The sequence below is a fragment of the Calorimonas adulescens genome, from assembly GCF_008274215.1.
Classification (GTDB): domain Bacteria; phylum Bacillota; class Thermoanaerobacteria; order Thermoanaerobacterales; family UBA4877; genus Calorimonas; species Calorimonas adulescens.
In genome coordinates this window covers 1-57,671 of record NZ_VTPS01000016.1, presented here as the reverse complement: position 1 = coordinate 57,671, position 57,671 = coordinate 1, and the positions used below count along the sequence as shown (strand labels likewise).

The 57,671-nt window shown below is 40.0% G+C and carries 52 protein-coding genes and 1 other RNA gene (1 of these 53 running past the window's edge); 37 read left to right on the top strand and 16 right to left on the bottom strand.

Translation table 11 applies throughout. The annotated features are described in order from the left end of the window. The 5 genes in view from FWJ32_RS10265 to FWJ32_RS10245 are tightly spaced (at most 3 nt apart) and all read left to right on the top strand, a layout consistent with a single transcriptional unit that may run on beyond the window. Positions 1 to 671, top strand: partial view of a V-type ATP synthase subunit C gene (locus tag FWJ32_RS10265; RefSeq protein WP_149545861.1) — the 3' portion only. The gene continues 325 nt to the left of window position 1, outside the view; only the last 671 of its 996 coding nucleotides appear in the window; its start codon lies beyond the left edge, outside the window; its stop codon occupies positions 669 to 671. Continuing rightward, positions 664 to 996, top strand: a complete 333-nt coding sequence (locus tag FWJ32_RS10260) for a V-type ATP synthase subunit F (RefSeq protein ID WP_149545860.1) — start codon at positions 664 to 666, stop codon at positions 994 to 996. Before FWJ32_RS10265 ends, FWJ32_RS10260 begins: the two co-directional genes overlap by 8 nt. After that, a complete protein-coding gene (locus FWJ32_RS10255; RefSeq protein ID WP_149545859.1) occupies positions 993 to 2,759 on the top strand; it encodes a V-type ATP synthase subunit A in 1,767 nt (588 codons plus the stop codon). The genes FWJ32_RS10260 and FWJ32_RS10255 overlap by 4 nt, the downstream gene beginning before the upstream one ends. Further along, the gene (locus FWJ32_RS10250) at positions 2,759 to 4,141 is read left to right on the top strand and encodes a V-type ATP synthase subunit B (RefSeq protein WP_149545858.1); all 1,383 of its coding nucleotides are present in this window, start codon (positions 2,759 to 2,761) and stop codon (positions 4,139 to 4,141) included. The genes FWJ32_RS10255 and FWJ32_RS10250 overlap by 1 nt, the downstream gene beginning before the upstream one ends. 3 nt (positions 4,142 to 4,144) lie before the next feature. Then, positions 4,145 to 4,774: a V-type ATP synthase subunit D gene (locus FWJ32_RS10245; RefSeq protein ID WP_149545857.1), complete on the top strand. Its 630-nt coding sequence runs from the start codon at positions 4,145 to 4,147 to the stop codon at positions 4,772 to 4,774. A gap of 34 nt (positions 4,775 to 4,808) precedes the next feature. Here FWJ32_RS10245 and FWJ32_RS10240 read toward each other — a convergent pair whose 3' ends face one another. After that, positions 4,809 to 6,152 carry an alanine/glycine:cation symporter family protein gene (locus FWJ32_RS10240; protein WP_149545856.1) on the bottom strand — a complete coding sequence of 448 codons (1,344 nt, stop codon included), beginning with the start codon at positions 6,150 to 6,152 and terminating at the stop codon, positions 4,809 to 4,811. 549 nt (positions 6,153 to 6,701) lie between these two features. On the opposite strand from FWJ32_RS10240, the gene FWJ32_RS10235 reads away from it, so the two are divergent. The 22 genes from FWJ32_RS10235 to FWJ32_RS10130 all read left to right on the top strand — a co-directional run bounded on the left by FWJ32_RS10235 (position 6,702) and on the right by FWJ32_RS10130 (position 32,056). Beyond that, entirely contained in the window at positions 6,702 to 7,865 is a 1,164-nt protein-coding gene (locus tag FWJ32_RS10235; protein WP_238988856.1) for a BMP family ABC transporter substrate-binding protein, read from the top strand. 171 nt (positions 7,866 to 8,036) lie between these two features. Next, positions 8,037 to 9,563: an ABC transporter ATP-binding protein gene (locus FWJ32_RS10230; protein ID WP_203227717.1), complete on the top strand. Its 1,527-nt coding sequence runs from the start codon at positions 8,037 to 8,039 to the stop codon at positions 9,561 to 9,563. Beyond that, on the top strand, positions 9,560 to 10,702 hold the full coding sequence (locus FWJ32_RS10225) for an ABC transporter permease (protein ID WP_149545855.1): 1,143 nt from the start codon (positions 9,560 to 9,562) through the stop codon (positions 10,700 to 10,702). Before FWJ32_RS10230 ends, FWJ32_RS10225 begins: the two co-directional genes overlap by 4 nt. 2 nt (positions 10,703 to 10,704) lie before the next feature. Next, the gene (locus FWJ32_RS10220) at positions 10,705 to 11,658 is read left to right on the top strand and encodes an ABC transporter permease (RefSeq protein ID WP_149545854.1); all 954 of its coding nucleotides are present in this window, start codon (positions 10,705 to 10,707) and stop codon (positions 11,656 to 11,658) included. Between the two features lie 114 nt (positions 11,659 to 11,772). Then, positions 11,773 to 12,510 (top strand): GntR family transcriptional regulator, encoded by a 738-nt coding sequence (locus tag FWJ32_RS10215; RefSeq protein WP_338028703.1) that lies wholly within the window; start codon positions 11,773 to 11,775, stop codon positions 12,508 to 12,510. Between the two features lie 34 nt (positions 12,511 to 12,544). Next, positions 12,545 to 13,723 carry a phosphopentomutase gene (locus FWJ32_RS10210; RefSeq protein ID WP_149545852.1) on the top strand — a complete coding sequence of 393 codons (1,179 nt, stop codon included), beginning with the start codon at positions 12,545 to 12,547 and terminating at the stop codon, positions 13,721 to 13,723. Position 13,724: 1 nt separating this feature from the next. Further along, positions 13,725 to 15,050, top strand: coding sequence for a pyrimidine-nucleoside phosphorylase (locus FWJ32_RS10205; RefSeq protein ID WP_149545851.1), 1,326 nt, complete (start codon positions 13,725 to 13,727; stop codon positions 15,048 to 15,050). A 46-nt stretch (positions 15,051 to 15,096) separates the two neighbouring features. Beyond that, complete coding sequence (gene deoC / locus FWJ32_RS10200) at positions 15,097 to 15,738, top strand: deoxyribose-phosphate aldolase (protein ID WP_149545871.1); 642 nt, start codon at positions 15,097 to 15,099, stop codon at positions 15,736 to 15,738. A 180-nt stretch (positions 15,739 to 15,918) separates the two neighbouring features. Further along, a complete protein-coding gene (gene rpoN, locus FWJ32_RS10195) occupies positions 15,919 to 17,265 on the top strand; it encodes an RNA polymerase factor sigma-54 (protein WP_149545850.1) in 1,347 nt (448 codons plus the stop codon). Positions 17,266 to 17,366: 101 nt separating this feature from the next. After that, positions 17,367 to 18,398, top strand: coding sequence for a sugar-binding transcriptional regulator (locus FWJ32_RS10190; protein WP_149545849.1), 1,032 nt, complete (start codon positions 17,367 to 17,369; stop codon positions 18,396 to 18,398). Positions 18,399 to 18,446: 48 nt separating this feature from the next. After that, a complete protein-coding gene (gene gap / locus FWJ32_RS10185) occupies positions 18,447 to 19,460 on the top strand; it encodes a type I glyceraldehyde-3-phosphate dehydrogenase (RefSeq protein WP_149545848.1) in 1,014 nt (337 codons plus the stop codon). A gap of 47 nt (positions 19,461 to 19,507) precedes the next feature. Continuing rightward, positions 19,508 to 20,692: a phosphoglycerate kinase gene (locus tag FWJ32_RS10180; protein ID WP_149545847.1), complete on the top strand. Its 1,185-nt coding sequence runs from the start codon at positions 19,508 to 19,510 to the stop codon at positions 20,690 to 20,692. Between the two features lie 12 nt (positions 20,693 to 20,704). Next, the gene (tpiA, locus tag FWJ32_RS10175; RefSeq protein ID WP_149545846.1) at positions 20,705 to 21,454 is read left to right on the top strand and encodes a triose-phosphate isomerase; all 750 of its coding nucleotides are present in this window, start codon (positions 20,705 to 20,707) and stop codon (positions 21,452 to 21,454) included. Then, a complete protein-coding gene (gene gpmI / locus FWJ32_RS10170; protein ID WP_149545845.1) occupies positions 21,447 to 22,991 on the top strand; it encodes a 2,3-bisphosphoglycerate-independent phosphoglycerate mutase in 1,545 nt (514 codons plus the stop codon). The genes tpiA and gpmI overlap by 8 nt, the downstream gene beginning before the upstream one ends. Before the next feature lie 3 nt (positions 22,992 to 22,994). Continuing rightward, entirely contained in the window at positions 22,995 to 24,281 is a 1,287-nt protein-coding gene (gene eno, locus FWJ32_RS10165) for a phosphopyruvate hydratase (protein WP_149545844.1), read from the top strand. 180 nt (positions 24,282 to 24,461) lie between these two features. Next, a complete protein-coding gene (gene secG / locus FWJ32_RS10160) occupies positions 24,462 to 24,695 on the top strand; it encodes a preprotein translocase subunit SecG (RefSeq protein ID WP_149545843.1) in 234 nt (77 codons plus the stop codon). Positions 24,696 to 24,716: 21 nt separating this feature from the next. Next, positions 24,717 to 26,675: a sodium-translocating pyrophosphatase gene (locus FWJ32_RS10155; RefSeq protein WP_149545842.1), complete on the top strand. Its 1,959-nt coding sequence runs from the start codon at positions 24,717 to 24,719 to the stop codon at positions 26,673 to 26,675. A gap of 387 nt (positions 26,676 to 27,062) precedes the next feature. Continuing rightward, positions 27,063 to 27,614, top strand: a complete 552-nt coding sequence (locus FWJ32_RS10150; RefSeq protein ID WP_149545841.1) for an HDIG domain-containing metalloprotein — start codon at positions 27,063 to 27,065, stop codon at positions 27,612 to 27,614. A gap of 7 nt (positions 27,615 to 27,621) precedes the next feature. Further along, entirely contained in the window at positions 27,622 to 29,742 is a 2,121-nt protein-coding gene (gene rnr / locus FWJ32_RS10145; protein WP_149545840.1) for a ribonuclease R, read from the top strand. A 45-nt stretch (positions 29,743 to 29,787) separates the two neighbouring features. After that, on the top strand, positions 29,788 to 30,273 hold the full coding sequence (gene smpB / locus FWJ32_RS10140) for an SsrA-binding protein SmpB (protein WP_203227713.1): 486 nt from the start codon (positions 29,788 to 29,790) through the stop codon (positions 30,271 to 30,273). Positions 30,274 to 30,282: 9 nt separating this feature from the next. Then, positions 30,283 to 30,634, top strand: a transfer-messenger RNA (tmRNA) gene (gene ssrA, locus FWJ32_RS10135). Positions 30,635 to 30,988: 354 nt separating this feature from the next. Further along, positions 30,989 to 32,056 (top strand): tetraprenyl-beta-curcumene synthase family protein, encoded by a 1,068-nt coding sequence (locus tag FWJ32_RS10130; RefSeq protein WP_238988854.1) that lies wholly within the window; start codon positions 30,989 to 30,991, stop codon positions 32,054 to 32,056. On the opposite strand, the gene FWJ32_RS10125 is transcribed toward FWJ32_RS10130, so the two are convergent. The 10 genes from FWJ32_RS10125 to FWJ32_RS10080 all read right to left on the bottom strand — a co-directional run bounded on the left by FWJ32_RS10125 (position 32,057) and on the right by FWJ32_RS10080 (position 41,472). Beyond that, positions 32,057 to 33,058 carry a polyprenyl synthetase family protein gene (locus FWJ32_RS10125; RefSeq protein WP_149545839.1) on the bottom strand — a complete coding sequence of 334 codons (1,002 nt, stop codon included), beginning with the start codon at positions 33,056 to 33,058 and terminating at the stop codon, positions 32,057 to 32,059. A 105-nt stretch (positions 33,059 to 33,163) separates the two neighbouring features. After that, positions 33,164 to 34,948: an NADH-dependent [FeFe] hydrogenase, group A6 gene (locus tag FWJ32_RS10120; RefSeq protein WP_149545838.1), complete on the bottom strand. Its 1,785-nt coding sequence runs from the start codon at positions 34,946 to 34,948 to the stop codon at positions 33,164 to 33,166. Positions 34,949 to 34,963: 15 nt separating this feature from the next. Beyond that, the gene (gene nuoF, locus FWJ32_RS10115; RefSeq protein ID WP_149545837.1) at positions 34,964 to 36,766 is read right to left on the bottom strand and encodes an NADH-quinone oxidoreductase subunit NuoF; all 1,803 of its coding nucleotides are present in this window, start codon (positions 36,764 to 36,766) and stop codon (positions 34,964 to 34,966) included. Positions 36,767 to 36,778: 12 nt separating this feature from the next. After that, the gene (locus FWJ32_RS14020; RefSeq protein WP_162523594.1) at positions 36,779 to 37,681 is read right to left on the bottom strand and encodes an ATP-binding protein; all 903 of its coding nucleotides are present in this window, start codon (positions 37,679 to 37,681) and stop codon (positions 36,779 to 36,781) included. Between the two features lie 16 nt (positions 37,682 to 37,697). Next, complete coding sequence (gene nuoE, locus FWJ32_RS10105; protein ID WP_149545835.1) at positions 37,698 to 38,183, bottom strand: NADH-quinone oxidoreductase subunit NuoE; 486 nt, start codon at positions 38,181 to 38,183, stop codon at positions 37,698 to 37,700. Positions 38,184 to 38,369: 186 nt separating this feature from the next. Further along, the gene (locus FWJ32_RS10100; RefSeq protein WP_149545834.1) at positions 38,370 to 39,071 is read right to left on the bottom strand and encodes a PHP domain-containing protein; all 702 of its coding nucleotides are present in this window, start codon (positions 39,069 to 39,071) and stop codon (positions 38,370 to 38,372) included. Then, positions 39,068 to 39,400 (bottom strand): DRTGG domain-containing protein, encoded by a 333-nt coding sequence (locus FWJ32_RS10095; RefSeq protein WP_238988853.1) that lies wholly within the window; start codon positions 39,398 to 39,400, stop codon positions 39,068 to 39,070. The genes FWJ32_RS10100 and FWJ32_RS10095 overlap by 4 nt, the downstream gene beginning before the upstream one ends. After that, entirely contained in the window at positions 39,387 to 40,703 is a 1,317-nt protein-coding gene (locus tag FWJ32_RS10090; protein ID WP_203227719.1) for a [Fe-Fe] hydrogenase large subunit C-terminal domain-containing protein, read from the bottom strand. The genes FWJ32_RS10095 and FWJ32_RS10090 overlap by 14 nt, the downstream gene beginning before the upstream one ends. Then, positions 40,703 to 41,128 carry an ATP-binding protein gene (locus tag FWJ32_RS10085; protein ID WP_149545832.1) on the bottom strand — a complete coding sequence of 142 codons (426 nt, stop codon included), beginning with the start codon at positions 41,126 to 41,128 and terminating at the stop codon, positions 40,703 to 40,705. The genes FWJ32_RS10090 and FWJ32_RS10085 overlap by 1 nt, the downstream gene beginning before the upstream one ends. Further along, a complete protein-coding gene (locus FWJ32_RS10080) occupies positions 41,125 to 41,472 on the bottom strand; it encodes a hypothetical protein (protein WP_149545831.1) in 348 nt (115 codons plus the stop codon). The genes FWJ32_RS10085 and FWJ32_RS10080 overlap by 4 nt, the downstream gene beginning before the upstream one ends. Positions 41,473 to 41,583: 111 nt before the next feature. On the opposite strand from FWJ32_RS10080, the gene FWJ32_RS10075 reads away from it, so the two are divergent. From FWJ32_RS10075 to FWJ32_RS10055, 5 genes are all read left to right on the top strand, one after another. After that, on the top strand, positions 41,584 to 42,285 hold the full coding sequence (locus FWJ32_RS10075) for an endonuclease III domain-containing protein (protein ID WP_149545830.1): 702 nt from the start codon (positions 41,584 to 41,586) through the stop codon (positions 42,283 to 42,285). A 66-nt stretch (positions 42,286 to 42,351) separates the two neighbouring features. Then, positions 42,352 to 44,055 (top strand): DNA polymerase/3'-5' exonuclease PolX, encoded by a 1,704-nt coding sequence (polX, locus tag FWJ32_RS10070; RefSeq protein WP_149545829.1) that lies wholly within the window; start codon positions 42,352 to 42,354, stop codon positions 44,053 to 44,055. An 18-nt stretch (positions 44,056 to 44,073) separates the two neighbouring features. Continuing rightward, entirely contained in the window at positions 44,074 to 45,243 is a 1,170-nt protein-coding gene (locus tag FWJ32_RS10065) for an iron-containing alcohol dehydrogenase (protein WP_162523593.1), read from the top strand. 77 nt (positions 45,244 to 45,320) lie between these two features. Then, on the top strand, positions 45,321 to 46,403 hold the full coding sequence (locus FWJ32_RS10060; RefSeq protein WP_149545827.1) for an Mrp/NBP35 family ATP-binding protein: 1,083 nt from the start codon (positions 45,321 to 45,323) through the stop codon (positions 46,401 to 46,403). A 147-nt stretch (positions 46,404 to 46,550) separates the two neighbouring features. After that, a complete protein-coding gene (locus FWJ32_RS10055; protein ID WP_149545826.1) occupies positions 46,551 to 48,269 on the top strand; it encodes a thioredoxin domain-containing protein in 1,719 nt (572 codons plus the stop codon). Here FWJ32_RS10055 and FWJ32_RS10050 read toward each other — a convergent pair. Genes FWJ32_RS10050 through FWJ32_RS10040 form a run of 3 tightly spaced genes read right to left on the bottom strand, consistent with a single transcriptional unit; the run spans position 48,262 to position 50,897 of the window. Continuing rightward, the gene (locus tag FWJ32_RS10050) at positions 48,262 to 49,065 is read right to left on the bottom strand and encodes an ABC transporter ATP-binding protein (protein WP_203227702.1); all 804 of its coding nucleotides are present in this window, start codon (positions 49,063 to 49,065) and stop codon (positions 48,262 to 48,264) included. The two genes, FWJ32_RS10055 and FWJ32_RS10050, sit on opposite strands and share 8 nt — an antisense overlap. A 13-nt stretch (positions 49,066 to 49,078) precedes the next feature. Continuing rightward, positions 49,079 to 49,852: an ABC transporter permease gene (locus tag FWJ32_RS10045; protein ID WP_149545825.1), complete on the bottom strand. Its 774-nt coding sequence runs from the start codon at positions 49,850 to 49,852 to the stop codon at positions 49,079 to 49,081. A gap of 19 nt (positions 49,853 to 49,871) precedes the next feature. Continuing rightward, positions 49,872 to 50,897, bottom strand: coding sequence for an ABC transporter substrate-binding protein (locus FWJ32_RS10040; protein WP_149545824.1), 1,026 nt, complete (start codon positions 50,895 to 50,897; stop codon positions 49,872 to 49,874). A gap of 125 nt (positions 50,898 to 51,022) precedes the next feature. Between FWJ32_RS10040 and FWJ32_RS10035 the strand changes: the two genes are divergently transcribed. Continuing rightward, complete coding sequence (locus FWJ32_RS10035) at positions 51,023 to 52,222, top strand: MFS transporter (protein ID WP_149545823.1); 1,200 nt, start codon at positions 51,023 to 51,025, stop codon at positions 52,220 to 52,222. Here FWJ32_RS10035 and FWJ32_RS10030 read toward each other — a convergent pair. Together FWJ32_RS10030 and spoVB are read right to left on the bottom strand one after the other, a co-directional pair. Continuing rightward, a complete protein-coding gene (locus FWJ32_RS10030) occupies positions 52,219 to 52,680 on the bottom strand; it encodes a DUF441 domain-containing protein (protein ID WP_149545822.1) in 462 nt (153 codons plus the stop codon). The two genes, FWJ32_RS10035 and FWJ32_RS10030, sit on opposite strands and share 4 nt — an antisense overlap. A 2-nt stretch (positions 52,681 to 52,682) precedes the next feature. After that, positions 52,683 to 54,227 carry a stage V sporulation protein B gene (gene spoVB / locus FWJ32_RS10025; RefSeq protein ID WP_162523592.1) on the bottom strand — a complete coding sequence of 515 codons (1,545 nt, stop codon included), beginning with the start codon at positions 54,225 to 54,227 and terminating at the stop codon, positions 52,683 to 52,685. Between the two features lie 228 nt (positions 54,228 to 54,455). On the opposite strand from spoVB, the gene FWJ32_RS10020 reads away from it, so the two are divergent. From FWJ32_RS10020 to FWJ32_RS10005, 4 genes are all read left to right on the top strand, one after another. Beyond that, positions 54,456 to 55,391: an ABC transporter substrate-binding protein gene (locus FWJ32_RS10020; protein ID WP_238988852.1), complete on the top strand. Its 936-nt coding sequence runs from the start codon at positions 54,456 to 54,458 to the stop codon at positions 55,389 to 55,391. 12 nt (positions 55,392 to 55,403) lie between these two features. Beyond that, positions 55,404 to 56,126: an ABC transporter permease gene (locus FWJ32_RS10015; RefSeq protein ID WP_149545820.1), complete on the top strand. Its 723-nt coding sequence runs from the start codon at positions 55,404 to 55,406 to the stop codon at positions 56,124 to 56,126. Next, positions 56,123 to 57,202, top strand: a complete 1,080-nt coding sequence (locus FWJ32_RS10010) for an ABC transporter ATP-binding protein (protein ID WP_149545819.1) — start codon at positions 56,123 to 56,125, stop codon at positions 57,200 to 57,202. Before FWJ32_RS10015 ends, FWJ32_RS10010 begins: the two co-directional genes overlap by 4 nt. A 118-nt stretch (positions 57,203 to 57,320) precedes the next feature. Further along, entirely contained in the window at positions 57,321 to 57,542 is a 222-nt protein-coding gene (locus FWJ32_RS10005) for a NifU family protein (RefSeq protein WP_149545818.1), read from the top strand. Positions 57,543 to 57,671 lie beyond the last annotated feature (129 nt).

Genomic DNA, 57,671 nt, shown 5'->3' with positions numbered 1-57,671 from the left:
GTGAGAATTACCATCTATCGTCTATGGGCACCATTTCGCCAGAAATATTAAATAATTGTTTTAAGAATGAGGATTTTTCAGAACTACCTGAGTATTTGAGGATTGCCATAGAGAAATCAAAGGAGTTGTTCATTCAAACAGAGATACCTGGTTATATTGATTTTGCTATGGATAGATTTATGTATGAGCATCTGTATGAAATGGCAAGGGAAGACAGCTTTTTAAGGGGCTATATTGAGAGAGAGATCGATCTTATAAATATACGGTCGTTTATTAGGATAAAACTGATGGATGAGTCCATAGATTTTTTAAAGGCTGTTCTCTTAGATCATGGCAGGTTAGATAAAGATTTTTTCTATAACATCTTTAATGAACAGCTTGCAGGGTTGGCTGACAGGTTTAAATTTACCGACTATGCGTCGGTTGCAGAGCAGGGGATAAAGTCCTGGCTTGAAAGCGGTAGTTCCATGGAGATGGAGAGACTGTGCGATAATTATCTTCTTGAATATGCAAGGCAGGGTAAGTTTTCAGCCTTTGGCACAAAACCCATATGGGGTTTTATATTAGGGAAGTTAAACGAGGCAAGGCTTTTGCGGATAGTCATGGTAGGAAAACTCAATGATATAGCTAAAGATTTGATTTCAGAAAGGTTAAGGGATGCCTATGTATAAGATTGGTGTTATGGGTGACACAGATACAGTACTTGCGTTTAAGGCCTTAGGTATTGATACTTTCCCTGTAAAAGAAGATGATGACCCGGACAGGATTTTATTGGACATTGTGAAGAAGGACTATGCTGTTATCTTTGTGACAGAAAATATAGCTGAGCGTATAGGTGATACCATAAAAGAGTTTAGTGCAAAACCGCTTCCTTCAATTATCCTTATACCCAATAATCAGGGCAGTAGGGGTATCGGCATAACCTCACTTAAGTATTCCGTAGAAAAAGCTATAGGTACGGATATAATATTTAGGAAGGAAGGAGAGACAAGTTGAAAGAGGGTAGAATAGTCATGGTTTCGGGCCCACTGGTCGTTGCCGAGGGCCTGGATGATGCAAAGATGTTTGACGTGGTGAAGGTAGGAAAAGAAAGCCTTATTGGAGAAATAATTGAAATGAGAGGCGGCAGGGCCTCTATCCAGGTCTATGAAGAGACTTCAGGCCTTGGGCCTGGTGAGCCCGTTATATCCACAGGGGAACCGTTGAGTGTAGAACTAGGGCCTGGCCTTATTGAGTCCATATTTGACGGCATACAGAGACCACTGACAATAATTCAAGATAAGGTCGGCAGCTTTATAACAAGAGGGGTGTCAGCTGATCCGATTGATCATGGTAAAAAATGGGTTTTTGAAGCGACAGTGAGACCTGGTGACCATGTGGTCAGTGGTGATATTTTGGGCACAGTCAGAGAGACAAGCCTGGTTGTCCATAAGATAATGGTGCCATATGGCATAGAGGGTATTGTAAAAGAAATAAGCAGCGGTGAATTCACTGTGGTTGACACCATAGCAAGGGTTGAGACGGCAGACGGCGTAAGGGACATCACTATGTTGCAGAAATGGCCTGTAAGACACAAAAGGCCTATAAAGGAAAAACTCGACCCCACGGAGCCATTGGTGACCGGACAGAGGGTAATTGATATGCTCTTTCCTGTGGCAAAGGGTGGAACAGCCTGTATTCCTGGCCCCTTTGGCAGTGGTAAGACTGTGGTACAGCATCAGCTGGCAAAATGGGCAGATGCTGAGATAGTTGTCTATGTTGGCTGCGGTGAGAGAGGAAATGAGATGACGGATGTTCTGATGGAGTTTCCAGAGCTCAAGGACCCAAAGTCCGGGGAACCACTTATGAAGAGGACGGTGCTTATTGCCAATACTTCTAATATGCCGGTTGCAGCCAGAGAAGCATCTATCTACACCGGTATTACCATAGCTGAGTACTTCAGGGACATGGGTTACAGTGTTGCAATCATGGCTGACTCAACATCAAGGTGGGCAGAGGCCTTGAGGGAGATGTCAGGCAGGCTGGAAGAGATGCCTGGTGAAGAAGGATATCCGGCTTATTTAGGCTCGAGGATAGCTGAATATTATGAAAGGGCTGGCAAGGTTGTATGTTTGGGTAACGATGGCAGAATTGGTTCTATTACTGCTGTAGGGGCAGTATCGCCACCGGGCGGAGATCTGTCCGAGCCTGTGACTCAAAACACATTGAGGGTTGTTAAAGTATTCTGGGCACTGGATGCGCAACTTGCATACAGCCGTCACTTTCCAGCAATAAACTGGCTTACCAGTTATTCTTTGTATATAGATAACATAAAGGACTGGCTTGAGAAAAACATTGGTAAAGAGATTATTGATATGCGACAGGAGGCCATGCGTCTTTTACAGGAAGAATCTGAGCTGCAAGAGATTGTAAGGCTGGTTGGTATAGATGCACTTTCCTATAGAGATCGGCTTGTCATGGAGGTTTCAAGGTCAATAAGGGAGGATTTTCTACATCAGAATGCCTTTGATGATGTTGATACATACACCTCTCTTATAAAGCAAAAGAAGATGTTGGGTCTTATATTGGAGTTTTATCATGAGGCATCAAAGGCAATAGACGAGGGAGTGCAGTTTAATAAGATAACGTCACTTCCGGTAATGGAAAGGATAGCAAGGGCGAGGTTTATCTCTGAGGATAATTTGGATGAGTTTGATGATATTGAGAGAGAGATAAGGCAGGAGATTGAGGAACTCTATGAAGCTGGGGGTGAAGAATAATGCCAAAGGAGTATAAGACAATAAAAGAGGTAGCAGGCCCCCTGATGCTTGTTGAAGGCGTGGAAGGTGCTAAATACAACGAGTTGGTAGAGATAGAGCTGGCGGATGGCTCAGTGCGCAGGGGTCAGGTTCTTGAGGTAAATGAAGATAAGGCACTGATCGAGCTATTTGAAGGTTCTACAGGTATTAATTTAAATACGACAAAGGTAAGGTTTTTAGGCAGGGGCATAGAACTTGGGGTGTCAATGGATATTCTTGGCAGGGTTTTTGACGGCTTTGGCAGACCGAGAGACAATGGTCCAAAGATAATGCCGGAAAAGAGACTGGATATAAATGGTAGTCCTATAAACCCTGTATCAAGGGATTATCCATCAGAGTTTATACAGACAGGTATATCAGCTATAGATGGGCTGAATACGCTGGTAAGAGGTCAAAAGCTTCCTATATTCTCAGCTTCAGGGTTGCCTCATTCAAGACTTGCAGCACAGATAGCAAGGCAGGCAAGGGTTTTAGGCGCTGAGGAAAAGTTTGCTGTTGTATTCGGGGCTATGGGTATAACCTTTGAGGAAGCCAACTTCTTTATAAATGACTTTCAAAGGACGGGAGCTATAGACAGGGCAGTACTTTTTATGAATTTAGCTGATGACCCGGCCATTGAAAGAATAGCCACACCACGAATGGCCCTTACAGCTGCAGAATATCTCGCATATGAGAAAGACATGCATGTGCTGGTCATCTTGACTGACATGACAAACTACTGTGAGGCATTGAGGGAAATCTCTGCAGCAAGAAAAGAGGTGCCAGGAAGGCGAGGGTATCCGGGTTATATGTATACGGACCTGGCGTCTATATATGAAAGAGCAGGGAGAATCAAGGGAAGGATAGGGTCTATTACACAGATCCCTGTCTTAAGTATGCCTGAGGATGATATTACCCATCCTATACCGGACCTTACTGGATACATTACCGAGGGGCAGATAATATTGTCCCGTGACCTTCACAGGAAAGGGATTTATCCACCCATTAATGTGCTTCCTTCCCTTTCGCGTCTTAAGGACAAGGGTATTGGAAAAGGTAAGACGAGGGAGGACCATGCTGATACGATGAACCAGCTTTTTGCATCTTATGCAGCAGGTAAGGATGCAAAGGAACTTTCGGTAATACTGGGAGAGTCTGCATTGAGCGATGTGGACAGGTTGTATCTGCGTTTTTCCGATGAGTTTGAGGATAAATATGTAAGGCAGGGTGAGTATGAAAACAGGACAATAGAGGAAACCTTGAACATAGGGTGGGAGCTTTTGAGTATATTGCCTAAGTCAGAGCTCAGGAGAATCCACGATGAATATATCGAGAAGTACCTTCCCGAGAAGAAAGAGGTGTAGTATATGCCTCAACAGGGTAGCTTAAGGGCGACAAGGATGGAGCTTATGCAGTTTAAGACCCGTCTTAAAACGGCTACAAGAGGGCATAAGCTGCTGAAGGACAAACAGGATGGGCTTATACGGTCTTTTCTGGACCTTGTGAAGAAGAATAGAGAGTTACGAGAAGAAGTGGAGGTTGAACTTGTAAAGGCACTGAAGAACTTTTTGATGGCCAGGGCGGTCATGAGCCCTGACATTATAGAGGAGAGCCTCATTTATCCTGCCAGAAGCATTGACATAAAAGTTACGACACGCAATATAATGAGTGTAAATGTCCCCAAAATAACATTAAAGGAAAAAGAAAAATCAAAGGGGTTATCCTATGGCCTGGCCACAACTTCGGCAGAACTGGATGATGCGATAAAGGTCATGGGGGATGTACTCCCAAAGCTTTTAGAGTTGGCCGAGATAGAAAAGACCTGTCAGCTTCTGGCTGATGAAATAGAAAAGACCAGGAGACGGGTGAATGCCTTAGAGTATGTAATGATACCTCAGCTGGAGGAAAATATCAGGTTCATTAACATGAAGTTAGAGGAAAATGAAAGGGCAAACACTGCAAGGCTTATGAAGGTGAAGGAGATAATAGCAAAATAAAGGAGAGAGGGCAATGCAAGCCCTCTTTTTTATTTTAATGAGTAGAAAAGTATTCTTTAGTCAGCTTACGGACAACCCCACTTAAGAGCAGGACGCCTATAAGGTTAGGGATGGCCATCAAGCCGTTTAATGTATCGGCGAGATTCCAGAGCTCTGTAAGGCCGCCAACAGCACCTATTCCTATGAATGGAAGCCATATAATCCTGTATGGGAGTCTGGCCTTAGGGCCAAATAAAAACTCTACACACTTTTCACCATAGTACGACCACCCTATAATTGTGGAGTATGCAAACAGGGCCAGGCCAATTACAACTATAAACTTACCCCACGTGCCTGGCAGTCCCGTTTCAAATGCATACATGGATAGCTCAGAACTGGTCTTTCCACTGTTCCATACGCCTGTTGTCAGTATAACCAGTGCAGTCATAGTACAGATAACTATAGTGTCCATAAAGACCTCAAATACACCATATATACCCTGTTTTACAGGGTGGTCCACAGTAGCAGCCGCATGAGCTATAGGAGCGCTGCCAAGACCGGCCTCATTGGAGAATACACCTCTGGCAACGCCATAACGTACACCCATCATGATGGTTGCACCGGCAAAACCACCTGATGCTGCGGTAGGGGTAAAGGCATTTTCAAATATCATGGCAAATGCCTCCGGAATTTTGTCTATATGTAGCAGTATGATGACAAGTGAACCAATAACATATATTATAGCCATAAAAGGTACCAGATATTCGGTTACCTGACCTATGCGCTTAACTCCACCTATTATTACGAGTCCAGTTAGCACTGCCAGCGCAATGCCTGTATATAATTCTCGAATTCCAAAGCCTGCTTTTAGTGAAAGTGCAGTGGAATTTGCCTGTACCATATTGCCAATACCAAAAGCTGCTAATGCGCCAAATACAGCAAAAATATATGCCAACCACTTTGCATTAAGCCCATTTGATATATAGTACATGGGTCCGCCGGAAAATGACCCATCAGGATTTTTGACACGATAATTGACAGAGAGACATACCTCGGAGTACTTTGTAACCATGCCAAAGAATGCTGAAAGCCACATCCAGAATATAGCCCCGGGACCACCCAGGAAAATAGCTGTTGCAACCCCAGCTATATTACCTGTACCCACTGTAGCTGCCAGAGCTGTTGCCACTGCCTGAAAAGGGGTTATATCGCCCTCACCAGTGGTCTTTTTAGAAAAGGCCCTAAGCAGGGTATTTTTCATGATGTAGCCAAACTTTGTTACCTGTGGGAACCCAAGATATAATGTCAGGAAGATACCGGTGCCAACTATGAGGATTAACATTGGTGGTCCCCATACTATGCCGTTTACAATCTTGTTGATGTTTAAAAGCCACTCCATAGGTTTTCCTCCTTCACTTATTGGTTATAAGGTTTTATACAAATTAAACAAATTTTCCACCACCTCCAACTTTATATATATAAACGTTTACACTATAATACATTCTACAATTTTTTTATATTTCCTCTATAATTCTAAGCAATAAAGACAAATCATTTTTTTAACAAAAATCAAATTAAAAGTATACCAGAACCTATGGAGTACATGATGGAATATTCTAAAAAACGGCAAAGCTATAAGCCGTAGGAATGGAACTAAATGTATAGTAATGTAAATAAAAAATATTTAAATTCAAGAAGGATTTTAAAAAAATACGTCGAATAATATTAACTGTAGGCTATAAGACGTCAGACAACTTGACACTCATAAAAAAATGATAAAAGGAGGAATAGGTGGGGTAGGAAAGCATTTTATAGCATTAGTTTTAGTACGTGTTAAAGGTTTATAGGTCTACATGAATTTTAATGCGGTATTTTGTAGGTTGAGGGGTGACATCTGGCATTTGTCTGGAGATTTACGTAATATTTAAAATGATTTGGAGGGATTGAGTTGAAGAAAATCTTGATTCTGGTATTGACGGTAATTATGTTGCTCTCGCTTGCTGCCTGTGGTTCACCGGCTGGAACAACACAGAACAATTCTGCACAATCGGACAATACAACAAAATCCGATAGCACTGTAACCTCAGATAATGGCAAATTTGAGATAGCGATGATTACTGATATCGGTACTATTGATGACAAGTCTTTCAATCAGGGTACGTGGGAAGGCGTAAAGAAGTATGCTGAGGAAAAGGGTATCACCCACAAATACTATAAACCAACTGAGAAGAGCAATGATGCTTATCTAACCGCAATTGACCTGGCAGTTAAAGGTGGAGCAAAGATTGTTGTCACACCGGGCTTTTTGTTTGAAGAGCCAATATACATTGCACAGGATCAGTACCCGGATGTAAACTTTATTTTAATTGATGGCAATCCGCATGATGCAAACTACAATTATCGCACCGAAAAGAATACGGTAGGTGTTCTGTTTGCTGAGGAACAAGCTGGTTACCTTGCAGGCTATGCGGCCGTTAAGGATGGTTATACCAAACTGGGCTTTATGGGTGGTATGGCTGTTCCTGCAGTTGTACGTTATGGTTATGGATTTATTCAGGGAGCAGAGGCTGCTGCTGAAGAAATGGGCCTTGCACCTGGATCAATCACTTTAAACTACCATTATACCGGTGGTTTTGATGCAACACCTGAAGTGCAGACACTGGCAGCTTCCTGGTATCAGTCGGGTATAGAGGTTATCTTTGCCTGCGGTGGTGCTGTTGGTAATTCAGTAATGGCTGCAGCAGAACAGTCAAATGGCAAGGTAATAGGTGTTGACGTTGATCAGTCATATGAGAGTGACACAGTCATTACCTCGGCAATGAAGGGTTTGGGCGAGGCCGTTTATGCATTGCTTGATCAATACTATAAGGGTACTTTCCCCGGCGGACAGAGCCTTATCTTCTCTGCTAAAAACAATGGTGTTGGTCTTCCGATGGAAACCTCTAAGTTTAGGAAATTCACAAAGGCTGATTATGATGCAATCTATTCAAAACTTGCCAACGACACAGACGGCATTGCATCTAAACTTGTGAAGGACACTGATGCAAGCGGCAAGCCTGTCAACGTAACCGATCTCAAAACATCGGCGGTAACAGTCAAGGTTATAGAATAGAATATACCGTGTTTAAAAACAGGAGGGGCACTGAGCCCTTCCTGATTTAATAGATTTGATACAGGATTTGGTCCAAAATCAGAAGGGACTTTTACAAAAGGTCCGTTCAATAATTTAACAGTCAAGATAATATCATATTTTAAATTCGTAAAAAATAAGGGGTAATAAGAAGTGGATTACATTATTGAAATGTGTAACATCACCAAAAGATTCCCTGGTGTCATCGCTAACGATAACGTGACTCTTCAATTGAAAAAGGGAGAAATCCATGCCCTTCTTGGCGAGAACGGAGCAGGGAAATCGACACTTATGAGCATTCTTTTTGGCATGTACCAACCAGACGAGGGCGTTATCAAGAAAAATGGTCAGGTAGTAAAGATTAACAATCCCAATGATGCAAATCGCCTTGGTATTGGGATGGTACACCAGCATTTCAAATTGGTACAGAATTTTACAGTACTTGAAAACATCATTTTAGGTGTTGAAACTACACGGCACGGAATTCTCAAAATGGATAAGGCACGTGCGCAGGTTATTGAATTATCTGAGCGATATGGTCTCAAGGTAGATCCCGATGCACTTATTGAAGATATTACAGTTGGTATGCAGCAGAGGGTTGAAATCCTCAAAATGCTCTACCGTAATAATGAGATATTAATTTTTGACGAGCCGACGGCGGTATTAACTCCACAAGAAATTGATGAATTGATGATGATAATGAAGGGATTGGTAAAGGAAGGCAAATCAATTTTGTTTATCACTCATAAGCTAAATGAAATTAAGGCTGTTGCTGACCGCTGTACTGTATTGCGTAAAGGCAAATGTATTGGCACTGTGGATGTTGAAAGCACCACAAAAGAAGAACTCTCTGAAATGATGGTCGGGCGCAAGGTTGACCTTATAGTGGAAAAAGAGGAAAAGAGTGCAGGAGACGTTATTCTGGAAGTAGAGAATTTAACGGTTAAAAGCAGGGTGACCGGTAAAAATGTGGTAAACAATGTGTCATTTAATGTACGTGCCGGAGAAATTGTATGCATTGCAGGGATTGACGGGAATGGGCAGTCAGAACTTGTTTATGCTTTGACTGGACTGATTCGTTCCTCAAGTGGGAAAATTAAGCTTAATGGAAAGGATATAACCGATGATTCAATTCGTCAGCGCAACATTGGCGGCATAGGACATATTCCTGAAGATAGGCAGCGTTATGGATTGGTGCTTGATTACAATCTTGCATACAATCTTGTTCTACAAAGTTATTTTACACCACGCTTTCAAAGCCATGGTTTTTTGAAGTATGATGAAATATATAGATATGCTGATGAACTAATAGAAAAGTTCGATATCCGTTGCGGACAGGGTGCGAAGACAATTGCTCGCAGCATGTCTGGAGGCAATCAACAAAAAGCGATTATAGCACGCGAGATAGACCGTGACCCTGAATTATTGATTGCAGTACAGCCTACCCGTGGATTGGATGTAGGTGCAGTTGAGTATATATACAAAAAACTTATCGCTGAACGCGATGCAGGCAAAGGTATTCTTCTTATATCATTGGAATTAGATGAGGTCATGAATGTTAGCGACCGTATTCTCGTGATTTATGAAGGTGAGATTGTAGCAGAACTTGATCCAAAGACTACAACAATGCAGGAGCTTGGCCTATTTATGTCGGGCTCGAAAAGGGGTATAGTTGCATGAGCACAGCAATAAAGCGGTTTTTAAGCAAAGAAAGTGTAGCAAATGTTGCTTCTTCATTAATAGCAATTATTGTGGGACTTATAGTTGGCTTTATTATTATATTGGTAAGCAATCCACAACAGGCCCTGAATGGTTTTAATGCAATCTTGTTTGGTGGCGTCACAGACATGAAAAATCTAGGACAGGTATTATACCTGGCCACACCGATTATTTTAACTGGACTTTCGGTTGGTTTTGCAAACAAGACCGGACAATTTAATATTGGTGCATCAGGTCAGTTTATTGTAGGAGCCTTTGCTGCCGTTTATGTTGGTGTAAAGTGGACGTTCCTTCCTGGAGCATTACACTGGTGTGTAGCACTAATTATGGCTATGTTGGCAGGAGCATTATGGGGATTACTTCCAGGAATTTTAAAGGCATTTTACAATGTCAATGTGGTTATCTCGTGTATTATGATGAATTATATAGGTATGTACATGGTCAATATTCTTGTAGTCAATACAGTCTTTGATTCTTTAAAAAATCAGTCCCAGCGTGTTGCCGAAACTGCCATTATACCAAAGATGGGGCTGGACAAGATTTTCCGAGCTGGTAACAGTTCGTCAAGCGTCAATGCCGGCATTTTTATTGCTATTATTGCAGGGATTATAATTTATATTATTTTGGAGAAGACACAGTTTGGATTTGAATTGAAAGCCTGTGGTTTAAATCCTGATGCGGCTAAATATGCAGGCATCAATGAACGTCGTTGTATTATCTTTTCAATGATGATTGCGGGTGCACTCTCCGGATTGGGTGGTGCATTGCTTTATCTTGCCGGTTCTGGCAAGGGCATTGAGGTTCTTGACACACTTGCGCAGGAGGGCTTCAACGGCATTCCTGTTGCTCTGCTTGGACAGGGCAACCCGATTGGTATAATCTTTGCTGGTATATTTGTGGCATACCTCACGGTTGGGGGGTTTAATATGCAGTTGTATGACTTTGTGCCTCAGGTTACTGAAATCATAACAGCGGTGATAATCTATTTCAGTGCCTTTGCGTTGTTATTTAAGAATTTTATTCAATCACGTTATGGGGATGGCGTTGAACACAAAAGTGAAGCTATGCCGGTTCAGGCAGGACAGCAGGGAGGGGATTAATAGTGGATACTATATATTTTCTTGTGCAGCAGATGATGTACTTCTCAATTCCACTGTTGATTGTTGCACTTGGTGGAATGTTTTCTGAGCACAGTGGTGTTATAAATATTGCACTTGAGGGCATTATGATCATGGGTGCCTTTACCGGTGTTTTATTTATTAATATGTTTCAAACAATCATTTCGGGGCAGCCAATACTTATAATTGCCATTATTATCTCAGCAGTAACAGGGATTATTTTGTCCCTTGCACATGCATATGCTGCAATCAATATGAAGGCAGATCAAATCATCAGTGGCACCGCAATCAATATGTTTGCGCCTGCATTTGCAATTTATGTGGCACGTATGATCCGCACAGTTCAGCAGATTCCATTTATAAATCAGTTCCGGATAGAAAAAGTACCTGTGCTTGGAGATATCCCAGTGTTGGGCGGCCTGTTTTTTAAGAACGCTTATATCACCACCTATCTTGGTTTTGCTATTCTTATAATTTCGTGGGTGGTTTTATATAAGACGAGGTTTGGCTTGCGCCTTCGTGCATGCGGTGAACATCCACAGGCTGCAGATTCAGTAGGTATTAACGTATACAGGATGCGCTACATGGGCGTTATGATATCAGGAGCACTTGCAGGTATTGGTGGGCTTGTATTTGTCATTCCAACGTCCACAAACTTTAATGCATCAGTTGCAGGTTATGGGTTTCTTGCTCTTGCTGTGTTGATTTTCGGACAATGGGATCCATTTAAGATTCTACTGGCATCGTTCTTTTTTGGGCTGATGAAGACTATTGCATCAGCATACTCAGGCATACCGGTCCTTGCTTCACTGAATTTACCAAGTGAGGTATATAAGATGGTTCCATATATTGCTACGTTAGTAGTTTTAGCCTTTACTTCTAAAAACTCAAAAGCGCCAAAGGCTGAAGGTATTCCTTATGATAAGGGTTCACGATAAATAGACATTGGTGAATATTTCTTGAGGAACACTACCTACTTACAATGGATATAAATGCTGATAGTACTGATTCTGTAGCAGATGGTCCACTATATGATCCTGAAAATAAATGGGGTGATAGATTTGGGTTTAATACAGAGCGATAGAAGGCCCCTATATGAAGTAGCTTTAAAAAAAATGGAGGAAATGATTAGAAGCGGGGACTGGCCTCCAGGGTATAGATTGCCATCAGAAGCAAAGCTTTCCGAAGAGTTTGGAATAAGCCGCATGACATTAAGGGAAGCTATGAGGGTGCTTGAAGAGGAAAACCTCATTGTAAAACAGCAGGGAGTGGGTACTTTTGTAAAGAGCAGGCCAGTTATAAAGAGTGGGATAGAGGAACTCTATAGTGTTACTAAAGCCATAGAAAGAGAAGGGATGACGGCAGGGACCACTGATTTTTCTATAAACGTACTTCCTGCAAATGAGGAAGAAGCAAAAAGGTTAAATATAGAAAAGGACAGTGAGATATACAGGGTGGATAGGGTAAGGACAGCTAACGGGGAACCTGTTGTATACTGCATAGATAGAATTCCTGTAAGTATACTTAGTGATGGATTGGATAGTTTTCCCGAGTCATTGTTTGGTTATTTGGAAAAAAATTTTAATATTAGGATTGCCTATGCCATTTCTGATATAATACCAATCAGCTATCATCCCGTGGCTTCAAAAAAATTAGGACTCGGCAAAAATCATGCATTATTGCTTCTGGAGCAGGTACACTATGATCAGAATAACCGAGCAATTCTTTATTCGTCTAACTTCTTTAAACCAGACAAGTTCCGATTTTATGTTGTTAGAAAAAGGGTTTGATATGAAAAGCATTATTGTTGACTGAGGTGAGCACATGGAGTATTTTAAGAAAATTATACTGATAGTACTGGACAGTGTAGGAATTGGAGAACTGCCAGACGCTGCACTTTTTGGTGATGCAGGTTCGGACACTTTAGGTCATGTATCAGAGATAACTGGTGTAAAGTTGCCAAATATGCAAAGGATTGGCTTGGGAAATATAAAGTCCTTAAAGAGTGTACCTCCAATTGAAAATCCTATCGGTTTTTATGGCAAAATGGCTGAGAAATCTGCGGGGAAGGATACCACAACGGGGCACTGGGAGATAGCTGGCGTCCGGCTGGATAGGCCGTTTCCGACATACCCGGATGGCTTCCCTGAAGAAATCATAAGGGAATTTGAAAAGAGGATAGGTACAAAGACACTGGGTAACAAAGCAGCTTCAGGTACTGAGATTATAAAGGAACTAGGTGAGGAACATCTTAAGACTGGATATCCAATAGTCTATACATCCGCTGACAGTGTGTTTCAGATAGCAGCCCATGAGGAAATAATACCACCCCAAAAACTCTATGAAATGTGCCAAACAGCAAGGAAAATATTAACTGGAGAACATGCGGTAGGCAGGGTTATAGCAAGACCTTTTACAGGTACTCCTGGGAACTTTGTGAGGACCGAAAGACGTAAAGACTTCTCTTTGGAGCCCATTAGAGAGACCGTACTGGATAGGGCTATATCAAAAGGAATTGATGTCTATGCTGTGGGCAAGATAGAGGACATATTTGCACATCGAGGCATAACAAGGAGCAACCATACGGGCAATAACAAGGACGGGATTAGGGCAACTATAAGTTTTATGAAAGAAATACAGAGGGGTATCATTTTTACTAATTTAGTGGATTTTGATACTCAGTACGGGCATAGAAACAATGCGCAGGGATATGCAGATGCTCTAAGAGAATTTGATGATGCAATACCGGAAATTATTTCTGAAATGCATAAAGAAGACCTTTTGGTTATAACTGCTGACCATGGATGCGACCCAACCACAACAAGTACCGACCATTCTAGGGAGTATGTACCGTTACTTGTCTATACGCCATCCAATGAGCATGGTGAGTCTTTAGGCATCAGAGATACTTTTTCCGATATAGCACAGACCATAGCTGAAAACTTTGGACTTGAAAGATTTGAGCATGGTAAGAGCTTTTTGGAGCAGATAAGGGGGTTTTGACATGAGGATGGTAGATCTTATCAAAAAGAAAAGGGATGGTATGAAGCTAAGCAGAAAAGAGATTGAGTACATTATACAAGGATATGTATCCGGTGATATACCCGACTATCAAATGTCTGCACTTACGATGGCTATATATTTTAGAGGAATGGATGACGCTGAGACTGCAAACCTCACGATGGCTATGGCTAATTCCGGGGAGATTGCTGACCTTTCCCCCATAAAGGGGATAAAAGTGGATAAGCACAGTACCGGTGGTGTAGCTGACACCACAACCCTTGTACTGGCACCCCTTGTGGCTGCCTGCGGGGCACCTGTGGCAAAGATGTCTGGTAGAGGTCTGGGGCACACTGGAGGGACACTGGACAAGCTGGAGTCAATTCCGGGTATGAAGGTATCCCTTACTATGGAAGAGTTTATTGAGAACGTGAACAGGATTGGCCTGGCAGTGATAGGACAAACCGAAGACCTGGCCCCGGCGGATAAGAAACTCTACGCCCTGAGAGATGTCACAGCCACAGTGGATATTATACCACTTATTGCTAGTTCCATAATGAGCAAAAAGCTGGCCGGTGGTTCAGATGCCATAGTACTGGATGTAAAGCTTGGTGACGGCGCATTTATGAAAGATTATGAAAGTGCTTTAAAGCTTGCTCAAGTTATGGTGAGTATAGGGGAAAATGCTGGCAAAAGGACAGTGGCAGTGATTACTGACATGAACCAGCCATTGGGCCTGGCCATCGGAAATTCCCTTGAAGTGATCGAGGCATGCGAGGCTCTTCAAGGACGTGGATGCAGGGACCTGATGGATGTATGCATGTTCCTCGGCAGTCACATGTTGATGCTTGCCGGTGTAGCCAAAACGATGGAAGAAGCTGCGTCAAGGTTAGAATATGCCCTGGAAAAAGGTATGGGATTTGAAAAATTTAAGGAGATGGTAAGGGCACAGGGGGGCAATCCTGATGCTCTTGAAGACTATTCGCTTTTACCTACCGCAAGGATACGGTATGATATAAGGGCAGAGAATGACCTTTACATTTCGAAACTTTATGCTGAGAAACTTGGCTTGTGCGCTATGAGGCTTGGTGCAGGAAGGGAAAGAAAAGAAGACGTGATTGACCTTTCCGTAGGAATTATGCTCAATAAGAAGGTTGGAGATTTTGTGAAAAAAGGTGAGGTTATTGCCACTGTCCATGCAAATGATGAAGAAAGGTTGAACAATGTTTTGCCAGATATATTGAACTCTATAGAGACATCAGATGAACGAGTTGAAAAGCCAAAGCTCATATATGCTGTTGTGACAAAAGATGGTATAACATCTTTATAATGAGAGGTGATAGAAGTTGGAGATTACTAAAGAGAAGCTTGCTTCTATGATAGACCATACGCTATTGAAACCAGAGGCGAGTGAAGCTGATATTAAAAAACTTTGCGATGAAGCCATAGGGTACCGGTTTCATTCTGTCTGTGTAAATCCTTCATATGTCGGCCTGGCCAGGCAATGTTTAGAGAACTCAGGTGTGAAGGTATGTACAGTAATTGGTTTTCCACTTGGAGCTACTACCACACGGGCAAAGGTATCTGAAGCTATTGACGCTGTGGAGAATGGGGCAACTGAACTGGACATGGTCTTAAACATAGGCATGTTAAAAAGCAAGAACTATGACCGTGTGCTAAATGACATAAAAAGTGTAGTGGGAGAGTCCAAAAAACTCAAAGAGGGCATACTGGTGAAGGTAATACTTGAGACATGCCTTTTAGCCAAGGATGAGAAAGTAAAGGCCTGTGAGCTTGCTCTCGAGGCCGGGGCTGACTTTGTGAAGACAAGCACAGGTTTTTCGACCGGAGGGGCTACAGTAGAGGATATTAAACTTATGAGGAATACAGTAGGACCGAATGTAGGAGTGAAAGCATCAGGGGGAATAAGGGATTTAAAAACTGCAATAGAGATGATTGAGGCCGGGGCTACAAGAATTGGGGCAAGTTCTAGCGTAAAGATAATAAATGAGTTATAATAGAGATAGGGATTTTGATCCCTATCTTTTTTAAAAGAAGGATTTATAAGATTTTTATAGAATATATATAAATATAAAACTGATTCAGCCATTATACTTACCAGTATAACGAATGGCATCATCCACAATCTTAAGTAATTGAATGGGACTAAACTTTAACCATAGAGGGTTGGGATATTTATGGCGGTGGATATGAACCTGATATTAAACCAAACTCAAAAATTAATAATGACCCCCGAACTTAAACAGGCACTCAATATCCTGCAGCTTAACGTTCTGGAGTTAAGCCAGTATATAGAAGAACAACTGGAAATCAATCCAATCCTGGAGGCCTCTGAGGATGACAGTATGGATATAATTGAATGGAGCGATTATATAAGCCAGAATAATCCAGGAGAGAGCAGATATGATGATGACGAAGAGGACATATCCTTTGAAAGTTATGTGCCTTCCGTACCCTCTTTAAGAGAACACCTTATGTTTCAACTTCATTTAACACCGGTTACAATGAGGACTAAAAGGGTATGCCAGTATATCATTGATAGTCTTGATGAAAACGGTTACCTTTCTTCAGTGAGCTTAAGCGACATTGCCATGTACCTGCATGAGAATATGTTTATTGTGGAAAAGGCATTAGGAATTGTACAGGAGTTTGATCCACCTGGAGTAGGAGCGAGAGACCTGAAGGAGTGTCTGCTTTTACAGCTTAAAGCAAAGGGTGTATTAAATGATGACATCGTGTACCTCATAGAGCACCATCTAAAAGATGTTGCGGAAAATAAACTGACTGCCATTGCAAGGAAGATGAACATAGATGTATCACAGGTACAACACATGATAGATATTTTAAAGACCCTCAACCCGAGGCCGGGTTGCAACTTTACAGGATATAACGATATGAGGTATATTGTACCCGATGCGATAATTAAAGAGGTGAGGGGTAATTTTGAGATTATTATAAATGATAGTGTTATACCAAGGCTCAGGATCAATAAATTTTACAGAGAGCTTCTTTTAAATAACAGCAGGAACTCAGAGGAATTTAAATATCTAAATGAGAAACTTCAATCAGCTTTTTGGCTCATTAAAAATATAGAGCAACGGAAGACAACCCTTTATAATGTAATCAAAGCAATTGTTGAATATCAGAGGGATTTCTTTAGCTCGGGCGTTAGTGGATTAAGACCCTTGACTTTAAAACAGATAGCAAGGACATGTGGCATACATGAATCCACAGTAAGCAGAGCAACAAATGGCAAATATGTTGACACACCCAAAGGTGTTTTTGAACTTAAATTTTTCTTTAAAAATGGTGTAAGCCATGAGGACGGAGAGGTGTCATCGGAGGTGATAAAGAACCTTATATCAGAGATAATTGCAACAGAGAGCCCTCGATCTCCACTGAGTGATCTCACCATTACTGAACTTCTTAGAGAGAGGGGAATAGATATATCGAGGAGGACTGTGGCAAAATATAGAGATGAAATGGGAATTCCATCATCAAATAGAAGGAAAAGGTTTGATTAAAAATTTGAGGTATTGTTATAGCCTTTATTTTGGTATAAAATATAGATGAGGGCTTATTTTTTGAGTGGGTAGGGACATTTTAAGACCATGGGGGACCATAAATGAATCATATTATAGAAATGCAGAAGAGGATCCTGCCAGAGCTGGTAAATGTTGCAGAGAAGAGGTACCTTATTTTATATACAATATATTATAATCAACCTATAGGAAGGCGGCTCTTGAGCAGTGTTACAGGTATGACAGAAAGGGTTATAAGAGATGAGGTGGATATTTTAAAGGGACAGGGTTTAATATCTATCTCAGGTGAAGGGATGAGGGTAACAAAGGATGGGGTGGATGTATTGGAGTCCCTGAGGGATTTTATCCATGACCTTAAAGGGCTGCCAGAGTTAGAAAAGCAGATTCGTGACAGGTTATGTATAAAAAATATCACTATAGTACCGGGTGATGTAGGGAAAAATCACTTTCTTTTAAATGAAATGGGAAAAAAGGCAGCTAACATTTTAACTGGAATGCTTCATGACGATATGATAATAGCTGTGGCTGGCGGTTCATCTGTTGCTGCCTTGGCTGAGGTGCTATCCGTAGATAAGACATATAGGAATCTGATGGTAGTGCCTGCAAGAGGCGGCCTTGGCCGTGAAGTGGAGTTTCAGGCAAATACAATTACTGCCACACTTAGCAAAAAACTAAATGCTAATTATAGATTTTTGCATATACCAGATGATATCAGCTCGGATGCGCTTAAGATTCTTATAAATGAGCAGGGCATTCGAGAAACCATAGATTATGTGAAAAGAGCGGATGTTTTAATATATGGAATTGGACGAGCCGACGTTATGGCTAAAAGAAGGCATCTGAGTGACTCTATTAAAAAGTTGCTTAATGATGCCGGAGCAGTTGCTGAGACAATGGGTTATTATTTCAACATCAATGGCCAGATTGTATATACCGCAGGTACTATAAGTTTAGATATTGATGAGCTTTTGAGGTTGCCTCATAAACTGGCGATATCCGGTGGTGCTTCAAAGGCAGAGGCAATACTGGCATCATGCAGGGTAATCCCACCGGAAAGCCTTATTATAGATGAGGGTGCCGCACGAAGGATAATTGAGTTAATTAATTCACCATAATTGGTGATAATTAATATAAAATCAATAATATTTTAAGGAGGTTTTATGATGACTGTAAAGGTTGGTATCAATGGATTTGGAAGAATAGGAAGAAATGTTTTTAGGGCTGCTTATGCTAAAGGACTGAAGGACATTGAAATAGTAGCAATAAATGATGTTACAGACCCGGCAACACTGGCCTACCTTTTAAGGTATGACTCAACCTTTGGAAGGTTCAGCGGTGAGGTGTCTCATACTGAAGATTCTTTAGTTGTTGATGGCAAGGAGATTAAGGTTTACAAAGAGACAGATCCCGCTAAATTGCCATGGAAAGACCTGGGTGTGGACATAGTTATAGAATCTACAGGCAGATTTACATCCAGGGATGGTGCCTCAAAACATTTAGAGGCAGGTGCAAAAAAGGTCATTATTTCTGCTCCAGCCAAAAATGAGGACATCACGATAGTTATGGGTGTCAATGAGGATAAATATGATCCTAAAAATCACAATATAATATCCAATGCTTCCTGCACCACGAACTGCCTTGCACCAGTGGCTAAGGTACTGGATGAAAAATTTGGTATAAAGAGAGGACTTATGACAACAGTCCATTCATATACAAACGACCAGAGGATACTTGACCTGCCTCATTCTGACCTGCGCAGGGCTAGAGCTGCTGCTGTCAACATCATACCGACAACAACAGGGGCAGCCAAGGCTGTGGCGCTTGTTTTGCCTCAACTGAAGGGCAAACTGAACGGTATGGCTTTACGCGTGCCAACACCAGATGTTTCAGTGACTGACCTTGTTGCCGACCTTAATACCAAGGTTACTGTTGAGGAGGTAAATAAGGCTTTAAAGGAGGCAGCAGAAGGCGAGTTGAAGGGAATTATGGCATATACCGAAGAACCGGTTGTGTCTATGGACTTTAAAGGAGATTCTCATTCCTCTATAGTTGATGCACTTTCCACTATGCTGGTTGATGATGATATGGTCAAGGTAGTGGCGTGGTATGACAATGAATGGGGTTATTCTAACCGTGTTGTTGACCTTGCTGTTTACATTGCCAATAAAGGCTTTTAATCTTGGGGGCAGGGATTTATTCCCTGCTCTTTGAAGGAGGAGTTGTTATGTCCAAGAAGACCATTAAGGATATTGAGGTGACTGATAAAAGAGTATTTGTGCGTGTAGACTTTAATGTACCAATAGATGAAAATGGAGACATAACCGATGACACACGCATAAGGGCTGCTCTACCTACTATTAATTATCTTATTGATAGCAGAGCAAAGGTGATACTGGCATCCCATTTGGGTAGACCCAAGGGAGAATTTAATTTAAAATACAGTTTAAAGCCGGTAGCGGTGAGGCTTTCTGAGCTTTTGGGAAAAGAAGTTAAATTTGCTGAGGACTGCATAGGTGATGATGCAAGGCAAAAGGCATTGGCACTAAGGGATGGTGAGGTCCTTCTTCTGGAAAACCTTCGTTTCCATAAGGAGGAGGAGAAAAACGATTCAGGATTTGCAAAGGAACTTGCATCACTGGCAGAAATCTATGTAAATGATGCTTTTGGCACAGCCCACCGTGCCCATGCCTCTACTGCAGGAATAGCTGCATACCTGCCTGCTGTTGCCGGGCTTTTAATGGAGAAAGAGATTTCAGTCATGGGCCAGGCCTTAGAAAATCCTGAGAGGCCGTTTGTAGCGATACTTGGAGGTGCGAAGGTTTCCGACAAGATAGGTGTTATAAGAAACCTTATAACAAAGGTTGACTCGCTTCTTATAGGTGGCGGTATGGCATATACCTTCATAAAAGCGCAGGGTTTTGAGGTGGGTAAGTCATTGCTTGAGGCTGATAAAATAGACCTGGCAAAAGAACTGCTGCAGGAAGCGGATGAGAGGAATGTAAAGTTCCTGTTACCACTTGATACTGTGATAGCTAAGGAATTGAGTGCAGATACTAAATATGAAACAGTAAACATTGAAGAGATGCCAAAAGACATGATTGGCGTTGATATAGGGCCAAAGACTGTAGAGTTGTTCTCAAAGGAGATAGTTAATGCAAAGACCGCAATATGGAATGGTCCCATGGGCGTATTTGAAATAAAGCCTTTTGCCACAGGGACAAGAAGGATAGCAGAGGCAATGGCAGAGTGCCGGGGTACAACCATAATAGGTGGCGGTGATTCAGTTGCAGCTATTGAGCAAATGGGATTTTCAGACCGTATGACGCACATTTCAACCGGTGGGGGTGCTTCCCTAGAATTTTTAGAGGGGAAGGAACTGCCGGGTGTGAGTGTGCTTATGGATAAATAGGGTGGTGAGATGATGAGAAGGCCGCTGATAGCTGGTAACTGGAAAATGAATATGACACCTGATGAGGCAAAAGTCTTTATAGAAGATTTTAAAAAGCAGGAGTTGGACAGCACAGTTGAGGTTGCTGTGATACCACCATTTGTGGATCTTGGTATTGTCTCCCGGGAAATATCTGATACAGAGATCAAGCTGGGAGCACAAAATATGTGCTGGGAAGATAATGGTGCCTATACCGGCGAAATATCTCCGCTTATGCTTAAAGAGATTGGGGTTGAATATGTCATAATTGGACACTCTGAGAGAAGAGGATACTTCAAAGAGGACGACGGAATGTTAAACCTTAAGATGAAAGCCTGTGAAAGGCATGGATTAAAGCCAATCCTGTGTGTTGGAGAAACACTGGAAGAAAGAGAGATGGGCCTTACGTTAGAAAAAATAGGACGCGAGCTGGATGAGGACCTTAAGGATTTATCACTAAAGGAACTGGTAATTGCCTATGAGCCAATATGGGCCATAGGCACAGGTAAGAATGCTTCACCTGATGATGCGTTGTATGTGATTGAGTTTATAAGAAAGAAAGTCGATGAACTACTGAAGATAGGGGAAATGGTCAGGATATTGTATGGTGGGAGCGTAAAGGCCGACAACATAAAAGGTTTCATGGACAGGGAAGGAATAGATGGTGCTCTTGTTGGTGGTGCCAGCTTGAAGGTAAATGAATTTACAAGGATTGTAAATTTTAAGGAGGCACGAAATGGCTGAGCTTTGTACGTTAATTGTTATGGACGGATATGGTTTGGGGGAAGATAATGAATATAATGCTATAAAGAAGGCGTATACTCCAAACTTAGATAGATATTTTAAGGTTTATCCCAATACCACACTCCGCTGCTCTGGCTTGGCTGTTGGACTGCCTGAAGGTCAGATGGGCAACTCGGAGGTGGGCCACATGAACATAGGGGCCGGCAGGGTTGTATATCAGGAGCTTACAAGAATAACCAAAGAGATTGAAGAGGGAAATTTTTTCAAAAATCCTGCATTGAAAGGTGCTATGGATAATGTGAAACTCAACAATTCCAAGCTTCATATAATGGGTCTTGTGTCTGATGGCGGTGTCCACAGTCATATTGGCCATCTATATGCTCTGCTGAAGATGGCAAAAGACAATGGGATAGACAGGGTATATGTCCATGCTTTTCTTGACGGGAGAGATACTCCTCCGCAGTCTGCCGCCGGTTATATTGAATTACTTGAACAAAAGTTAAAAGAGATCGGAGTAGGAGAAATTGCCACTGTCTCAGGTAGGTATTATGCCATGGACCGTGATAAGCGGTGGGAGAGGGTAAAAAAAGCTTACGATGCCATTGTATTAGGTATAGGCAGGGTGTCAGATGACCCTGTAATGGCTGTAAAGACATCGTATGATGAGGGCAATAATGATGAATTTGTAATACCGACTGTCATAAAAAGAAATGGTGAAATTACAGCCACAATTGAGAAAAATGATTCAGTGATATTTTTTAACTTCAGGGCAGACAGGGCAAGACAACTTTCTCATGCACTAACTGATGAAGAGTTTGATGGTTTTGAAAGGGAGAAGGGTTTTTTTAATACCTATTATGTCACCATGACACAGTATGATGACACATTAAAGAACGTCCATATAGCCTTCCCTCCTGAGGTCTATATAAATACGCTGGGTGAATACGCAAGCAAACTGGGATTGAATCAATTGAGGATAGCAGAGACAGAAAAATATGCCCATGTTACTTTTTTCTTCAGCGGTGGGGTAGAAGAGCCTTATAGCGGAGAAGACAGGGTACTTATACCATCACCAAAGGTTGCAACATATGACCTTAAACCTGAGATGAGTGCCTTTGAGGTAACAGATGAGGTTTTAAGGCGTATTGACAGTGGCATGTATAATTTGATAGTACTTAATTATGCAAACTGTGATATGGTAGGCCATACTGGTGTATTTGATGCCGCAGTCAAAGCTGCAGAGGCCGTTGACAGGTGTGTTGGCATGGTAGTTGACAAGGTCCTCTCTAAGGGCGGAAAGGTAGTAATAACTGCTGACCATGGCAATGCTGAAAAGATGTGGGATGAAGAGACAAATGCACCCCATACAGCACATACATCTAATCCCGTTCCTTTAATAATAATTGGCGAGGATAATATTGAGTTAAAGAGCGGCGGAAAGTTATGTGATATAGCACCTACGATTTTAGATATGCTTGGCAAACCGATTCCCGAAGAAATGACAGGAAAAGATTTGATTATAAGAAAGGAGAGATAAAATATGTCAACTATAATGGATGTCCATGCAAGAGAAATTTTAGATTCCAGGGGTAATCCAACCGTAGAGGTAGAGGTCCTTTTAGAAGATGGTGTGATAGGGAGAGCTTCAGTCCCCTCAGGAGCTTCTACGGGTACTTTCGAGGCTGTTGAGCTGCGGGACGGAGACAAGAAGCGATACAACGGCAAAGGAGTCTTAAAGGCTGTTGATAACGTAAATGAAATAATTGCACCTGAGCTTGTTGGATTGGATGTAACACAGCAGGTGTATATAGATAAGCTGCTAAGAGACCTGGATGGAACGCCAAACAAGGGAAAACTCGGCGCCAATGCCATACTGGGTGTATCCTTAGCGTGCGCAAGGGCAGCTGCCAATGAGCTTGATATACCCCTGTACAGGTATTTAGGCGGTGTTAATGCAAAGATATTGCCTGTACCAATGATGAACATATTAAACGGTGGGAAACATGCTGATAATAATGTGGACATTCAGGAGTTTATGATAATGCCTGTAGGGGCCAAAAGTTTTGCTGAGGCTCTAAGGATGGGAGCGGAGGTATTTCACTCCTTAAAGTCTGTATTGGGTTCTATGAGGTTGTCTACATCCGTGGGTGACGAAGGAGGCTTTGCACCCAATCTGACCTCTAATGAAGAGGCATTGAAGGTGATAGTTGAAGCTATAGAAAAGGCTGATTATAAGCCTGGTGTGGATGTTGCATTGGCAGTGGATGTAGCAGCTTCTGAACTATATAAAGAGGATGGTAAATATCACTTTGAGGGTGAGGGGCTGGTAAGAAGTGCTGAAGAATTGGTTCAGTATTATGAGGATCTTATAGCCAGGTACCCAATATTATCCATAGAAGACGGAATGGCAGAAGAGGACTGGGATGGATGGAAACTGCTCACAGACAGGGTAGGTAAAAAGATACAGGTGGTAGGTGACGACCTGTTTGTTACAAACACTGAAAGGTTTGCAAAGGGCATTAAGCTTGGGGTGGCGAACTCTATTCTAATAAAAGTAAATCAGATAGGTACGTTGACAGAAACTTTGGAGGCAATTAAAATGGCCGAGAGAGCGAAATATACTGCCATAATCTCTCATCGTTCTGGAGAGACCGAAGATACTACCATTTCAGACCTGGTTGTTGGCCTTAATACAGGGTTTATAAAGACAGGTGCACCGTCCAGGACAGAGCGGGTAGCCAAATACAACCAGCTCCTGAGAATAGAGGAAGAATTAGGGGAAACAGCAGAGTTTCTCGGCCTTGATGGTTTTTATAATTTAAGTTAGGTGTAATATGCAACATAATTTTGTGTTTAAGACATACATTTAACCTTATATTTAATAATAGTATGTAACAAAATGGGCCAGCTATGGGAAGTGGCCCATTTTATAGTTGTAAACTTTACATCAGTATGATAAAATATTTGTGTCAAGTTACGAATAAACAACTGGAAAGGTGGGATGACTTTGGTAACAGCACTTAAGGTATTACACTTAATTATTGCTATTACATTAACTGCCACGGTATTGTTACAGTCTGCCAAAGAATCAGGCGTGCAGGGAGTGGTTGCAGGTGGAGCCGAGAGCCTGTTTGGTAAAAACAGGGCACGTACTCTAGACGCTATGTTTGCCAGGATCACTACTATCAGTGCAATTGCTTTTATAGTTACTTCCGTGCTTCTTACTATTTTAATGAGATAATTTAATAGAGGAGGTTGAACGATGGGCTTTTTGTACTTTGCTCCGGTCGTTGGTGTGTTGGCCCTTGTATTTGCTTTTTATCAAACCGCCAAGGTGATGAGAGAGGATCCTGGGAATGAGAAAATGCAGGAACTCTCTAATTTTATACATGAAGGGGCAATGGCTTTTCTTTTTAGAGAATACAGGGTAATTGCGATATTTATTGTCGTAATGTTCTTTGTCCTTGGTTTTGTCATCAACTGGTTGACTGCTCTTTGTTTTGTTATAGGTGGACTCTTTTCCGTTTTATCAGGTTACATAGGCATGAGCGTAGCTACAAGAGCTAATGCAAGGACTGCTAATGCTGCAAAGAATAGTATGAATAAGGCCCTTAACATTGCATTTTCTGGCGGCTCTGTAATGGGTATGTCGGTTGTAGGGTTGGGGCTTTTTGGATTAGGTATACTGTATATAATATTTAAAGAACCCAGTGTTGTTACAGGGTACAGCCTGGGAGCCAGCTCTATTGCCCTGTTTGCAAGGGTTGGTGGTGGTATATATACAAAAGCTGCAGATGTGGGCGCCGACCTTGTAGGTAAGGTAGAGGCAGGTATACCTGAAGATGACCCGAGAAATCCTGCTGTTATAGCTGATAATGTAGGTGACAATGTCGGCGATGTGGCAGGGATGGGTGCTGACCTGTTTGAATCGTATGTTGGTTCCATCATATCTGCTGTTACCATAGGCGCACTTGTCATGAAAGATGTAAACTATGTGTTGTTCCCATTCTATATTGCTGGGATTGGAATTATAGCTTCAATTATAGGAAGCATGTTCGTAAGAAGCGATGAGGGTGGCAACCCTCAAAGGGCTCTTATGATGGGGACGTATTCCAGCAACGTCATAGTAATCATTGCAGCATTTTTCCTCAGTAAGGCTATGTTTGGCAATTTAAATGCTCTCTGGGCAGTCATTTCTGGTCTTGTCGTGGGTGTGGCAATAGGGCAGATAACCGAATATTATACGTCTTCTGACTATAATCCAGTGAAGCATATTGCTCAGCAGTCAGAAACAGGAGCTGCTACCACTATAATCAGCGGCCTGGCCGTTGGCATGACCTCCACAGCATTTCCACTTATACTTATTGCTCTGGCGACGATAGTTGCTTACAAGTTTTTTGGGATATATGGCATAGCTCTTTCAGCTGTTGGAATGTTATCCACCACGGGTATGACTGTATCTGTAGACTCATATGGACCGATTGCAGACAATGCAGGTGGCATAGCTGAGATGGCCGAACTTCCTGAAAGCGTAAGAAATATAACCGATAAACTGGATTCAGTAGGCAACACAACGGCAGCAATAGGTAAGGGATATGCCATAGGTTCTGCAGCTCTAACAGCTCTGTCACTTTTTGTTTCATACTCACAGGCTGTGGGTCTAAAGACAATAGACCTCTTAAATCCATATGTCATTGCAGGTATGTTTATTGGTGGTATGATGCCGTACCTTTTTGCGTCTATGGCTATGGAGGCTGTTGGCAAGGCAGCATATAAGATGATTGAAGAGGTAAGAAGGCAGTTTAGAGAAATATCAGGAATAATGGAAGGTAAGGCAAAGCCTGACTATGGCAGATGTGTCGGGATAAGCACAGATGCGGCAATAAGAGAAATGATTGTGCCGGGACTTATTGCTGTGATAGCACCTGTAGTTGTGGGATTGGTACTGGGCAAAGAGGCACTGGGCGGTTTTCTGACCGGCGCAGTTGTTACCGGTGTACTTGTGGCTATACAGATGGCAAATTCTGGCGGCGCATGGGACAATGCCAAGAAATACATTGAATCTGGTAATTATGGAGGCAAGGGTAGTGAGGCCCATAAGGCTGCCGTCGTCGGAGATACCGTAGGTGACCCCTTTAAAGATACTGCAGGACCATCCTTAAATATATTGATAAAATTAATGACAATAGTATCGCTGGTTTTTGCACCACTCTTTTTATAAGCACCGAGAGGTGCTTTTTTGTTTGATATGATCCTCTATGTTTTATGACATAAACATCCATAATCGTGATAGCATCATGATTGTTTGAATAACGATACCTATGGACACACCCTTACTTCAATGTGAGAATTTGCCTTGAGAGTGTCCTTTTTAATAGCGTAAATGAGCCAGAGCATCTGAACGATGCCGTAAAATTCAATGTCTAATGTATGTATGTTTGGTGGAAGTGTACATAGCGAGTCACAGACACGAATGTTATGGTATCCTGAGTGACGTCAATTGCAGGTATGTTATTATCTTTGATGAGAAATGAAGCAAAATTAAATTTGTAATTATTTCCTCATTTTATTATAATATTTGTAACATAATACTACTGGAGGTTTGAAAATGAATAGGGAAGAAGCTTTACAAAAGATACAGGAGAACGTATATTCAAGAAATCTGATAGATCACATGATTGCCACGGAGGCCATAATGAGAGGCCTGGCCAGGAAGCTCGGGCAGGATGAGGAAAAATGGGCTCTAACGGGGCTACTGCATGATATTGATTATGAACAGACTGCGGATAATCCTGAGGCACATAGCCTTATTGGAGCTGATATGTTGAAGGAAATGGGTTTGGATGATGACATGGTATATGCTGTGAAAGTACATAATGAGATACATGGATTGCCAAGGGTGAGTATGCTTGATAAAGCACTTTATGCAGCAGACCAACTTTCCGGATTTATCATTGCAGTGGCTATGGTCATGCCTTCAAAGAAACTTGAGGATGTTAAGGCCAGCTCAATTAAAAAGAAGTTTAAGGACAAGGCATTTGCCAGAGGTGCCAGCAGAGAGCAGATAAAGTCCTGTGAGGAGCTGGGGCTTACCTTAGAAGAATTTTTCGATATTGCATTGGAGGAGATGAAAAAAATAGCCGGTGAAATCGGCTTATAGTAATTTTATGAGTATTAGAGATAAAATTTTAGATTATATGAATGAAGAATCATATAAGCCGCTGAGCATAAATGAGCTTATGAAAGCTTTTAATATACAAAAGAGCGAAAAGCAGCAAATAGAAAAAATACTCAGGGATTTGGAGAAGGATGGCAAGATTGTAAAAAACAGCAAAGGACTTTATGGACTTCCTCACCATATGGGTATGGTTGCAGGCAAAATACAGGGAAATGAGAAAGGCTTTGGCTTTCTCATAAGGGAAGATGGAGAAAATGACATTTTCATATCTTCATCGAACATGAATGGCGCAATGGATGGAGACAAGGTCTTTGTAAAACTGATAGGTGAAGGACAGGAAGGTAAGAGACAGGAGGGAGAGGTTATAAGGATACTCAAAAGGGCTGTGACAAGGGTCATAGGCAGGTTTGAACATAACAATAGTTATGGGTTTGTCGTCCCTGATGACAGGAAGATGTATTATGACGTGTTCATCCCCCGCGATGCTTTTAATGGAGCAAAGCACGGCTACAAGGTAGTGGCTGAGATAACAAGGTATCCAGAGCCTCGAAGAAATCCCGAGGGGCGTATCGTGAAGGTGTTGGGAGATGAAAATGACATTGACACAGAAATAATGGCCATCATCATGATGTACGACATTGAGGTGGAGTTTCCTGAGAGGGTGATAAAGCAGGCTGAGGCTATTGAAGATAATATCAAAGATGAAGATATTGCTGGGAGGCTTGACCTGCGGGACGAAAAAATTGTAACGATTGATGGGGAAGATGCCAAGGATTTTGATGATGCAGTTTCCATAAAAAGATTGGACAATGGCAACTATCTCTTGGGTGTGCATATAGCAGACGTGTCGCACTATGTAAAAGAAAAATCTGCCATTGATAAAGAGGCAAGGAAGCGTGGTACTAGTATATATATACCGGGACGTGTTATACCCATGCTGCCTTTTAAGCTATCCAATGGCCTGTGCAGTTTGAAACCAGGTGAGGTAAGGCTTACATTGAGCTGTATTATGGAAATAGATAATAAGGGCAACGTGGTGAAATATGACATAAAGGAGAGTGTTATAAAGAGCAAGGAGAGGATGACATATACCCAGGTATATAAGATCCTCGAGGAAGAAGACAAAGACTTAATGACAAGATATGATTATCTTGTAGATGATTTCAAGCTTATGAAGGAACTTGCTCTTATACTAAACAGGAAAAGGCTTAAGAGGGGGAGCATAGAATTTGAAATTCCGGAAACCCAGGTTATACTTGACGAAAATGGATGCCCGGTGGATATAAAAAAACGTGAAAGAAATATAGCTCACCGGATAATAGAGGAATTTATGTTGGTATGCAATGAAACCATTGCTGAACATGTATTCTGGCTGCGTTTTCCATTTATATACAGGATACATGAAAATCCAGACATTGAAAAACTGATGGATTTTAATAGGTTTATCCGCAACTTTGGACTTGGTCTGAAGGGCCTGGCCAGTGGCGAAATACATCCAAGGGCACTTCAGGAGCTATTAAATAAGGTCAAGGATACGCCCGAGGAACTGGTTATAAGTACCCTGCTTCTAAGGTCCTTAAAACAGGCGAGATATTCCAACGAACATGCTCCTCACTTTGCTCTGGCGGTAAATTATTATACACATTTTACGTCACCGATAAGGAGATACCCAGACCTAGAGGTCCATAGGATCATCAAGGATATAATCAATGGCAGGATGGATGAAAAAAGGGTAAGGTTCTATGAAAAGGTACTGGAGAAAATAGCTAAGGTAAGCTCGGAGATGGAGAGAGTCGCACAGTCTGTAGAACGTGACTGCGATGACCTGGAAAAGGCAGTCTATATGAAAGACAAGATAGGTATGACCTTTGATGGGGTAATATCCGGCGTGACCAACTTTGGCTTTTTTGTAGAGCTTCAGAATACAGTAGAAGGTCTGGTAACTTTGAGCAGCTTGAAGGATGATTATTATCACTATATGGATGATCAGCATATCCTGGTAGGAGAACACACCAGGAGGATTTTTAAAATCGGTGACAAGGTTAAGGTTACAGTATCTGCTGTAAACGTACCAAGAAGGCAAATAGATTTTGTGCTGGAAGATCAGTAAAGATAATAACCCTTGACAAAATATTTAACCCTGTTATAATATAGTATGCATGATAAGGGGGTAATCCATATAGAAGATATAAAGATTATTGCCCAGAATAAAAAGGCTTTTCATGATTATTTTATTGAAGGAACCTATGAAGCGGGTATTGTACTTTCGGGTACAGAAGTAAAATCTATCCGCATGGGTAAGGTTAATATAAGGGATAGTTATGCAAAAGTTGAAAATGGTGAAGTAATCCTGTATGATATGCATATAAGTCCATATGAAAAGGGTAATATTTTTAATAAAGACCCCTTGAGGCCAAGGAAATTATTGCTTCACAGAAGAGAAATATCAAAGCTTGTAGGGTATACCTCAAGGGAAGGTTTTACTCTGGTACCAACAAAAGTATACCTGAAGAATGGGTTGGTTAAAGTAGAGATTGCTGTAGCTAAGGGTAAAAAACTCTACGACAAACGTGAGGCTATAGCAGAAAAGACATTAAGGAGAGAAACAGAAAGAGAATTTAAAATAAAAAACCTATATTGATTATAATATGGGGGCGTGCTGGTTTCGACGGGGGTAGCTTGAGATAGGAATAGCGGGTCGAGGTTCCATCAGCTCGTTAAACGGTGGGCTTAAATATAAACGCAGACGATAATTTAGCTTTAGCTGCCTAATTTAAGGTAGCCGTCCACTTCAGGCCTCCCGCCACCTGAATGTTGGGCGTCGATTTGGCGGGGAACGGTCCTATCAAAGCTTTGAGATAGGATTGTATCCATGAAGCTAGCCAATCTGGAATCCTGTTCCTGGGAGTCCAGTGCGGTGAAATTTAAAACAGGAACTGCACCCGGAGAAGTTCCTATCGGGGCACCTTCGGACAGGGGTTCGATTCCCCTCGCCTCCACCAAAATAAGAAAAAAAGCCAGTTTTGGGGGTTATCCACAAGGCAAAAAATAATGTGGTCTAAGTGAATACCACTTATCAACACTGTAATAACGTGACTGATTTAAAAGATTTGACCGCTTTGCTATTAATCAATTTACCCCTATGAAGAAACAAAGCTATTTGACTTCTTAAAGAAAGGAGTTGAATAGCTTTTTTGTTGTTTAAATTTGCTGACCGGTTGTGCAATGAAGTAGATAAACTAAATCATTTATCTTTTCTAAATACACCCATGCATTTTGTGATTGAAAATATATTTAGTAATAATACAGAACAAATATGTAAAAGATATATGGTAAAACCACGTTGGAGTGATTATATGCAATTTTTTAGCAATGTCTGGTATAAGCCTAATAAAATATACAATTTTGTTTACAAAGTTTTTCCTCTAGTTGATGCAGAATTGTCTACATACATAAATTCTGCGAGGCTTATACCCGATAATGAACTTTCGAAACAGGCTTTAGATAGTATATCAACAAAGAAGTTTCACTGTCAGGGTGGTAGCATTTATGCATTATATCCATATGTTGACACGCGGAAAATGATACAATTCGTAGTTGCATATCAGACAATAAGTGATTATCTGGATAATTTATGCGATAGGGTAGGTCTACATGACGAAAAAGCTTTCAAATGTCTGCACTATGCTGTGATTGACGCACTTACTGCTGACAACACTTATAGCGATTATTATAGATATTATCCATATAGTGATGATGGTGATTATCTTAAAGGCATTGTAAGAAAATGCAAAGGTATCATAGCAGATTTGCCCTCGTATGTTGTAATCAAAGATAAAATATTATATCTTGCCGGACTTTATTCTGATCTTCAGGTTTACAAGCATCTCTCTGAGGATGCGAGAGAGGGGAAATTGAAGGATTGGTTTAACATGTACGTAAATAAGTATCCTGACATTAATGGATGGGAATTTGCAGCAGCCAGCGGGTCTACATTGGGTATATTCGTACTTGTCGCTGCTGCTTTTAATAAAGATTTAACAAAAAATGAGGTAGAATCTATATTTCAGGTATATTTTCCGTGGGTATGTGGTTTACATATACTCCTGGATTATTATATAGACCTTTATGATGATTTGAAGAGCGATGATCTAAATTTTGTTAGTTATTATAGAGATGAGGAAGAATGTATAAAACGCCTGAAGCATTTTTATACAACTTCATTAACATTAGCAAAAGGATTAAATCATGCGCCATTTCATTGTATGGTAATAGATGGGCTTCTTGCAATGTATCTTTCTGACCCTAAGGCCGATATAAAGACACATTTAATAAATGCCAGGGACATCCTTCATTCTTCCGAGTATTTTGCCAGAATTTTGTACTGTTTATGCAAAAGAATGAGGAGTCAGGAGAGGATATAGTTAATAACATCTCTCCAGACTATCAAGGGACATTTTGATTAATAATTCCTTATAGACGTTTTGCTGGGGTACTTTGCACAATGATTCAATGGCTTTATCAACGTATTCTCTTGCTTTATTTTTGGCTCTTAATAAAGAATCAGAGTTTAGAACGTCGTGTATCATATCTTCTTTTGCTTCTCTGTCAATTTGTTTTTTATTCAACACATCTTTATACCTGTCTTTATACCTGGTTTCTTCAAAAAGATAAATGAATGGCAAACTGATATTTCCTTCGGTTAAATCGTGGGCAGCAGGTTTACCGAGCTCTTCTTGATTACCTGTGATGTCGAGTATGTCATCTATTATTTGGAATGCACATCCCATATAGTATCCAAATAATCCCATCAAGGTAATCACATAATCATCTTCACCTGCATTTTCTGCACCTGCCATGCAGCAGGCAGAAATTAAGGAGGCGGTTTTCTTACTTATATTGAGGATATATTCGTGCTCGGTGATGCTGATGTCAAACCGCCTGTTTGACTGTAAAATTTCTCCAGAACACATCTCATGTATGGCTTTTACAAAATACAAAGTGCATTTTGTAAGGTAATGATTTGACAAAATTTCGAATGCCTTTGCAAATAGAAAGTCTCCAGCCAGCACTGCAACGTAATTACCATATGTGTAATTTATAGTTGGTTTGTTTCTCCTGTAATCAGAACCATCAATAATGTCATCATGAATAAGAGAGGCGGTATGAATAAGTTCCGACGCCACTGCTGTGTATACCATTTTTTCGTTTAGTTCGTCAAAGCACATTCCAGATATAATAACAAGTTTTGGCCTGATTTTCTTGCCAGTATTTAGAAGCCCTTTTATTATTTCGCAGATCATTGTGTCACTTTTGCTTATAACTTTTAACAGTTCGTTTTCTACAAGTTGCATTCCATAATGTACCTGTGGGATATCATATAACTCGATATTTTTCCTGTCAGACTTATTATCTGAAATTACCATGTAAAAGCATCTCCTTTAAGCTCTATGAAGATATTTTTACATGGATTGGTCTTTTTTATTCGTTTTTTTAAAAAAACTCCATTCATTTCTGAATGGAGCTTTTTGCTATTTTGCTGCTGTAGCAGCCTTCTTATTAACTGTTGTATCTTTAAAGGGATAAAGTTCCTTTGACTCATATTCTGTATGAAGTAGGTGGTGAGACGTTTCACTTAATGGTTCTTTTAGGAACTCTTCGTATATCTTTATTATTTGCGGATTTTTGTGAGATTTTCTTATGGTTTTGCCTGCATCCTCAGCGTATATTGCTTTGGCACGCAGTGCTTTTACATCAACATCCATCCTAACCCTGGATGAAACAATGGGTTGGCCACCGCCGTTAATACATCCGCCAGGGCATCCCATGATTTCAATAAAGTGATAAAAAGCTTCACCCGCTTTTACCTTGTCAAGAAGTTTTCTTGCATTTCCTGTTCCGTTTGCTATAGCTATCTTTATTTCCATACCATCAATAGTTACAGAAGACTCTCTGACCCCATCAAGCCCTCGGACTTCATTATAGTCGATTGTATCAAGGTCTTTTCCCTCTACAATATCAGCTACTGTCCTCAGGGCTGCCTCCATAACCCCTCCGGTGACTCCAAATATAACACCGGCGCCTGTGGATTCACCTAATGGGTCATCAAAATCTTCATCTGGAAGGGCATTAAAGTTTATATTAGCCTCTTTTATCATCCTTGCCAGTTCCCTGGTTGTGATGACTGCATCCACGTTTTTCATGCCATAAAAGGTCATTTCTGGCCTTTCTATCTCATATTTTTTGGCTGTGCATGGCATTACGGAAACAACGAATATTTTCTCTGGAACTATACCGACTTTTTGCGCATAATAGGTCTTTATTATAGCCCCAAGCATCATATGAGGTGATTTGCAACTGGACAGATTTTCAATAAATTCTGGATAGTATTCCTCACAAAACTTTACCCATCCAGGGCTGCAAGAGGTTATAAGAGGAAGAGGGCCGCCGTTTTTCAATCTTTTGAGTAGCTCGTTTCCTTCTTCCATAATTGTGAGGTCGGCTGCAAAATCAGTGTCAAATATCCTGTCAAATCCAAGTCTTCTAAGTGCTGCTGCCATTTTACCGGTTACCAGTGTACCGATGGGATAACCGAATTCTTCTCCAAGAGCTGCCCTCACTGCTGGCGCAGTCTGTACGACTACATGAGTGTCAGGGTCGTTTAAGGCATTCCATACCTTTTCAATGCTGGATTTTTCTCTCAAAGCACCTGTGGGGCATGATATAAGGCATTGACCACAGTTTATACAGGGTGATTCGTTCAAACTTCTGCCAAAAACAGGAGATACGACAGATTTAAAACCTCTATTGTTAATACCTATAGCATATACGGTCTGTTCATTGCAGGCAGCGATACACCTTCTGCAGAGTACACACTTATTAGGATCCCTTACAATGGAAGGAGACAAATCATCAATAGGGTAGTGAATATTCTCGCCATCAAAGCTGATCTCATTTATGTTAAGTTCATCAGCTAAGGTCTGAAGTTCACAATTTTTATTGCGTACACAAGTAAGACAATTTCTGTCATGAGCCGATAGAATTAATTCAACATTGTATTTTCTAGCTTTTCGTACTTTAGGGCTGTTGGTCCTGACAACCATACCGTCAGATACTGGATAGACACAGGAAGCCTGAAGGCCTTTTGCCCCTTCAATTTCCACAAGACATACCCTGCATGCTCCTATTTGATTTATATCCTTCAAATAACATAATGTTGGTATGTGAATACCTATTGAATGTGCTGCTTCAAGTACAGTATACCCTTTTGGCACTTCTTTTGTTATACCGTCGATTGTTACTTTTACCATCTCCATTCATATCTCCTCCCGTTATTTCTTATAGATTGCGTTAAAGGGGCAGCTTTCCATGCAAGCGCCACATTTAGTACATATCTCTTGATTGATAGAATAGGGTGACTTTGGTACGCCTGATATTGCTCCTGTAGGACAATTCTTAACACACAGCGGTCTTGCACATCCATGGCATTTTTCACTGTCGACGTAGTACTGAATGAGTGCCTGGCATACACCTGCAGGGCATTTTTTATCTCTTATATGGGCTTCGTATTCGTCTCTGAAGTATCTTAAAGTGGAGAGAACAGGGTTGGGTGCTGTCTGGCCAAGGCCACAAAGGGCTGATGATTTTATAAAATTTCCAAGTTCTTCTAATTTTTCAATATCCTCTTCCTCACCATTTCCTGAAGTTATCTTATTTAATATTTCAAGCATCCGTTTCATACCTATGCGACACGGCGGGCATTTCCCACATGACTCATCAACCGTAAACTCTAAGAAAAACTTGGCTATATCCACCATGCAATTGTCTTCATCCATTACTATCATGCCGCCGGAACCCATCATTGTACCGATATTTATCAGTGAATCATAGTCTATTGGTGTGTCCAAGTTATCTTTTGTAATACAACCGCCTGATGGGCCACCGGTCTGCACAGCCTTGAATTCTTTACCATTTGGTATGCCGCCACCAATTTCGTATATTATTTCTCTGAGGGTAGTACCCATAGGAACTTCCACAAGTCCTGTGTTGTTAATTTTGCCACCGAGGGCAAAGACCTTGGTGCCTTTTGACTTTTCAGTGCCAATGGAGCTAAACCACTCAGGTCCATTTAATATTATGGGTGGTATATTTGCATATGTCTCTACGTTGTTGAGCAGGGTGGGAGAGTTCCATACACCACTGTTTGCAGGGAATGGAGGTCTTGGCCTGGGTTCACCTCTGCGGCCCATTACAGAGTTCATGAGGGCGGTCTCCTCGCCGCATACAAAAGCTCCTGCTCCAAGCCTTATTTCTATGTCAAAGTCAAATCCTGTACCAAATATGTTTTTGCCAAGAAGACCATAACGCCTGGCCTGGCCAATTGCTATGGTTAGTCTTTTAACTGCCATAGGATATTCAGCACGGACATATATATATCCATAGTTAGCTCCTACAGCATATCCTGCTATTGTCATGGCTTCGATTACGCTATGGGGGTCACCTTCAAGTACACTTCGATCCATAAAAGCTCCTGGGTCTCCTTCGTCAGCATTGCATACAACATATTTTTGAGTTCCTTTGGCATCATGAGTAAATTGCCATTTCAGGCCTGTTGGAAAGCCTGCGCCTCCGCGGCCTCTTAGTCCGGACTTTTTTACAATATCGATGACCTCCTGCGGTGTCATTTCAGTGAGAACTTTCCCCAATGCTTTGTAGCCATCCATCGCAATATATTCTTCTATATCCTCAGGGTTTATGACACCACAATTTCTAAGTGCAATGCGGTGCTGGTTTTTAAAGAAGCTGGTTTCTTCAAGAGGTAAAAATTCACCCTTTTCCTCAATTGCTTCACCGTATACATATTTTTTAACTATTCTTCCCTTTAAGAGATGCTCTTCAACCAGTTCGGGCACATGCTCCGGTTTTACCCTGTTATAAAAGACTCCTTCGGGGTATACTATTACTACAGGGCCAAGCTCACAAAGTCCAAAGCATCCGGTTCTTACGATCTGTATCTCATTTTCAAGACCGTGTTTTTGAAGTTCTTCCTTAAATTTTTCTGCAACTGCATCTGAATTATTTGATGTACACCCAGTTCCTGCACATATAAGCACATGAGATCTATAAAAAGGCATATTCAATCCTCCTTAAAGTTGTATACTTTCTATGGTCCACTCTTTTATTGCGTGGCCATTGACAATATGCTCAGCTATCATCTTCCTAGCTTTTTCAGGGTCCATCTTGATATAGGTAACCTTATTTTCGCCTGGTCTGGTTACTTCAACTATTGGTTCGTATTTACAAAGTCCTATACACCCTGTCTGAGCTACTATGACATCTGTAAGTCCCCTTTTTGATACCTCATCCATAATTGCTTCCAAAACAGGTCTGGCTCCGGCTGAAATGCCGCAAGTGGCCATGCCAACCACGATCCTTGTGCCTGTTTTCTCCTTACGAAGCTGGACTCTTTCAAGGGCCTCTTCTCTAATCCTTTCCAGTTCTTCAAGGGTCATCATTTTATATTCCTCCTCAAAATTCTTAAGATCAGTTTCAAGTTTTTGCCTTAAGAAGTCGATAACTATCGGATTATTTATTTCCACATTCTGGAGTATTTCTTTAATGTATCTGGTGTCCAATGTGTAAGAACAAGTTTTTGATTTCAAAATAATTTTAAAGTCAATGTGTGGATTTAATGTTATCAACGATAAGATGGTTGCTCTTATATCTCCGAGAGGTGGCAGGTCTATGCTTTTGAAACTAAATGATGCCGTTACGATAGTTCCACGTGATTTTGCAGAATACAGCCTTAATTTTCCAAAGCTTCTTTTAACTGAGGCATTTAAAAGGGAAAGGCCCATACCTACATTGCGGGTATTCCTGCTGGTATAAAATGGATCAGTAAGATTTTCAAGCCTGCTATGTTCTATACCACATCCATTGTCGCGAACCACCATATAAAACCTTTTCTTTGATGGGGCGATGATTAATTTTACTATTATCAATGTTGCACGGGCTTCAACTGAGTTCTGGACTATATCCAATAGGTGCAAAGAAATGTCTCTCATTTTATTTGTATTTTTCAAGTATTTTGTCTACACTATCTGGTGATAGCTTGCCATAAACCTCATTATTTATCATCATGACAGGAGACAAGCCGCAACAGCCAAGACATCTTGTAGAGTCGATAGAAAACTTTCCGTCAGGGGTAGTCTCATTGACGTCAATGCCAAGTTTTTCTTTTATTTTATCAAGTATTAGCGCCGAACCCTTAACATAACATGCTGTTCCAAGACATACACCAATACGGTATTTTCCAGAGGGATGCAGTGTGAAACGAGAATAGAAAGTAGCTATTCCATACACCTCTGTTAATGGAACATTTAATCCTTCTGATATCTCCTTTTGTACCTCAAATGGCAAATAGCCAAATATCTCCTGAGCCTCATTCATAACAGGTATTAATGCACCAGGTTTATCTTTATAAGCATCAATGACATTATGCAATCTCTTGAACTTTTCTTTCTCCTTTGTATCCTCTAAAAGAGTGGTCATTACATCGATACCTCCTAACATTTCATTTGATAACATTATAACATAAATTAGTTTATATTTTAACATATTTAATAAAAATTTTTATAATAAAGATCCTTCAATATCGTATGTTGAGATATAAGTCAGGCAATATAGATGGCAAAGCTCCATTGCATAAAATTGAGCTACCTGTATAATATAGGCCTTTTATGATGACAATAAATAATCAATAATATAGTCTATAGTTGAATATTTGATATCAAAGTATGCAGTTTTTTCATTTATGTCTCCCAGGAAATGAGCATCTGATGAAAATAAAAACAATGTGTTTTCAGGGAAAAGTTTTTTATATTCAAGTAAATTTTCAGGTTGACTTAATTCTACAGATTTAAAATGAATATCATCTGGGACAAATCCAAGGTTTGCAATTATGCTGAAGTGAGGTCTGTCAACATGTGCAGGCACCACTGCGCCTTCATAATATCTGGCCAACTTATAGACTTCATGGAGTGAAAGGTCAACAGATCCTAAAAGGAGTTTGCTATAATTGCGTATTATATTGTCATGCTTATCAATGATAAGTTGTTCACCAAAAAATGGAGAACATGATATATCTGGAAGACGTTCCTCTAACCTCATGCCAAAATGCATTGCCCTATCCAGGTCCTTAAAGTAACACAGTACATGTACCTCTTCCCTGGATTGAACCTCAACACCTGGAATTATCATAATGCCGGCTGGATTAATTTCAAAAAAAGGTGGCAAATTGAGTACACTGTTGTGGTCAGTTATTGCTATCACGTTAAGGCCCTTTAAGCAAGCCATGTTTATTATGTTATTGGGGGTCATGGTATTATCAGCACAGGGCGAGAGGGCAGTGTGAATATGAAGGTCATAGTAAAGTCTCATATACCAAGTTCCTTTAGCCTGCATGCGATATGATAAGAGGTTAAGGATGTAGAAACTATAGGTATAGACTCCCTTTCAGCCCTTTCAAGGGTATCACTGTCTACGTTGATATTTTCTGGTATAACTATACATGATATGCCTACAAGTTCTGCTACGGCTACAATGTTTATATGTGTCTGCACTGTGATCCAGAGTGAATTTTCACTGGCATGGGACATGACGTAGCTTAACAGGTCACATATATATACATCGTTTACCTCTTTGCTAAGACCATTTGTACCGCTCAATAATTTTAAATTCAGTCTGTCTATTATCTCATTTACCTTCATTTTTATTTCTCCCTTCATATTGTATAGTTGGAGGCAGTTTTGAGGATATGTCGGCTACCTCTTTTGCGAGAGAGGATATCTTATTTTTAAGGATAAATATACAGTCCATTTCACTGGCCCAGCCCATGGCTATATCCTCAGCCAGTGCCTTGCAGGTAGGGGCGCCGCAGGCACCACAGTCAAGCCCTGGAAGAGTTGGCTCGATCTTATCTATTAGGGTTAACTTTTTTATAGCAGTGTTTAGGTCTTTGTCCAGTGTTAACCCTGATGTGGAATATATCTCCTCGTCCATCATGTATGAATCAAGATTGTTAACATCGGCAGTATCAAACGGTTTTGGTGATGAGGGGAGTGAGTCCATAATCTTTTTTATGCGATTCTTAGCTACATAAAGGTTTTCAATAGTGAGAGGACCACCTATGCAGCCGCCAGGGCATGCCAGGCCCTCAAAAAATTCAATATCATTTAACTTACCACGTTCGATTTCCCTTAAAACCTGTATACAATTGTGTATGCCGTCAACATAAAGAGCATTTTCAATTTTGGCAGACCTGCTCTCTCCTCCACTTATCGCCCAGCCTATGCCTAATGATGATGAGGTAAGTTCAACTTTTATATCCTTACTGTGTTTTAATATTTTTGGTGCGATATCCTTTATGGAAATAACTCCATCTACATATGATTTTTTTGTACCTATAGGATTTTTTACTGCCGTCATCTTTGCGGCACATGGGGAAATAAAGAATACACCAATTTCGTTTTCATTTACGGCAAGTTCTTTGCTTAAATTCCTTTTTACTATTCGTGCAGCTATTTCCATGGGGGATTCGACTCTTATGATATTTGCAATAAGACCTGGAAACTCTAACATAATCAGCCTTACGAGAGATGGACATGATGAAGAAATTGCTGGTCTTTTTATATTGTTTTCTTTAAGATATTTACTTATACAATAAGAAGTGATTTCTGCTGCATATGCCACCTCCAGTATATAATCAAAACCAATATTTTTTAATGCACCCAGTATAGATTCTGGGGGTTCTTTAAATTGACCGTATAAAGACGGGGCAGGTAATGCCACCTTGTATTTATATCCATAAATGTCATCAATGTTAGTCATAAGTGCTTCTTTTGCGTGGTTAGGGCATATTCTTATACATTCGCCGCAATCAATGCAACGGTTCTCTATAATTCTGGCTTTGCCGTTTCTAACCCTTATTGCTTCTGTTGGACAACGCTTTATACAGTTGGTACAACCCTTGCATTTTTCTTCATTAAGTACTATGGAATGGAGTGTCATAATTACCCTCCTAAGAATATTTTTATTGTTACTTTGGTGCCGGTGCTGGAGGAAGTAATTTCTAATACATCAGCATTGGCCTTGATATTAGGGAGTCCCATCCCGCCTCCGAACCCCATCTCTTTGACCTCTTCTGGTGCAGTGGAAAACCCTTCCTCCATAGCTTTTTCTATATCTGGGATACCCGGGCCAGTGTCTGCGGCGGTAATGATTATTTGGGAGTTGTCTATGCATACACTTAATGTGCCGCCATAGGAATGTATTACCATGTTCATTTCACTTTCATAGCTGCATATGGCAGCTCTTTTGATTGCCAAAGGAGGCAGTCCAAGGCGCATCAGAATGCTTTTTATTGTGCTTGATGCTTCACCAGCTGTTGAAAAATCCATTGCTTTAACCTCGAAGCTTAATTTGTATGGTTCACTCATAGAGAGTCCCCCGGATTAAGCCCATTTTTATATAGTATACCGCAGGATGCAAACATTGAGTAAGATGTAGTCATGACTGGTATGGATAACTGCGAAGCAAGAGATATGATGTCATTGCCGGGCTTTTTGCCGCGAACAAAAACCACTGCCTTGATGTCACTTATTTCTGCGGTCCTTATTACTTGTATATTTGTAAGGCCAGTAAGGAGAAGAGCTTTGTCATACTTGGCTGCAAGCACATCACTTAAAAGGTCAGCCCCGCAAGCGGTCATAATTTCAATATCAGGGTCAAACTCATTCAACGGTTTTGCATCTAAAAGAGTGATTATTTGTGATAGTTTCATAGGCGCCTCCTGTTAAAAAAATAACTATACTAATTATATAATATTGCTAAAATGATTTCAATGTTTCTGATATAAGAGCATTTATGATAAAATATTCATGGGGGTATGGTAATGGACAGAATGGAAAATATGAAACTGATGGATATATATAACAGGCTATATAACAATTTTGGACCACGGCATTGGTGGCCTGCAAAAGATGACTTTGAGATGATAATTGGGGCTATTCTCACTCAAAATGTGGCATGGAAAAATGTAGAGGTGGCTATAGAAAATTTATATAGCAGAGATCTGATAGACCTTTATAGGTTATACAATGCTAAGAATGAAGAAATTATAGATGCTATAAGACCTGCGCGCTTTTTTAATCAGAAGTTAAGGTATATTAAGGCATTTTGCAAACACATTATTGATGAATATGGCGGAGAACTTGACAAATTTTTTGATAAGGATACAAAAACTTTAAGAAGAGAACTTTTGTCTCTTCCCGGAATAGGTGAAGAAACGGCTGACGTCATAATTCTTTATGGAGCCCGAAAGCCTATTTTTGTGGTGGATGCCTATACGAAAAGATTGGTTAGCTTACTGGGTATTATGGATGGACCATTTACTTATCCAAGAGTACAACAATATTTTATGTCCAATCTTGAAACGGACCTGTACCTGTTTAACGAGTATCATGCTTTGATTGATGCATGGGGTAACATAATATGTAGAGGCAAAGCCGCAAAGTGCGCCGAATGCCCTTTAAGTGACCTTTGTTCAATCTGTACCTTGGACAGGACCAAAGATAGAATCGCTCCGGTAATTTGAATTTGTGATTACATTTAAAGAAGATTATTGGGATAGATTGTTTGAAATTGAAAGAAGAGGATGTAAATGGACAAAAATCAGTTGATAGAGATTTTGAACAAGATAGGTGTCCTTCTGGAAATAAAAGGAGAGAACCCTTTTAAATCAAAGGCATATTATAATGCAGCGCGAACGCTGGAAAATCTTGATGAGGATATTGAATCTTTGATAAGAGAAGACAGGCTGAAGGATTTAAAAGGTATAGGTGATGCCCTCAATAAAAAGATTATTGAGTATTATACTACAGGCAGGATAGAGTACTATGAGAGTTTAAAGGCAGAGCTTCCGGAGAGTTTACTGGAAATTATGAATGTTCCGGGTATTGGGCCCAAAAAGATTGGTGTGCTTTATAGACAGCTTGGCATAAAGAACATAGGGGAGCTGGAGTATGCATGTATTGAGAATCGTCTGATAGAGCTTCCCGGTTTTGGAGAAAAGACGCAGAAAAAATTTTTAGATGGGATAATGCAGTATAAGAAATATCAAGGTAAGTATCTCTATTCAGAGGCTTATGGCCAGGCCGAGGAGATATTATCTTATTTAAAATCATGTAAGGACATAATAAACATTGAGGTAGCAGGGAGCCTGAGAAGAAAAAGGGAGATAATAAGGGATGTTGATATACTTGTGTCTTCCAGCAAACCGCAAGAGGTTATGGATATTTTTTTAAATGGTCCTTATGTTAGGGAAACTATAGCTGCCGGCGAAACAAAGAGCAGCATATATACACGCTATGGTATTCAGGTTGATCTGAGGGTTATAGGACCCGAGGAATATCCCTATGCACTACAGTATTTTACAGGTAGCAAGGAACATAATGTTGCCATGAGGCATAGGTCCAAGGAAATGGGGCTTAAAATGAATGAGTATGGCCTTTTCCGAGGTGAAGAAAATATCCAGGTAAAAGATGAGGTAGAGCTATATAAAATGCTGGGCCTGGATTTTATACCTCCGGAGCTCAGGGAGGATATGGGTGAGATTGAGGCTGCTGCTAATCATTCGTTGCCATATCTGATATCTGATAAGGATATTAAGGGAATTTTTCACGTCCATACTATATACAGTGATGGAAAGGCGACTATCGAAGAGATCGCATATAAGGCAAAGGAACTGGGCTATGAATATATTGGAATTACTGACCACAGTCAATCTGCCTTCTATGCTGGCGGCCTAAAAGAGGAGGACCTGCTGAGACAATGGGATGAAATAGACCATTTAAATGAGATGATTGGTGGTGTGAAAATATTAAAGGGCATAGAATCAGATATACTGATTGATGGGAGCTTAGATTACCCTGAAGAACTGCTCAAAAGGTTCGATTTTATTATTGGCTCTGTCCATTCAAATTTTGGATTATCAGAGTATAATATGACAGAGAGGATAGTAAAAGCACTCCAGAATCCATATTTGACAATACTGGGTCATCCCACTGGAAGATTGCTTTTATCACGAGAAGGATATAAACTGGATATAAAGAGAGTCATTGATGAAGCAGCAAGAAACAATAAGATAATAGAGATAAATGCTAACCCGTATAGGTTGGATATGGACTGGAGAATGTTAAAGATTGCAAAGGAAAAAGGTGTACGGTTTGCCATAGGACCCGACGCCCATAACATTGAAGGGCTTAAGGATGTTAAATATGGTGTGGGTATAGCTAGGAAGGGATGGCTTGAGCCACAGGACGTTATAAACTGCATGGACATGGAAGATATAATAAAATTATTTTGACATGGAGGGATGATAGCTATGAAATCTTTTAATTATTCCATACAAACTCATTTTTATGTAGGGCCTGGCCAATTTGACAACTTAGGTGATATTGTTAGAGATCTGGGGAAAAAAGCCTTTGTTGTTACAGGGAAGAATACCCTGAGCAGAGGAGGCCTACAGAATAGACTTTCTGCAATGCTTAAAAATTCAGGAGTTGAATATGTACTTTATACCAATGCAATGCCCAACCCCACCACGATCATTGTAGATGAAGGCTCTAAAGAATTTTTAGATTCTGAATGTGATTTTATTATTGCAATAGGTGGAGGGAGCAGCATTGACACTGCAAAAGGAATTGCTGTAGCTGCATATCACAGGAGGCCAATATGGGATTTTATGGATCCGAATAAGGAAAAGGAGAAGATAATCGGTGCGTATCCCATAATTGCGGTTCCGACCACCTCCGGTACTGGTTCAGAGGCTGATGGAGCAGCGGTTATCACCAATCCGGCAAACTCATTGAAGCCTTCATTTAAAAGTTACTATACCTTTCCTAAATATTCTATTATAGACCCTGAACTGGTTAAAAGCCTTCCGCCGTCTATGACAGCCAGTACGGGAGTTGATGCTTTCTGTCAATCACTGGAGTGTTATATAGGGCCCGCAGCGACTCCGGTGAGTGATATGTTTGCATATGAATCATTAAGGTTGTGTATAGATAATCTCCAAAAGGCATATGAAGATGGCAATGACATAGAAGCCAGGTCAAAAATGGCATGGGCGGCTGCACTATCTGGTATGGCTATGGCAACATCTGCCACATCACTGGTACATGCTTTAGAGCATCCCTTAAGTGGGAAATATAATATTACTCACGGGGATGGCCTGGCTGCTTTATTACCATCATTTATAGAATTTGGTTACAAATATAATCCAAAACGGTATGCAGAAATAACAAAACTTTTTATAAGTAATGTTGACGATATAGATGAATTGGCGTTGGCGTCAATGTTAAAAGATGAGGTCCTGCGATTTTTAGAAGCCTTGGGGAAGAGATTAACGCTAAAAGAACTGGGAGTGCCTAAAAATGATATAGAAATTTTGGCACAGGATGCCCAGAAGACCTTAGTGGGAGCCCTGAAAAATTTCCAAAAAGAAGTAACTACTCAGGACATAGTAAATATATACCTTAAGTCTTATGAATAGGAGTTGATTGTTTTGACATTTCATATTAGGAAGATTTCTATGTTATAATATATCTGCAAAAAATGGAGGTGTTGTGAGTGGATAAACAAAAAATACTTGATGCTTTAAGAGATGTATATGATCCGGAGTTGGGCAGAAGTATTGTCGAGCTCGGTATGGTCAAGCCTGAATCTATTGATATAGATGGTTCCACTGTGAAAATACGTGTGAATCTCACTATAAAAGGATGTCCATTACAGGCAACGATAAAAGATGACATAGAAAAGAAAATACTGTCCTTGGGTGTTTTTGACAAAGTAGTTGTTACATTTGGGGAGATGAGCAAAGAAGAAAAAGATGCACTAATGGGTGAAAATACTCATGAAGATAGTGTTTTTGACACCGCAAGGACCATTTTGGTTGGTTCCGGCAAAGGTGGAGTTGGTAAATCGACGATCGCTGTAAATCTTGCTATAGCGGCGTCAAAACTTGGTCATAAAGTGGGACTGATAGATGCAGATATACTCGGATTTAGCATATCAAGGATGCTGGGCATAAATGATATCAGACCTAATGCAATAGACGAAACCCATATGTTTCCAATTCGAGTGCATGACATAGAGGCCATATCAATGGGGAATTTTGTGAGTGAGGACTCTGCTGTTATATGGAGAGGGCCACTCTTATCAAACATATTACAGCAATTTATGTATAATGTCCAGTGGGGAGATATAGACTATATGTTTGTAGATCTTCCACCAGGAACAGGTGATGTGCCGCTATCAATAATGCAGTTGATACCGCAAAGCTACCTTCTTTTGACAACTACACCTCAATCTGCAGCATCTCATGTGGCTGGTAGACTGGGTAAAATGGCTCAAAAGGTTGGGGTTGATATACTTGGTGTGGTAGAAAATATGTCGTATTTTGAGTGCCCCGACTGTGGCAGCAGGCACTATATATTTGGTGAAAAAGAATCAGAAAAGCTGGCAAAAGAGTTAAAGACTATGGTCTTAGGTGAAATACCTATAATAACGGATATAAGGGAAAAGAGCGATACAGGTAAGCCAATAGCACTGGAAGATAGTAATCCTGTAGCTGAAATATATAAAGAGGTTTTTCGCAATATTGATAGGCGTTGCACAGAAATTGACGAGTCTTATGCAAGCGTGAAAAGATGACGTTTTAGAGCCCATACAATCATGTATGGGTTCTATTTTTGTGGTTAAAATATAACTATGATGCTTTGCCTCATCAAAATGTCAGGAGTATTAGGACATAAAGCATAACAATCAATGTTTAGGACAACAAGGAAATAGGTGGGGTTCATGGGGAAAAACTCTATAAAATGGAATGAATGGGACGAATCAGTTTTTAGTAAGGCCAGAGAGGAGAATAAACTTATACTTTTGAGTATCAGTGCACCCTGGTGTTACTGGTGTCATGTCGATGACCAGGCAATAAAATACATTAATGATAATTTTGTGCCGATAAGGATAGACATGGACAAAAGTTTGGATGCTGATGGCAGATATAAATTAAGCGGATGGCTGTCGACTGCTATACTGTCTCCCAATGGACAGGTTATTATAAGGAGGACATATATTTCACCTGAAGAATTATTGCATATGCTAAAAGAAGCAAACAGGTTATACAGGGAATTCAATGATGAAATGTCGGGAAGAGATAATAAAAAAATAGAAAAAAAGGCTATATATGTCAGAGCAATTTCAAAAAATGTATGTAATGAAATACAGGCATATATCCTTAAATCTGCCATGGATATGTTTGACACAAAGTATGGCGGCTTTGGGAAGAGACCGAAATTTTTATACCCAGAATTGCTTTCATATCTGATTGGTTACTTCTATGCGACCAATGATGAAAATATCAAGAGAGTTATTGTAAAAACCATGGATATTATGTACGGCAGTGAGGTTTATGATAGAGTGGAGGGAGGCTTTTTTAGATATGCTGCAGAGAGAGACTTTTCCAATCCCAACTATGAGAAGCTACTGGATGATAATGCTCGATTATTGTCCTTATACATAGAGGCATATCAAGTATTCAATCATCCACTATACATGAGGGTGGCTGAAGATATTTTAAACTATATAGAGAAATACCTTTATGATAGTAAAAAAGGACTGTTTTATGGAGGTCAAATTGCTGGCCAGGAATATTACAAAGCAGATAAAATAAAACGAGGTAAACTAAAAAAGCCATCAATTGATAAAACTTTTTATGCTGACAAAAATTCACTGGCTGCCGTGTCGATTTTAAAATACTATAGTATAACCGGTAAGAGTGAATATATGAAAATTGCAAAGAGGATAGCAGATAAGTTATTAGAGAAATTCATGGATAAAAAAGGTCTTATAAAACATCATCCAGAGTCAAAAGAGGCAAATATACTGGAAGATCAGGTATATGCAGCGGATTTGTTTACAAACTTATATAGCATAACCGGAGATAAAACATACCTTGATGAATCAATGAAATTAGTTGATAGGGTTATCGACGTCTTTTATGATGACAGGGATAGAGGATTTTTAGATTTTCTTCCAATTGAAGGAATCAAATATGATCAAATATCAAAGAGTTTACCTGTAAACAGTGAAATGGCACTGCTGTGCTTAAAGCTTTATACATTTTCTAACAATAGAGCATATCATCGGAAAAGTGAGGAAACGTTATTATATTTCTCCAGGATATACCGTGAATATGGGATATTTGCTTCTTTATATTCCAGTGCCGTTAAAGCATTTGTTGATGGTATATATAAATTTACATTAGTTGGTAAAAAAGATGATATACAGACTAAAGATTTATTTAAAGACTTAAGGACGCTATATTTTCCAGATGGGATTTTAGAGATTCTTGATACAGTGCGGAGGAAAGAAGAAATTGTGAAAAGAGGCTACACAATAGATGAAACCCCACACATATATATCTGCATTGGAAATAAATGCTTGCCACCGGTAAATAATGGAGAAGACTTAAATAACTTTTTAAAGAGTCTACAGACAAGAGAAGAGGTCAAATAACCTCATCTCTTGTCAAAGCTGCACTCTCTTCTATACTTTTATCTAACCCCATCAGCTCGTTTAATCTATTCCATAATTCACCATACTCAGGTATGCCGGGGAGTCTTGGTTTTTCAATATTATTGTTTATAATGTCTGCTATTTTACCCGGCTGTTTTGAAAGCACAATAATTTTATTGCTAAGTATTATAGCTTCGTCAATATTGTGAGTGACGAATATGATTGTTACATCAGTATGGTGACATATTCTTAACAACTCTTTTTGTAGTTTGTATCGTGTAGAGGCATCAAGGCTGCCAAATGGTTCATCCATCAAAAGTAATTTAGGATGAAGAGAAAGTGCCCTTACTATTGCCACTCTTTGCTTCATACCACCAGAGAGCTGGTGTGGATAGAAACCTTTGAAATTATAGAGGTTTACCAGTTCAAGATAATAATCTGTTAATTCCTTTCTCTGCATATTGCTTAATTTGGGATAATTAACCCTAAGAGGATAATCGATATTTTTTTCAACTGTTAACCACGGAAATAATTGATTGAAATCCTGAAAAACCATCATCCTGTCAGTGCCAGGCTTTGACACCTCTTTCCCCTGAAGAATAATTTTGCCACTATCAATTTTTTCATAGCCTGCTACACACCTTAAAAGGGTGGACTTTCCACAACCTGAAGGGCCAAGTATGCACAAGAAGTCATTTTCCATCAGATTAAAACTTATTTTATCAAGAGCTGTAATCTTGTTACCATTGGAAGTGAATGTTTTGCTTAATTCCTTAATTTCAAGGAAATAGTCCAAGTTTGACACCCCCCTAATTTGTCATTCCCCACTTTTTAATTGTATTTTCTTCTATGATTTCAAATATAACAGTTTCTACAATAAATCCTATGGTCACAATGATAAGTAAACCCGCAAATACCCCAGGCATATCCAGCATAAATCTTTTTTCAAATATATACCACCCAAGGCCGCTTTCTTTTGCAGTTGCTCCGAATATCATTTCGGCTGATATCAGGGCTCTCCATGACCTTGACCATCCTACCCGGAGTCCGGTAAGAAGAGATGGTAGTGCGGATGGTATCATAATGTTGGTAATAATTTTGAATTTTTTAAGACCTATGTTGCTTCCAACCTCAAGATAAATCTTAGGTATAGTCTTGAATCCTGTAACAGTATTTAATATCATAGGCCATAGTACTGAGTGTATTATAATAAATATTATTGAATTTTTCCCTGTTCCAAACCACAAAATGGTCAATGGCAAAAGTGCGATACCTGGTAGCGGGTCCATTATTGCTACTAGTGTTGTTACATATTCATTTATTTTCACGGAAATCATTGCCCATATTGAAACAATAATAGCAAGTATATCGCCTATAATCATGCCTTCCAGTATCATTTTAATCGAGTTGTAAGTCTGCAGCATCACATTGCCCTTCTCCAGTTCGTGAATTAATGTGGAAAATATATCTTCAAGACTAGGGAAGAGGAGTCTTGAGAAAATATGGGCATGAGCGGTGATCTCCCATATGGCCAGTAGAATCACGATAAAGATGATCTTTGTCAGCTTTAACCTCTTAGACATTACATCACCCCGTTGACTTTTAGCGTTGTAATTTCTCTATTTGCGTGTCTTCTCCGTTTTTCTTTCCCATCTGAGCTACAATGGTTTCAAAAGCTATGTCACTCATTTTCTCTGGAGTTTTTTTAATATAACCAGCTTTTTTCATAAATTCAGCCATTTTTAATAGACCGTAAGGTGTGGTTGAATAATTAACATCCTTCCATGTAATGTACTGTAATGTCTTTTCTTCACTTAAGTTGTATATAGGGGCCAGCATCTTAGCCGCCTCTTCCGGATGCTCATTGATATAGGCAATGGAGTCAACCAGTGCCTGGTAAACAGCAGCATAGGCCATGGGGTTGCTGTTATGAAACTCCTCTGTAGCCACAAGGAAGATATGTGTGAATTCGCCTCCAAAGGCCTCTTTTCCTGTTAGTACCTCATGAAAATCAGGATTACTTATCTCTTCAAAATAGTATGGCGCCGATGCAAAATGAGCGGCCACCTGCTTATTTAGCAATGCATTCATGGCATCGGGGTGCGACATAGAAAAAACTTTATCGTCCATTGCATGAAGGTCATTCATAAGTTTGTCAGATTCCATTTGAAGAAATATGTGCTGGGTGCTTCCTATACCCGGCATAGCTATCTTATCGTCATCTTTGAAATCCTTAATAGATTTGATGTCCGGACGATATGTGACGATGCCGTTTGGCCCACCCTGTACACTGGAAACCAGTTTAATTTTAACTCCCTTATCCCAGCTTATTAAAAAAGGTGGTGGCCCCATAAAAGCGAAATCCAATCTGTTGGCTGCCAGTGCTTCGTTAATGGCGCCTCCAGAAGGAAATGTTTGCCATACTATATTGGCGCCAGGCATGTATTTTTCTATCAGCTTATTTTTCTCCATAATTTGTGCTGGAGCATATTGAAGTCCGTATTGAGTAGCAATACGAATAGTTATATCCTGATTTGTAATGCTATGGTTTTCCTGTTTATTTGTAGAGCATCCTGCTAAAGAAAAAATTAACAGAAATATTGTTAAAAAGGTAAACACTTTTTTCATATTACAGACCTCCTTTTGCAAACTAATACATATTATTAAATTTTTTACGGTGATGTTACATGTTAACAGTATAAATTTCTTTCCTGTGTTCAAAATAATGAAAGACAAAAAAAGGAGGGCCTACTTTGCAAAAAGGAAAATACTTTGTTTTGTTTATCATATCATGGGTTCCATTTATCATGGTTCTTGGTAACTCCATGCTCATTCCGGCACTGCCGGCATTACGAAAAGCTATGGATATAAGCAGTCTACAGGCAGGTTTATTAATTACCTTGTTTTCTTTACCGGCTGCAATTGCAATCCCATTTTTAGGTTTTTTAGCAGACAGGATTGGACGAAAACCTGTAATCGTGCTTTCTTTATTGATATATGGCATAGGAGGGCTGATTTGTGGAGCGTCTGCACTATGGATGGAAAAGCCGTATATGGGAATAGTCGTCGGTAGAATAATACAGGGGGTAGGGGGCGCTGGTACTGCCCCTATAGCTATGGCGCTTACCAGTGACATTTTTACAGAAAATGAGAGAAGTCAGGCTATGGGGATTAATGAGGCGGCAAACGGGTTTGGGAAAGTATTGAGCCCTGTACTAGGTTCTGTATTTGTAATGATTAGTTGGTATCTTCTCTTTTTTGTCTATGCGGTAATATCATTTCCGGTAGCAATAGCTGTTTATTTATTTGTGAAAGAAAAGGATATGGGTCCAAAAAGTAGAATAGAAGAGTATTTTCATGGAGTAATGGAATTAATGAAAAATAAAAGGTGGCCGTTTATGGCCTGTTTATTAGCCGGTGCTACCGCATTTTTTACATTATTTGGAATTTTATCTTACGTTTCTGATGTGTTAGAAAATGGATACGGTATTAGAGGTATTTATAAGGGCTTATTAATAGCAATACCAGTATTTACGATGAGTATTACCTCGTTTATTAACGGTGTAGTGCTTAAAAAGAAGAAGTCCTTTAAGCTAACTGTAGAAATCGGTCTGATTATCCTTGGGGCTATTATGACTATAAGCATATTTGTAAAAAATATAACGGTATTTATGGCTCTACTGGGGATTATGGGATTTGGAGTAGGACTCATCCTTCCGTCATTGAATACTTTAATTACCAGCAGCGTGCCTATGGGAAAAAGATGCTCTGTTACAGCCGTATATGGAAGTATAAGATTTATAGGTGTGGCTGCAGGGCCACCAGTTTTTGACTATTTATTAGGTATGAGTAGGTGGATTATGGTAGCCGTACCAGCTGTATTGTCATTTTTAGCCCTGATTTTTTGTGCTATCAAATTGAACCAGGATATAATGCTGGAATTCAGGGACTAAAAATAGATACCAAAGAGGTTTAATAAATACAAGATCATGACGAGTATAGCACCGGACATTAATGGACCTACAGGTATTCCACCTAAAAAAGTTACACCTATTAATGAACCTATTATTATGCCTAATATTAATTGGGGCATATTATTTAGTAGGTTAATACCCTGTCCATTGAGGATGGTAGCCAAAGCCCCCGCTACCACAGATAGAATTCCTATGGGAGAGGTAATGGTTTCAGATATACTGAATAAAATATCCCTGTTTTTTATGAGTGGTATCAGAATATAAAGCGTTAAAAACAGAAGCCCCATATCCAGTCCATACTTTTCTATTACTGATAAATATCTGGATAGAGGGGTAGTTATAGTAATCAACAGTATGGCCGAAGCAACTGCAATAGTGTTTGAATGGCTGACTATCCCTAAGGTGATCAAAGCTAATAATATAAACTGGTTTTCCATATTTATACTCTCCTTAAAAACGGTAGGTTACCTATAAGATTTCCTGTCCTTAGGACACCAGTATGCACCATAATTAACAGATATATAATAAGACTTAGGAGTAAGGTAATTACCAGGCTTATTAGTGAATTTGGTATAGGGTTTAAACAGTAAAAAATTTTGAGGCACAGATAAAATACAATGGATGCTATAAATGTTTTTGCAAAAAAAACCACACCCGGAAAAATGCCTATGAACCTTCTTATGCATATATAGTCGAGTATGAATAAAAGTAAGAATCCAAGGTAATACCCGATGAAATATCCATTTATCATAAATTTAGAATTTGCTACAAGTATATAAGTGCATAAAGTCCTCATAAAAGATGCAAATAGATTATTAATAAATGCAATTGTGTGTTTGCCCATACCATTTAGTGCACTATTCATTATCTGCGATGTATAAATTAATGGAACAACCAGGGAGAACATTCTTAAAAAGATTCCGACCTCAGTATTATGGTATAGCGTTATCGCAATTTCATTGGGCAGTGAGAGTAGTGTTGTGCTTGTTATAAAGCTGATTATTAACGTATATTCTACAGACTCTTTGACCCTGTGCTCCAATGTAGCCATGTCATTTTTTTCATGTGCCTCTGCAACTGCGGGTACAAGGGTAACGGATAATGCATTTACTACGATGGATGGTAGCATCACTATGGGTAAGGCCATACCTGTAAGTTCACCAAATATAGAGAGTGATTCTTCTTTGCTTAAATTTGCCATTAATCTTTGAGGTATAATCACAGCTTCTATAGACTGCAGAAATGTATTTACAAATCTATTAAGAGAGAGAGGTATGGTTGTACCCACAATATTCAGCATTAATTTGTGATTGTTTATATGGGGGCCAGAGGTTGATGCTTTATATTTGTGCTGCCTTTCCTTATACTTGTAAGCCATGAACAAAAAGACACACACTTCACCAAGCACAGAACTGAATATTGCAGCTGAGACAGCGTATTCTATCCCCATTGGCATTACTGCATCTATAAGAAAGAGTACAGAAATTATTCGCACAACTTCTTCAATGATATTGGCAATTGCTGACGGCTTTATGTTTTGTATTCCTTCAAAATAGCCACGTATAACTGCTGAGGAAGAAATAATAAAAAGCACTGGTGAAAAGATGATAATTGGTAGCATCGTACGCTCTTCGTTTAATATGCTGGAAGATATATAGTCGGAAAAAAATATAAGTATCCCTGAGATGATGGCACTTATTGATGTGATTAACATAAGACTTAAAGAGACTATCCTGTAAGTATATCTACGATCTCCTCGGCTTAAGGACTGAGCTACGAGTCTTGAGACAGTAACAGATATGCTGCCTGTGGTGACACTTAAAGCGGTCATATAGACTGGCATTACCAGTTGGAATATACCCATTCCCTCGGGGCCTATCTTGTTTGATAGTACTATTCTGAAGATAAATCCTAATAATCTGCTTATGAGGTTAGCGATAGTTAATATAAATGCACCCTGGGCAAAGCTGAGTTTTTCTTCCAATGACTTCCTCTCCTCCATAATCTTATGGTCTTATAAATACTATGGCGTAAAAGAGACAAATATACATAGAATGTGGTATCTACTGTAGTATCACATATGCCGTGGCTGTTTAAGATGCTGTGTTTACATATAAGAAAGTTTTATCAAAATTAAAGCTATAGCAGGAATTTTAAGCTTTTTATAGAAGATATATTATGTTTAAAAAAACATAACGAGGGGTGAAAAGGGGTGCAAAGATTATTTACAGCTATTGCAGTTGTGTTTGTAGCTCTTATGATAGTGTCTGGTTGCGGAAGTACAGTTGCAGATAAAAATGCCGGAGAAGGACAGGTTGATTCACGGACTAAGTCAAATACGGAAAAGCCATTACCAGAAAATTCAGAGGTTATCCTTTCGACCACTACCAGTACCCAGGACAGTGGTCTTCTGGATGTTCTGATACCACTTTTTGAGGAAAAAACGGGATACAAGGTAAAGACCATTGCAGTAGGGACTGGCCAGGCGTTGGCAATGGGAGAGAATGGAGATGCCGATGTTATGTTAGTACATGCACCTGCATCAGAGATTGAGGTGGTCAACAAGGGTGCGGCTATGAATAGACAGCTGGTTATGCATAACGATTTTATAATAGTAGGGCCTAAAGATGACCCCGCAGGTATAAAGGGCCTTAATGCTCAGAATGCTTTTAAAAAAATAGCTGAGAACCAATCCTTATTTATTTCTCGAGGAGACGATTCTGGTACCAATAAGAAGGAGATGGATATATGGGAGGCAATCAATATTAAGCCCTCAGGTGGATGGTATCAGGAGGTAGGACAGGGGATGGGGGCCACCCTGGATATAGCATCTGAAAAGCAGGGGTATACATTGACAGACAGGGCTACATATCTGGCAAAAAAGAGCACCCTTTCTCTGGACATCCTGTCAGAGGGCAGTCCAGAGCTTTTGAATATATACCATGTAATGCAAGTAAATCCAGACTATGTCGCAAAGACTTCCCAGGATAAGGCTAAAATGATAAATGTGAAGGGAGCGAAAGCTTTTGTTGACTTCATGATAAGCCCTGAAACCCAGAAAATAATAGGTGATTTTGGCAAAAAAGAGTACGGAGAACCGTTGTTTTTCCCAGACGCCGGTAAGGATGAAAATTCATTGTCTTCTTAGGTGGTCTTGTATATGGAATTAATAACTAATGGAATAGTGCAGGGTATTAAACTTCTTTTGGGGTTTGATCCGGAAATAGTTTCTATTGTGCTTACAACTATTAAAGTATCATGTACGGCTACTCTGATAGCATTTTTGATAGGCATACCCTTGGGAATTTTTTTATCTGAACGGGTGTCTGCAACGATAAATGCTGGATATACTGCAGTTATGATATTAATAATAAGTCTTGTAAATTTTGGTATGGGTTTGCCTCCTACTGTGGTTGGGCTTGTGGTAAGTCTATTTCTATGGAGAAGTGGACCACTTGGTTATTTGAGAATTATGTATACCCCGACGGCTATGATCATTGCGCAAACTATATTGGCGCTTCCGATTATCACCGGTCTTACCATGGCTGGCGTACAGCAGATTGCAAAAAAATACAGGTGGCAAATCATCGCTTTGGGTGCATCCAGAGCCCAATATTTGTGGCTTATAATAAAAGAAGCAAGATATTCTATCATTGCAGCTGTTATTGCTGGCTTTGGTGGTGCAATATCTGAGGTCGGAGCATCAATGATGGTAGGGGGTAATATAAAGGGTTATACAAGGATACTTACAACTGCCATAGTAATGGAAAACAGCAAAGGAAATTTTTCATTGGCACTGGCTCTGGGAATCATATTACTCCTTCTTACATATACCATCGTTTTGTTGCTTACCTATTATCAGCAACGGAGGATAGGCGGATGACAGTACTGGAAGTAAAAGGTATCAGGTATTATACGAAAGAAAAAAATATATTGGATATACCCTCGCTGGAAATAGAAGAGGGAAAGACATTGAGTATAGTTGGACCTAATGGGGCCGGGAAAAGTACATTGTTGAAAGTGCTAGCTCTTTTGCAAAAACCTGATGAAGGTGAAATATTTTATAGGGGAACGGTGGTGACGAAAACCAATGCGTTAGAGATACGCAGAAAGATGTCTGTGGTGTTTCAAGAGCCTCTTTTACTCGATGGTACCGTTTATGAAAACCTGGAAATAGGTTTAAAAATCAGGAAAATACGCAAAGAAAAGAGAAAAGGACTCATTGAAGAATGGTTGGAAAAACTTGGAATATATCATTTGAGAAATAAACACGTGTCAACGTTGTCTGGGGGAGAAGCTCAAAGGGTGAGCCTGGCTAGAGCGTTGGTTTTAGAACCGGAAATACTGTTTCTTGATGAACCATTTTCTTCTCTGGATCAACCCACCAAGGAAGGACTTATTCAAGATATATACTTGGTATTAAAAAAAAATCATGTTACGACCTTTTTTGTAACTCATGATTTTAGAGAGATGCAGTATTTTTCAGATATAGCATGTGTCATGATTGATGGCAAAATAGCTCAAAAGGCAAAACCCGTTGACATATTGAATAAACCTGCTGATGAAAGAATCGCAAAATTCGTTGGCATAGAAAATATTTTTAACGGTATAATTTCAGAGATTGAGAATGATATCTATTCCGTTGTACTTGATGATAGCAAGATAAAGATTAAAGCAAACGGTCAATATGAATATAAGATAGGGCAAAAGATAAGGGTACTAATAAGGCCTGAGAACATATCACTCACTGAGAATAAACGAGGGATTGAAAACACATTTGATGGTATTATTACAGAGGTCTATCCTACAGGATATAGTTGGAAATATAAGTTTTCAGTTGCTGACAAGACATTTATTGGTAGCTTGAACACAAACAATATTGAAGTTTATCCCGGCAAAGAAGGTTTCATATGCATTAAACCTGAATCTGTTTTTTTAATTTCTAAAGATATGATATAATAATTATGGAGATTTGATTGCTAACTAAATAAAATTAATTATGCTGCATTTTGCTTTTAATGCAATCAGCAACAACATGACAAGTTAGCAAATTATAAAGGTAAGGATGGTGGATATAATGGAAGAAAAAGTGAGAGAAGCTCTTGATACACTTAGACCATCGCTGCAGGCTGATGGCGGGGATGTAGAATTAGTAAATGTAACTGAAGATGGTATCGTAAGTGTGAGGCTTGTTGGCGCCTGTGGTGGCTGCCCGTTCTCTACCTTAACATTGCAGCAGGGAATTGAACGGTCGCTCAAACAAATGGTACCTGAGGTCAAAAGGGTTTTGGCAGTGTAAAAGGGGCTGTTGCACAATGGACTAAATAGTTTATTGTGCAACAGCGCTTTTTTTTATTGCGTAAAAGCAAATACGGGTACCGAAGTACCCGTATAAGCTGTATAATTAAGTCATGAAAAACACTAAACT

Excerpts from the sequence above, each read along its gene's own strand:
- FWJ32_RS10260 (WP_149545860.1), top strand. The coding sequence starts at position 664 with ATGTATAAGATTGGTGTTATGGGTGACACAGATACAGTACTTGCGTTT.
- FWJ32_RS10250 (WP_149545858.1), top strand. The coding sequence starts at position 2,759 with ATGCCAAAGGAGTATAAGACAATAAAAGAGGTAGCAGGCCCCCTGATG.
- FWJ32_RS10245 (WP_149545857.1), top strand. The coding sequence starts at position 4,145 with ATGCCTCAACAGGGTAGCTTAAGGGCGACAAGGATGGAGCTTATGCAG.
- FWJ32_RS10240 (WP_149545856.1), bottom strand. The coding sequence starts at position 6,152 with ATGGAGTGGCTTTTAAACATCAACAAGATTGTAAACGGCATAGTATGG.
- FWJ32_RS10225 (WP_149545855.1), top strand. The coding sequence starts at position 9,560 with ATGAGCACAGCAATAAAGCGGTTTTTAAGCAAAGAAAGTGTAGCAAAT.
- FWJ32_RS10210 (WP_149545852.1), top strand. The coding sequence starts at position 12,545 with ATGGAGTATTTTAAGAAAATTATACTGATAGTACTGGACAGTGTAGGA.
- FWJ32_RS10205 (WP_149545851.1), top strand. The coding sequence starts at position 13,725 with ATGAGGATGGTAGATCTTATCAAAAAGAAAAGGGATGGTATGAAGCTA.
- deoC (WP_149545871.1), top strand. The coding sequence starts at position 15,097 with ATGATAGACCATACGCTATTGAAACCAGAGGCGAGTGAAGCTGATATT.
- rpoN (WP_149545850.1), top strand. The coding sequence starts at position 15,919 with ATGGCGGTGGATATGAACCTGATATTAAACCAAACTCAAAAATTAATA.
- FWJ32_RS10190 (WP_149545849.1), top strand. The coding sequence starts at position 17,367 with ATGAATCATATTATAGAAATGCAGAAGAGGATCCTGCCAGAGCTGGTA.
- gap (WP_149545848.1), top strand. The coding sequence starts at position 18,447 with ATGACTGTAAAGGTTGGTATCAATGGATTTGGAAGAATAGGAAGAAAT.
- FWJ32_RS10180 (WP_149545847.1), top strand. The coding sequence starts at position 19,508 with ATGTCCAAGAAGACCATTAAGGATATTGAGGTGACTGATAAAAGAGTA.
- tpiA (WP_149545846.1), top strand. The coding sequence starts at position 20,705 with ATGAGAAGGCCGCTGATAGCTGGTAACTGGAAAATGAATATGACACCT.
- gpmI (WP_149545845.1), top strand. The coding sequence starts at position 21,447 with ATGGCTGAGCTTTGTACGTTAATTGTTATGGACGGATATGGTTTGGGG.
- eno (WP_149545844.1), top strand. The coding sequence starts at position 22,995 with ATGTCAACTATAATGGATGTCCATGCAAGAGAAATTTTAGATTCCAGG.
- FWJ32_RS10155 (WP_149545842.1), top strand. The coding sequence starts at position 24,717 with ATGGGCTTTTTGTACTTTGCTCCGGTCGTTGGTGTGTTGGCCCTTGTA.
- FWJ32_RS10150 (WP_149545841.1), top strand. The coding sequence starts at position 27,063 with ATGAATAGGGAAGAAGCTTTACAAAAGATACAGGAGAACGTATATTCA.
- rnr (WP_149545840.1), top strand. The coding sequence starts at position 27,622 with ATGAGTATTAGAGATAAAATTTTAGATTATATGAATGAAGAATCATAT.
- smpB (WP_203227713.1), top strand. The coding sequence starts at position 29,788 with ATGCATGATAAGGGGGTAATCCATATAGAAGATATAAAGATTATTGCC.
- FWJ32_RS10130 (WP_238988854.1), top strand. The coding sequence starts at position 30,989 with ATGCAATTTTTTAGCAATGTCTGGTATAAGCCTAATAAAATATACAAT.
- FWJ32_RS10125 (WP_149545839.1), bottom strand. The coding sequence starts at position 33,058 with ATGGTAATTTCAGATAATAAGTCTGACAGGAAAAATATCGAGTTATAT.
- FWJ32_RS10120 (WP_149545838.1), bottom strand. The coding sequence starts at position 34,948 with ATGGAGATGGTAAAAGTAACAATCGACGGTATAACAAAAGAAGTGCCA.
- nuoF (WP_149545837.1), bottom strand. The coding sequence starts at position 36,766 with ATGCCTTTTTATAGATCTCATGTGCTTATATGTGCAGGAACTGGGTGT.
- nuoE (WP_149545835.1), bottom strand. The coding sequence starts at position 38,183 with ATGACCACTCTTTTAGAGGATACAAAGGAGAAAGAAAAGTTCAAGAGA.
- FWJ32_RS10100 (WP_149545834.1), bottom strand. The coding sequence starts at position 39,071 with ATGAGACTTTACTATGACCTTCATATTCACACTGCCCTCTCGCCCTGT.
- FWJ32_RS10095 (WP_238988853.1), bottom strand. The coding sequence starts at position 39,400 with ATGAAGGTAAATGAGATAATAGACAGACTGAATTTAAAATTATTGAGC.
- FWJ32_RS10085 (WP_149545832.1), bottom strand. The coding sequence starts at position 41,128 with ATGAGTGAACCATACAAATTAAGCTTCGAGGTTAAAGCAATGGATTTT.
- FWJ32_RS10080 (WP_149545831.1), bottom strand. The coding sequence starts at position 41,472 with ATGAAACTATCACAAATAATCACTCTTTTAGATGCAAAACCGTTGAAT.
- FWJ32_RS10075 (WP_149545830.1), top strand. The coding sequence starts at position 41,584 with ATGGACAGAATGGAAAATATGAAACTGATGGATATATATAACAGGCTA.
- polX (WP_149545829.1), top strand. The coding sequence starts at position 42,352 with ATGGACAAAAATCAGTTGATAGAGATTTTGAACAAGATAGGTGTCCTT.
- FWJ32_RS10065 (WP_162523593.1), top strand. The coding sequence starts at position 44,074 with ATGAAATCTTTTAATTATTCCATACAAACTCATTTTTATGTAGGGCCT.
- FWJ32_RS10055 (WP_149545826.1), top strand. The coding sequence starts at position 46,551 with ATGGGGAAAAACTCTATAAAATGGAATGAATGGGACGAATCAGTTTTT.
- FWJ32_RS10045 (WP_149545825.1), bottom strand. The coding sequence starts at position 49,852 with ATGTCTAAGAGGTTAAAGCTGACAAAGATCATCTTTATCGTGATTCTA.
- FWJ32_RS10040 (WP_149545824.1), bottom strand. The coding sequence starts at position 50,897 with ATGAAAAAAGTGTTTACCTTTTTAACAATATTTCTGTTAATTTTTTCT.
- FWJ32_RS10030 (WP_149545822.1), bottom strand. The coding sequence starts at position 52,680 with ATGGAAAACCAGTTTATATTATTAGCTTTGATCACCTTAGGGATAGTC.
- FWJ32_RS10015 (WP_149545820.1), top strand. The coding sequence starts at position 55,404 with ATGGAATTAATAACTAATGGAATAGTGCAGGGTATTAAACTTCTTTTG.
- FWJ32_RS10010 (WP_149545819.1), top strand. The coding sequence starts at position 56,123 with ATGACAGTACTGGAAGTAAAAGGTATCAGGTATTATACGAAAGAAAAA.
- FWJ32_RS10005 (WP_149545818.1), top strand. The coding sequence starts at position 57,321 with ATGGAAGAAAAAGTGAGAGAAGCTCTTGATACACTTAGACCATCGCTG.